Raw genomic sequence first — 56,655 nt, 5'->3', positions numbered from 1 at the left:
GTATCAGGTGTCGCTGGTAGGTGAGCGCGTGGGCCATATAGCCTGCTCGAATTCCATGCAGCTTTGCGTCCCGTTCGACTACACAGCGTTTCAGGCGCCCGTCGATGTTTTGCTGGTAACGGGTAGACCGTACTTGTCGAACGCTCGCCCGAGACGCGACTTCCTGAACTGGTTGCGCGATTGCGCTTTCCAGTCGAAGCGGATCGGCTCGATCTGCAGTGGAGCATTTCTATTGGCGCACGCAGGTGTGCTCAATGGCAGGGAAGTCACCGTCGGTTGGTCCGATGCCAGTGCGCTGTCCCGGGAATGCCCGCTGGCTCGAATTCGTCCCGACAAGGTGCTGGTACGCGATGGCAATCTGGTCTCGTCCGCCGGTGCGACGGCGGGCTGGCACCTGTGTCTATCTCAGGTCGCGGAGGACTGGGGCCATGAACTGGCCGCACGCGTCGCGACGTGTCTTGGCATGGACATGGATCACGAGGGCAGACCGTATATCGATCCCGCCGCACGCAAGAACACGTTCATCGAGAAGGTACAGCGATACGTCACCGATCATATTGCCGATGAACTGTCGATCGAAGAGCTTGCCAGTGCCGTCTCGGTTAGCAGAAGAAGTTTTTCGCGGCTGTTTGCGAAACATGCGCAGAAGACGCCATCCGCATTTGTCGAAGAACTTCGTGTGGACGCAGCGAGAAAGATATTAGGTGAGACGGACCACCCTCTGAAGACCATTGCATTCAAATGCGGTTTCCACAATGCCACGCATATGCGCATGGTCTTCCTTAGGCGTATCAGCGCGACACCGATGCAATGTCGACAGCAAATGCGAGGTGTCCAGGGTGTGCACGGCATGCCGCGACATAGGGATCGGGCGGAACAATCCGTCGATCTCGAGGCCACGGCGTATTGCGCACCCGGATACGCTCCACTGCTACACGATGGTACGGGTCACGATTGGGCCGCATTCCGCATGCGCCGGTTGCCGCCAAGCCAGTGGTAGGCGGAAGCGACCAGCCCCAATGCAATGCCGAAGATCACCACGCCCGTCCAGCCGAAGCGGGTCATCAGCCAGCCGCTGATCATCACGCCGATGGCGCCGCCGGAGAAGGTGGCCGTCATGTACAGACTGTTGATGCGGCCCTGTGCCTTGGGATCGACGGCAAAGGCGCGCGTCTGGTTGGACACGAGTCCCGACTGCACACCGATATCGAGCACGATGACCCCGATGATCAGGAACGTCAGCGAGGACTCCGCGCCGGCAAGCAGCACATAGGCAAGCGTAACGATGCCGATGCTGGCCGCAATGACGGCGCGCGAGCCGAGTCGATCTGTCGCGCGGCCGCCGAGTGAAGCGGCAAGCGCACCCGTCGCGCCGATGATGCCGAAACCGCCGGCCCACGCACTGCCGAGATGCTGCGGGCCGTTTGCCAGAAGGGCCGCCAGATTGACCCAGAACGCGTTGAAGCAGGCCCACAGCAGCGCCTGGACAATCATCGATTCGCGAATCGGGCGATGGTCCCGAACCAGTGGCCAGAGTGACGCGAGCAGACGTCCGTAGGACAGATCGGTGGAAGGCACGCCGCGTGGCAGCAGCGACGCGGCGGCGATCCAGACGGGGATCATGAACACCGCTTCCACGCCGTAGACGGCGCGCCAACCGTAGGCCGCGCCGATCACGCCGCTGATCGTGCGGCCCAGCAGAATGCCGACCATGATGCCGCTGACGACCGTGCCGACCGAACGCCCGCGCTCACTCGGCAATGACATGACGGCAGCGAAGGGCACCAGCTGCTGAGGCACGCAACTGACGATGCCAAGACCGAACGACGCGCCGATCAGCGGCCAGATGCCGGGTGAAAGCGCGGAACCCAGCGCGAAGACGAAGGCGAGCGCAATCTGCGCGAGCACGAGCTTGCGCCGGTCGAAGCGATCGCCCAGCGGTAACAGCAAGGCGAGGCCCGTTGCAAAGCCGAGCAGCGCCGCGCCGGCGACCAGATCGACGGTGGTCAGGTCGACCTGCAGGCCCGAAGCGATCAACGGCAGGATGGGCTGCGTGCAGTAGATGTTGGTGATCACTGCGCCGGCGATGACCGCCATCATGACGATCTTCGCGCGTGACGCGACCGCGTGGGGCTGGGGATGACTGGATGTTTTCGGCAGGCCGTTCACGGCACTCTCCTTCTATTTCGATCTTCAGGGCATGGGCGGCAAGCTGCCGGGGCCCCGGAGCCTGAAGGCTACGCGCTTGCATTTATAAAGAGAATCTCCCAACATCGGGAATCATCCTTCCATTTTTTGATAGGGCCATCCGATGAATCGGCTTGATTCCATGTCCATCCTTGTCGCGGTCGTCGACTCGGGCAGCTTGTCGGCCGCCGCGCGGCGCCTCGGCATGCCGTTGGCAACGGTGAGCCGCAAGGTGGGCGAACTGGAGTCGCATCTGAAGACGCGTCTGATTCAACGCACGACGCGGCAGCTTTCCCTGACGGAAGCGGGCGCCTCGTATGTGGCGGCGTGCCGGCGCATCCTCGATGAGATTGCCGAAGCCGAGCGCGCCGCGACGGGGGAATACGCATCCCCCAAGGGCGAACTCGTGGTCACGGCGCCCGTCGTGTTCGGCCGCTTGCACGTCGTGCCCGTGGTCGCGGAATTTCTCGCGCACTATCCGGAGATCGACGTGAGCCTCGTGCTCACGGATCGCGTCGTGCATCTGATGGAGGAGCAGGCAGACGTTGCCATCCGTATTGGAGAACTGCCCGACAGCACGCTCATGGCGACGAGAGTGGGGACTGTGCGCCGGGTCGTTTGCGCGAGTCCCGCGTATCTGGCAACGCATGGCGTGCCCGTCAAGCCGCGCGATCTCGCGACGCACGAGTGCATTACCTTCGAGGTGCTCGCATCGAGTCGTGCGTGGGCGTTCGGGTCCGGCAAGTCAGAAGTATCCGTGCCCGTTCATTCACGGCTTGCAGTCAATACGGCGGAAGCTGCGATCGCCGCCGCGATGCTTGGCGTTGGACTGGTACGCGTGTTGTCCTATCAGGTCGCGGACGCGATTCGCGACAACGCACTGAGCGTCGTGCTCGATACGTTCGAATCGGCACCGCTGCCCGTCAGTCTCGTGCATAAAGGACAGACGCCTCTGCCACTCAAGTTGCGTGCGTTTCTCGACTTCGTGGCGCCGCGTCTACGGACCCGTACCGCGCGCATACTCGAAGCGGCCACGACGCAATGATCGCGGTCCGCTATGACAGTCGCGACGCGCGTGCTCAAGGGTGTTCTGGAAACGGCTTGCTCCAGAACTTCGACGCAGCGAGGCCGAAGCGCCACGGCAACGCGATCGCCTTCGTAATGCCGATGCGCGGCCCCGACACGACCGACACCGGCTCTTGCGGCGCTTCGACGTGAAAAGGCGCTTCCAGTAACGACATGCCGTTGTGCCGGTGTGCGATGCCAAGCGCCTGTCCGACGCGGCCCGGTCCGGAACAGAGCAGGCGGATCGGTTCGAGCCCGCGCCGCTGGCGCATCGCATCCAGGCCGGTCAACGGTTCGAGCGCGCGGATCAGTACCCCGGCGCCGTGACCCTCTTCTCGACACACGAAATTGAGGCACCAGTGAATGCCGTACGACCGGTACACATAGGCGTGTGCGGGCGGACCGAACAGTACGGCGTTGCGTGCCGTCGGCCCGCGGAAAGCATGCGACGCCGGTTCCTCCGGATCGTACGCCTCCGTCTCGACGATGCGGCCGCCTACGCCGTCCACCGTCAGGATGGCGCCGATCAGCCGCCGTGCCACCCGGGCTGAGGGCGCTGAAAAATCGATTGGTTCGATATGGGAGGAAACGTGCAAGGTCACGGTGGGTAACGATTCTGCTGCGAACAGGTCTATGCAGCCGGACAGATGGATTCGCGGTCAAGACGGCTCGCACACGCCATCCTTGTTGCCGCGTTGAATGCGGCATCGCGTCGACGAGAGTATTCACTATCGGCGCGAATGTTTGAAGACGGGAACGGAAAGGACAGGTTTCACGTTGCTCAACAGTCCCGGCTTTGATGGTCGATGTCGATTGCGCCCTATGGATTGCAATGACTGAACGAACTGTTTCACGTTGCAGCGTTCGTTAGCGAACGCAAGTCCATCAATACGCAAATGGCAGTTTCCGCGGATCAACTAGATTCAACCAGGAAATACATTCGACCGTTAAGCCTCGCCACGGCCGCAATCCCGCTTCCCGGAGATGAACATGGCGGTCACTGTCATCGAAGCACTCGTTAGCACGATCGAAACCGGCCATACGATGTTCTGGACAATAACTGGCGTGGACCCGCCTTTTAACAAAGGCCTCAGCAGAAAAGCACGGCCACCACGGCTAGTTGAATGGCAGGCGGTGCCGCTTCTGGTTGAAATAGGATCGGACGTACTGGATCGACCGGTGCTTGAGCGTCCCCATCGGGAACTACGGAACATAAAGGCCGGACTGCAGATTACGACGATAAGCGTAGTGCAGGAGGACGACACCAGTATTTCGCACATCGTACCGATAACCTGTTTCGACGCCGGGAATGCGCCTCCCGGCATGCATTTCACGGTCACGTACGTCCTGTATGCAATCTGCACAGACGTGCCATAGCGGGAGCGACTCATGAAGCTGAGGGTATTTTACGACTCGAATGGCGTCATTCAGAGCGTTGCACAGATCAATCCAAAAGCGGGAATGCAGCCTTTCATCGCTGCTGCCAGCGGCTATCTCGACATCGACATGAAAAAAGCGGGCGCTGACAGTCCAGGGGAAATTCACGCCTGCTTTAGAGTGGATGCACACGGTGCTCTATATCGACACTCAGAGAAAAAGCTCGTTGCGATTTCTGAACGATCGCGGTCCTGATGCGCGCGGCGGCAGGAGAAGTGCGCGTTTGAATGCGCCGAATATCGGCGCTTCCAATTTTGATTGAAGTCTGGCATTGTCGTCGACTCAGACGTGATGCTCGGTCGCAGTCGACGCCTTGACTCGGGCGACATCGGCGAGAAGGCCGCCTCACATTCCATACTAGCCATCTCGGCCACGCGCCGATCAGGGAGACGCGTGCAGTACCTGCAATATTTGAACCGCTTTTTCGCCGGATCGAGCGTAGAAGCGGGGATCTTCATCATGGTTCTCACAACGGCAACCTTTGCGGGCAGTGACTCCATGGTCAAGGTCATCGGCGCTTCGGTGCCGTTGCTTGCGCTGCTTTGGGTCCGGTATGTATTTCAGACGGTCGTGCTCGCCGTCTGGCTGATGCGGCGCGGAGTGGGCGGTCTCAACGGTGCGCGGCCATTCCGGTTGCAATTGCTGCGGGCCATTCTGCTGCTCCTTAACTCGGCCTCGACGTTTGCGGGGCTGCGCTATCTGCCGCTTCCCGTCACGACTTCGCTGGCAATGATGGCGCCGCTGATCACCACGGTTCTGGCCGCAACGCTCCTCGGTGAGAATGTGGCGAGAAGCAAATGGGCGATGGTCATTCTCGGCTTCATCGGCATGCTGATGGTCGTGCGGCCCGGTGGCGGCGAGTTTTCGTGGGCGGTGTGCTTTCCGATCGCCGCCGCAACGACTTTCGCGTGCTTTCAGGTCGTGTCCAGCAAGTTGTCGAAGACGGGCGACCCAATGACCACAAATTTCCTGACGGCATTGGTGGCGACATTGATGCTTTCGGCACTCTTGTGGACTGCTCAGGCGAGCCTGTTCCCCGAGATAAAAAGCGTGCGCTTCGGCAGCTGGCTGCTTGTTCTCGTAATGGCGACGCTCGCAACGACGGGGCACTCGCTGATGCTGCAGGCGCTTCGACGCGCGCCACTCGCTGTGCTCACGCCTTTCGGCTATGCGCAACTGGCGTTCGCCACGCTCTTCAGCTGGCTCTTCTTTGGTCAGGTACCGGATCTGTGGATGACGCTCGGCATGCTCGTGATTGCATGTAGCGGGATCGGGACCGTGCTGCTTCATGCACGCGGCCGCGGCGCCTGATAGGCTGTTACCGGCTCACGCAGCGCTCTCCTTTCCGAGCCACTCACGAAGGTCGCAGAAAGCCTTGTCCGACCGACCGCGCATCGCGCACAAGGCGAAGACGGCGTCGTTCGGTCCGAAGCCTAGCGGCGCGATCAATTTGCCTTGTGACAGTTCGCGCTCGACGAGCAACGCAGGGGCGATAGCCACACCCAGTCCGGCCGCAGCCGCTTCGAGAAGCAAGGACAAATGGTCGAATCGACGGCCCTCGACGAACAGGGCGGGTTCGACGCCGTTGCGTGACGCCCATTCCATCCACGCGTGCGGGCGCGAACTGGTGTGCAGCAACGGTTGACTGGGCAGATCCGCCGGCATCGCAATGCGATGAGGCCACGACGGTGCACAGACAGGGCCGGCCGTTTCGTCGAAAAGGCTCATGACCTCGACATCCGCTGGCCAGTGTCGATCGCTCACGATCAGACAGTCGACGACCTGGCGTCGCAGATCGTCCATCGCCGTACTCGTCTGCAAGCGAACGCGAATACCCGGATAGCTCGACTCGAACCGGTCGAGCCGCGGGATAAGCCAGTTCGACAGAAAACTGCCGGGTGCACCGAGCACGATTTCGGAGATTGGCGCTTGCTCCGCGATCTCCGCGCATCGGGCCGCCAGCGTCGAGAACGAATGATCGACAGCCTGCTTCAGACTTTGTCCTTCAGCCGTCAAGCGCACGCCCGCTGCATGGCGCACAAATAGCGATTTTCCTAGCCATTGCTCCAACTGGCGCACCTGATGACTCACCGCGCTATGAGTCACATGCAGCTCCTGCGCGGCGGCCGAAATACTGAGTTGGCGGGCGGCTGCGTCAAAGGCGCGAAGTGCATTGAGCGGGGGAAGTCGGCGCATGAGGATCGAGACGTCGATTTAACTCACACCATCGTACACAAATTCGTCGCTACCCTGGATATCGATCCGGACGCTACAGTGAGAGCTCATCTCACAGGAGGCTGAATTGAATGACAAGGACATTCCCCTCGCGAACAGCAAGGTACGATACAAGACGCTGCTGATCGAGGAAGACTACGCCGTCTCCCAGACCACGGTTCTTCCCGGCGGCGAAACGGCGTGGCATCACCATACGAAGGTAAGAGATCGCTTTGTCGTCGTTCAAGGCGTGCTGACTGTCGAAACCAAAGCGGGCGCGTTGGTCGACACAAGGCGCGTCGATGACCATTACACGGTTGAACCCGGTGTCATCCACCACGTCAGGAACGAGACGCTTCATGATGTCGTGTACATCAACATCCAGTCTGGAGGGGAGCGAGACATCGTGCTCGCTTAAAGGCGGATCGGGCGTCGATCGCCAGGTAGCCGTGCCGCTTTTTACATTTCCATCAACGCATTTCTTCATGCGGCCGGACATCGAACGCCGGCGCTCATCGGTCGTTTGACCGATACCCTCGCTGCCGCCCACCTGCGATCCTCATCTTCAAGCCGACCACGAGCCGCTGCGCGACCGTGGTGCCGGCTCCGGAGTGTCGAACGATGCTGCGCGGACGACGCGCGCTCTATCGCCTCTCCCGCAGATCGTCGCGCAACGCGCCTTCCGTACCGTCGACAACGAGGTCTCTTTGAATCACGCCACGATTCATCCCTTATGGGTCCGTGCATTCCACTGGATCAACGCCGCAGCCGTGATCCTCATGTGCTTGAGCGGCTGGCAGGTGTATGAGGCGTCGCCCGTTTTCAAGGCGATACGCTTCCCGGCGGCTATCACGCTCGGCGGCTGGCTGGGCGGCGCACTGCTCTGGCACTTCGCGGTCATGTGGGTATTGGTCGCCAACTTCGTTGTGTACCTGGCGCTGGGCATGTTGACCGGGCGGCTGCGCAGAACCATTTTTCCCCTCACCCTTCGCGCGGTTGCGACCGACCTCGTCGCAGCGCTGCGCGGCAAGCTTGGCCACAGCAACCTCAGCGAGTACAACGCGGTGCAGAAGCTGGCGTATCTCGTCGTCATCGTCGACATTGCGCTGGTGATCGTGTCCGGCCTGACGATCTGGAAGCCGGTGCAGTTTCCACTGCTGCGGACGCTGATGGGCGGCTTCGATAACGCGCGCGTCGTGCATTTCGCCGCGATGGGCGTGCTCGTCGGCTTCTTCGCGATCCACATCGTCATGGTTGCGCTCGTGCCGCGATCGCTGCTCACCATGATCCGGGGACGCTAACCATGACTTCAGGCAAAGACGTGCGGACCCTCGACGCCGCCTCCATCATCAAGGACGCACAAAAGGAACTGGGTTCGTCTTCGCGGCGCCTCTTTGGCAAGCGAATCCTGACGCTGGGCGGCCTGGCGCTCCTATCGGGCTGCGATCTGACGAATGACAAGTCGGTGAACACACTGCTACGCACCATGTCCTCGTTCAACGACGACGCGCAGGCGTTGCTCTTCGACGGGCACAAGCTTGCGCCGACCTATCCGGAATCGATGATTACGCGGCCATTTCCGTTCAATGCTTTCTACGATATCGATCAGGTACCGGAGGTCGATGCGAAGACCTGGCGGCTCGAACTCACGGGTCTCGTAAAGGGCAAGCGGGTGTGGACGCTGGGCGAGTTGAGCGCGCTGCCGCAACGCAGCCAGGTGACGCGGCATATTTGTATCGAAGGCTGGAGCGCGATAGGCAAATGGGGCGGCGTGCGTTTCTCCGACTTCCTGGTGCTGGCAGGCGCGGATACGACGGCGAAATACGTTGCGCTGCATTGCGCCGACAACTACTGGACGAGCATCGACATGCCAACGGCGCTGCATCCGCAGACGCTGCTTACGCTGACCTACGACGGCCAGGTGTTGCCAGCGAAATACGGTTTCCCGATGAAGCTGCGCATGCCGACCAAGCTCGGCTACAAGAACCCGAAACATATCGTCGCCATTACCGTGACGAATGAATTTCCCGGCGGCTACTGGGAAAACCAGGGCTACAACTGGTTTGGCGGATCGTGACCCGCCCGACGCAGATATTTTCCATCACATCACATCACAACAACGGAGTACCTATGTCCATTCGCTTCAAGCTCGCTGCTTCCCTCGTCGCGCTTACGCTCGCCAGTGCATCGTTCGCTCAATCGCCGGCGGTGAAGCCCGAACGTATCCGTGGCGACATCGTGTCGTTCTCCGGCAATACGCTGACGGTGCATCGCCGCAGCGGCGACACCGTGACGATCGCGATGAGCGACGCGTCGAAGGTTAGCGCCGTCAAGGCAATCCAGCTCGCCGATATCAAACCGGGCTCCTATGTCGGCGCGGCGGCCACGCCCGGCCCCGACGGCAAGCTGACCGCGAAGGAAGTGCTGGTCTTCCCCGATGCCGCGCGCGGCACGGGCGAAGGCCACTATGCATGGGATCTCGGCGCCAACAGTTCGATGACGAATGCGAATGTGGACACGGTTGTCGAGAGCACAAACGGGCGCGACCTGAAACTCTCGTACAAGGGCGGCAGCAACTCGATCACGGTGCCGGCCAATGTGCCTGTCGTGACGCTTGCGCCCGCCACGCGCGCCGATCTGATCGCGGGCAAGAAAGTGTTCGTGGTGGCGGCCCCCGCCAGCGGCGGGACATACGGCGCGCAATTCGTCGTGGTTGAAAAGGACGGAGTCGCGCCGCCGATGTAACTGTGCCTGGCGTACGGTGCCTTTCGCGTGGTTGACGCGAAAGCCCGGAGGGGTGCCGTAGATCTTTTAGACAATGTCGGCGATCTCGCTTGCGACGCAGGCATGGTCGCCGTCGGTCGATTCGCGGGCCGAACGGCTTTCCTCCCGTGCATGACTCATCTGGAACCTCCAACGCAATTGAGTGGTGTTCGCGGGCAATCGGACTCGCATGTCTGCTGCCACTCGAAACAAATGTAATCATCTGTTAATGGTTCAGCCGGCACCCCTGTTTTGACGGCAAAAGCGTCCTGGCGCTTTGGTACGATCCCGCCTTTTCCGCCAGCGCGTCGTCACCGTGAACCGTCGATATTTGTCCTTGTTTCATCAACATTGCACAAGGTGGCTCGCCCGCATCGAACGGCTGGCGGCTGCCGGCAGAACGAAAGCCCGACTCGTTGTCGTCGCCGCGCTGCGAGCCCTGAGGCATCCGACGCGACGCGGCATCGCGCTGGCACTCGGTGCAGTGCCGGCGGCGTTCCTGCTGTACGTGCTCGCGCTCGTGCCTTTCACGCCGGGCATCGGCGACATCCGCAAAGTCCGCGTCGACCGCCCAGCGTCGATCCTGTCTGCCGACGGCAAGCTGCTCGCGGACTTCAAGCCGGTCAATCGCGAATGGGTGTCGCTCAAGCAGATTTCGCCGTACATGGTGGATGCCCTGGTCGCGACGGAAGACCGTCGTTTCTACGAGCATCACGGCATCGACTGGAAGCGCACCGCGTCGGCCGCGCTGCATACGTTCTCTGGCGACCGGCAAGGCGGCTCGACGATCACGCAGCAGCTCGCGCGCAATCTGTATCCCGACGACATCGGCCGCGCACCGACCCTCACGCGCAAGCTCAAGGAAGCCATCACGGCGTTCAAGATCGAAGCGGTCTACAGCAAGGATCAGATCCTCGAGACGTACCTGAACACGGTGCCGTTTCTGTATAACGCATACGGCGTGGAAATGGCCGCACGCACCTATTTCAGCAAATCGGCGGCCCAGCTAGACATTCTTGAAAGCGCGACGTTGGTCGGCATGCTGAAGGCCAACAGCACTTACAACCCTGTGCTCAATCCCGAGCGCGCCTTGCAGCGGCGCAATACGGTGCTCGGGCAGATGAACCGGTATGGGAAGCTCAAGTCCAGCGAGTATGAATGGCTGAAGCGTCAACCCCTCAACGTCGATTTCGAGCTCCAGACCGCGTCGCCGGGCCCCGCACCGCATTTTGCGGTGCAATTGCGCAAGTGGCTGACCGGATGGGCCGATCGCAACGGCTACAACATCTATGCCGACGGGCTCGTCGTGCGCACGACCATCGATTCGCGTCTGCAGGCAATGGCGACGCAGGCGATGAACTGGCAGACGAACCAGTTGCAATGGATCGCGAACGACACATGGAACGAACGCACGGGTTGCTGGCCGGGCAACGACCTGTTCCAGACGTTCATCCGGCAGACGCCCGAGTACCGCGCCGCGCGCGACGCGGGGCAATCGGATCAGGCTGCGCTACGAAAGCTCGCCACGGACCCCGCGTTCGTCCGCGCGCTGTGCCGGAGCAAAGCGCAGATCCAGGCGGGCTTTGTCGCCATCGATCCACGCAACGGAGATATCAAGGCATGGGTTGGCAGTCGCGATTTCGCTGACGAGCCATTCGATCACGTGCAGCAGGCACGGCGCCAGCCGGGCTCGACGTTCAAGCCGTTCGTCTACGGCGCGGCCTTTGCGGACGGCGCGCGGCCGAGCGATACGATCGTCGACAGGAACGTCGCCATTCCTCTCGCCGGACATGCGATCTGGCGGCCGACCGACGCGGAACCGCCCACGGGTGGTCCCATGACGCTGCGCGACGCACTCGCGTATTCGCGCAACCGCGTCACGGCTCAGCTTATGCAAAAGGAAGGCCCCGAGAAGGTCGCGCGGCTCGCGCGCGCGATGGGTGTGCGCGAGAGTCCGCTCGAAGCGGTGCCGTCGCTCGCGTTGGGCACCAGCCCCGTCACGCTGAAGGAAATGGTCTCGGCGTATTGCACGATTGCGAACCGCGGCGCTTATATCGAACCGCGCATGGTCACGCGCATCGAGGATCAAAACGGCAAGGTGCTCGCAGAATTCCCGAGCGCATCGCCAGAAGCGGCGCTACCGGCCACCGCTGCGCAAACGCTCGTCGACGTGATGCGCGACGTGGTCAACCGGGGAACCGGCTCGGACATCCGGGCCCGCTTCGGGATTCGCCGACGTAGCCGGCAAGACGGGCACGACGCAGGGCAACACCGATAGCTGGTTCATCCTGATGCATCCGCAACTGGTCGCTGGCGCGTGGGTGGGTTTCGACGACGCACGTGTGACGCTCGGCAACGACTATTGGGGCGAGGGAGCCCACAGCGCGTTGCCGATGGTGGGCGCGTTTTACGACATGGCGCTGCGCGCGCGAGTCGTCGATCCCCGTGCCCAGCTTGGCCCGCAAACGCGCCCGCCCCGCACGGTCCACGCGCAACGTCGCCGCCACTTTCTGTTCTGGTCGTTCTAGTGTCGTTGGCGGTGACGCTCCCGTAGCGTGTTGCGTCATGTGATGGCGTGCGCCGGAGACGTGACGTGACGCGTGCGTTCCGAGGATCGCGCGCGGAGTTTCGTCGGCTGTAGCACCTGTTTTTCTATCGATTAGCCCACACGTGCCAGGCCGCGTGCCGTGCGAACCCTGGGCGGCCGGTCGCGCAGAAGGAGAGGCATCAAACGCCGGTTGGCCGTCTGCGCCGCCCACTCGCAATACGCGGCGCTGCCGAGCACCCAGCCCTTGAGCGTCGACTGAATCAGGTTATCGACCTCGAGTTCGTTCAGGGGCTGTGCGCCCAGTTCGCGGTAAGCCTGGTGGCGCTCGAACGGCGTATCGCCGAGCGCCCGGTAGAGCGGATGGTCCTTGATGAAGCTATCGGAGCGCAGCCCGACGTGATGCGTGTAGCTCGACCACGGGTAGCTTCCCGGCTCTGCCACGAGGCGGTTGCGCACCGGCGCATGATCGATGACCTGGCTCGCGAACAGAAAATACCGGTCGGGCTCGATCACCGTTGCGCAGTATCCGCCACGCCACACCGTACCGCGGCGTCCATGGCGGCGGTTGAAGGTCTCGACATAGCGACGGCCGACCGCCTGCATCGCCATCGCCACGCTCGATTCGTATGAAGGTGTGACGAGGAACTGTACGGCGTCAGGCATGAGTACCCACGCATGGACTGCCAGATCGGCGACGCGCGCTGCGTCTGCCAGGCAGGCGAGGAAGTACCGGTAGTCTCCTTCGTCGAGGAATGCGGGCCCCGTGAGCCCCTGCAAGATAACGTGCTGCGGTTGTTCTGGGACGTAGTGCCGTGCGAGCCGTGTCATGCTGAATTAACCGGAAATCCGATGTGAGAAAGCGATCCGACAGTTATCGGACGCGTGACGGTGCGTAATGAAATTCTATCGACGACGTGCGCGCCGTTACATCGCGATTAGGCCTTTTTTCTGGCCTCATTTCGCTGATTTGCCGATCGCGACCTGATTTTCTTATGCCAGCGCTGAATAGCGGCGTCGTTGTCTATGGCATCGGGCACCAATATTTGAGGCAGCACGGCGGCATAGCAGTCGAAGGAGATCGGGTGCTCCATTCGAATCTCCTCTGACCCGGCCAAGCCCAGCAATGAAGTTCTCGGTTCAGATTGATAGGCATCCGAATGATAACGATCAACTCGAATCAGAGATTCTTCCAACGACGTGAATTCCCGGGTTGGGAGCGATCGGCCATTCGCAGGCCGTCACCGGGAGCAGCGATTCAACGGTATTGACCTGCGCGGCAAACAGACGCTAGGATTGTCGACATGTCCAGTCACGCCAAACTCCTCGCCTCGCTGATCCGCGCATGTTGTCAGAACGTGCCGGGGGGGAACTGCGTCTAGCCATCCAGCTATACGTTGAAGCCAACGCCTTCTGGCCGCCCGTTGCAAAACCGGCGGCCTTTCTGTTTTTTGGCCCTATGTCTTGGGGATGGAGAAACTCGATGCCGCTTGCGCTGTATGACACCTGGTCGCGTGCCGTGCGCCCGTTCACGCCAATCCACGCCGGTCGGGTCGACATGTATTGCTGCGGACCCACCGTCTATGACTATGCACATATCGGCAACCTCAGAACCTACGTGTTCGAGGACATCCTGCGCCGCGTACTGATGCGTAACGGTTTCGAGGTCCGGCACGTCGTCAATATCACTGACGTGGGCCATCTGACTTCTGACGCGGACGAAGGCGAAGACAAGATGGAGAAAGGCAGCCGGCGAACCGGGGAATCCGCGTGGGCCATTGCGCGACGCTACACCGACGCGTTCATCGCGGACTGGCGAGCCCTGCACCTGCTGGAGCCGACGGTCTGGTGCCGGGCGACCGATCACATCGCTGAATAGATCGCGTTCATTGACGAACTCGAACGCGCCGGCTACGTGTATCGGACGGCCGACGGTCTCTACTTCGACACCAGTAAGCAGGACGATTACGGCTATCTCGCGCGGCTGGACCGCGCAGGTATGCACGCGGGGAAGCGGGTCGCGCTCGGCGCGAAGAAGAACGCAACCGACTTTGCGTTGTGGAAATTCAGTCCGTCCGGAGTCAAGCGGCAGATGGAATGGGACAGCCCATGGGGCCGCGGTTTCCCCGGTTGGCATATCGAATGCTCGGCCATGTCCGCGAAATACCTTGGCACGTGGTTTGATATCCATTGCGGCGGCGAGGACCATGTCGCCGTCCATCACAACAACGAGATTGCACAGACGGAAGCGGCATACGGCACGCGGCTTGCCAACTTCTGGATGCACGGACACTTTCTGACGCTCGATACGAACACGAAAATGTCGAAGTCGAGCGGGGATTTCATTCGTCTTCAGACCTTGCGAAGTCGAAGCATCGATCCGCTCGCTTACCGCTACCTGTGCCTGACAGCCCACTACCGGAGTAATCTGCGCTTCAACTGGGCGTCGCTCGACGGCGCGCAGACGGCATTGAACCGGCTGCGCCATCTCTATTCGACATGGCCGGAAGCAGGTCGCGTCCATCCGGAATTCGCTGCCCGCTTCGACGATGAGGTGAACGAGGACCTGAATCTGCCGCGAGCGCTTGCCATTCTTTGGGAACTCACCAGGAGCAACCTGCCACCCGCGACGCTGAGGGCAACCGTAGACAGCTTTGATACCGTGCTTGGTCTTGGCTTGCGCGAATGGAAACCTGTCGCATCTGATATTCCGGACGACATTTGCGTGTTACTCAGCGAACGCGAGCGGGCCAGGTCTGGGAGGGATTGGGAGAGAGCCGATCAGATACGGGCGGCGTTAAGCGCGCGTGGCTGGAGAGTCGAGGACAGCAAAGAAGGGCAACGGCTGATCGGAATCACTAGGGAGCGGACAGATGTCGAGGGCGGTTGATCGCTGCATCAGCGATGAACCGGATGCCCACTTCCGACAAGGTTCGACGGCTACGCAGGGTCGATCCGGCAATGGCGCGTCATTGCGCCCTGACGTGCAGATCGTTGCTCACGGATTGCACGCCCGGCACGCCGCGCGTCACGGCGAGCGCACTCTGAATCTGTGCTTCCGAATCCACGTAGCCCGATAACTGCACGACGCCCCGATACGTCGCTACGCTGATCGGCAGCGACCGCAGTCCCGCGTCCGCGAGTAACGCCTGCCTCACGCGGGCGGCGAGCGTAGCATCGTCAGGGGCGATCTTCCCGGTCGCGGTCGCGGGTGGCGTCGCCGCCGACTGGCAGCCGTTGATCAGCACGGACGCGGACAACGCGCATGCCGTCACGATCAGCAACCGGATTTTGCGGTATCGCGGGTTTCGCATGTCTGCTATGACAGCCTGGTTCGTGCACGACCAACGTCGTGCGGGGTCGATTCGCAGGTACACATATGCGTCCTCCTGAGCCGACCATGATAGTGCAGCGTAGCGGACGACGGTACGAACGCGATATGGGCGAAGGGTTCGATCGGTTCAATGGTGTGCGGCACGGTGACGTTCGCCTGGGCGCGCAAGCATCGTCCGGCAGAAAGCCAACCAGACCAAAGTATGACAGCCAATACAAAAGTGCAATCGACGAGGCGCGTGGTCGACGGGCAATCAGGTTGTCGGCACTGTAGGCATGCGCGCCCGGTTCTGATTGGGTCCCGGCGAACCAAAAAAAAAAGACGCACAGACCGTTGAGGTCTGTGCGAAGCCGTCGAGAGGGACTCGACGGCGGAGGTAATGTAGAACGACTTTGACCCGCGGCCGGATTCGGCAGAGACTGCCGGCCGGTTTCACATCAGGTCGCGCGGATATTACGGACGGTTGTACATCGCGTCCCAATCAGCCTTCGAAACGGCAGCGTGACCGGCACCAAACGATCCGCTCGTGACGCCACCCATGCCCGTCGCATTGTTCTGCGCAGCAACCTTAGCCTCGGCTGCCTGAATCTCTGCTGGATAGCTGGTGTTGTCACCATCGCCGGGATGATACCCAGCCTTTTCGAGTTGAATGAGTTCGGCGCGTACCTGCGCACGGGTGACGGGCTGGTTCGACTGGGCGAATGCGGCTACGGGGGCAGCGAGGGCTGCGGCAATCACAACGGCGTGGATCAGGGACTTCATGATAGTTACCTCCGGTATTCGGTTCAGTTTTCAAACAATCGCGTTTGCGAACCGTTGAATGCAGTGTAGGTATCCGCCCGCGCAAGATTAAGGCGGATAACTGGAAAGCATTGTTCTTGGTTCTGGGCACGCACGCGTGTTTCGAACGCGTCAACGGCACTCACGGTTCGCATGTACAGGCGCCTCTCGCCCAGTGGGCAAAGGTCTGCAACGCTGTGGACGCACGAGGCAATACCGTGCGGATCGGAGATTTATTCCCGGCGTGAAAAACTGTTGTGCCGGGAAATCAGGCGACGGCCTGGCCGGCTGTCGGGGCGGCGCTTCGACAGCGTAGACGGGGACCAAGGGGACAGCCCGCCCGTTCAGCGCCGGGATCGGTCAGCGGGAAATCCTCGCCAGGAGCAGCGTCGACGCGGCGCCTGCTACAGAGGACAAAAGTCCTTTAGACATTGGGTCCAACGCGTGAAGGCCCCACCTAGCGCGAGTTCATTGGGTTGATGCGAAAATCACGCTTTGCCCAAATACGCCTGTTTCGGAGGACCCGCGTGCAAGACTTCCCACGCATCAATCCCGCTCGTCTGCTCGACGATCTCAAGGCTTTGCGTAACTTTGGCGCCAATGGACCCGGCGTGGTGCGCCTGTCGCTGTCGCCGGTCGATATGGACGCGCGCCGCTGGCTTGCCAGCCGGATGACCGATGCCGGGCTGGACGCAACCATCGATGGTGTCGGGACGGTGTTCGGGCGCTCGCGCAAGTCCGGCCCCGCGCTCGTGATCGGCTCGCACACCGACACGCAGCCGACGGGCGGCTGGCTGGACGGCGCGCTCGGCGTGATCTACGGCCTCGAAATCGCGCGCGCCCTGGACGAATGCGCGGCGACACGCGACTTCGCGGTGGACGTGGCATCGTGGATCGACGAAGAGGGCGCGTTTTCGAGTTTCCTTGGCAGTCGCAGTTTCGTCGGCGATGCAATCGATGCATCGTTGCAGCACGCGCGCAATCGTGACGGCCTGTTGCTCGGCGATGCGCTCGCACAGGCAGGCGTGGCCGACGTGCCGCGCGTGATGCTCGATCGGACGAGACAACGCGCCTATCTCGAACCGCATATCGAACAGGGCGGAAGGCTCGAAGCATCGGGGAAGTCGATTGGCGTGGTGACGACGATTGTCGGCATCCGCGAGTTTCAGTTGCGCTTCACCGGGCAGCGGAATCACGCGGGCACGACGCCGATGTCCATCAGGCGCGACGCGGGCGCGGCGCTGGTTGCGTTCATCGCGCGTATCGATGCTGCGTTTGGCCGCCTGGCGGATGCGGACACGGTGTGGACTGTTGGCCGGATCGATCTCGATCCGGGTTCGTTCAGTGTGGTGCCCGGCAAGGCCGATATGTACTTGCAGTTCCGTGACGGGAACTCCGAGCGGCTGCATGCGATGGAAAGCGCGCTTGCTGCGTTAGTGGACGAGTGGAATTTGCAGCATGCCGTGCAGGTCGAACTGATACCTTGCGACGGCCCGGAAGAGCCGGTCGTAATGGATACGGCGTTGCAGCAGCGCATTGCGCAAGCGGCCGAAGCGGTCGCACCGGGCCAGTGGATTCATATGCCGAGCGGTGCGTCTCACGATGCGCAGGTGATCGCTCATCACATTCCCGCATGCATGCTTTTCGTGCCGAGCATTGGCGGCGTCAGTCACGATTTCATCGAGGATACTTCGGAGGCCCATATCGTGCTCGGGTGTGAAGTGGCCGCGCGGGCAGCGGCGGGGATCGTGGAGGCGCTGAGGGGGCCCGTTTGACGCGTGATGGGTTCGACTATTCGCTCCGCGGAACAGATGCTTCTCGTGCTGACGGCGAATAGCGATAGCCGGTCGGGTTGGCAATCCCGGTGTTGCTGATGTTCATTGGGGAAAAGGTCATTTTTGTTTCGTTCATTGCCGGGCTTGATTTTCTGTGTGCCGGGGAACAGGAAAACTCAGTGCAACGTCGTGCGAAAAAAATCGACCACGTCTCCATTGAACTGCTCGTGGAACGCCGCGCGATCGAAGCCCGGCAAGCTATTGCAAAGGGCGGGCATCTTGCGGGCGAGGCGTGCATTGCAGGGCGGCAGAAAATCGTAGTGTCCTGCGTTCGGTACAACGTGATATTCAGGCGGATAGGGCAGGCCGGTGCGCACCGCTTCTTCATAGTAGGGGTCCGGCTGATGACGGTCATCGGCGGCACGCCACAGTTGGATTGGGATACGTACGCCGCTTAAGCCCTCGCGTCCAAAGGCAAACCCGAAAGCGGGAGCCGCAATCACCGCGGCCTTGATTCGCGGGTCCCGCACCCACATGCTCGCGGGCACCGCCTCTGCCAGATCGGGATTGACTCCGGCATACTGCAGCGCGCTGCACAGGTCGTGATCCGCGTGTGCGTGACAATATGGAGCAATCTCCGACAGTTTCGGCACACCGCCCACCGTCACGAGTACGGTGAAGCCGCCATTGGAGAAGCCGAATGCGCCGACGCGCGCCTTGTCCAGATGCTCATGATCGGCCCACTCGTCCAGCATGTAGTCCACCAGTCGGTGCAGTTGAACGGGACGACGCCATAGTTGCATAACGCGGCTCTGATCGTCGAACGTGTCACCCGCATGGCTCACCGCCGCTGCCACGAAGCCGGCGTGGGCCAGCGCGATGGCGGTGTCATAGTGGCTGTCGTACCATCCGCCGCCGCCGTGCGAGATCACGATCAACGGCAAGCCTCGCCCTGCGACGGGCGCATCCCGTGCGACAGTCTCCGTGGAGTTGCCGACGGTTTGCCCGGCTGCGGCAGCGTTGGTCGGATACCAGATTCCGGCCGTCAATGGCGGTTCGGTGCCATTGGCGATCTTGACCTCTTCGAAGCCGACGTTGGCGGCAAAAGCCGGCGCAGCAAGCAAACCGCAAACGACAGCGAGCACAGCAAATATCTTCACGGCAGGCGATCTCCCCCTTTGTCGTTGTTCGCGCCGTGCGCCGTTGGCACTTCCCCGACGCGATGGGTTCAGTTGCGGTCCGGTTTACCCCGCAGAAGTGATTCAGCATGCCGTTGCAAATATTCCGGCAGTGATCCAGGACGAACAAGGGTTCGACGAAATTCGTCCAGCGCCTGATGGACATCGGCTTGAAGCGGAGAGTCCTTCGCAAGTGTAGCGTTTGCCGCATCGAATGAACGTTGCGCAGCTTCCAGTGTTGCCCGAGTTTCGGGGACCAGTTCACTGTCCACCTTCTGGAACAGCGACGCCGAGTTCCGGACGGGCATTCGCCGCGTATCGATTCCGCAACCTACCAGCCTGCTGTAACGCGTGTTCCTGGGGGCGCCAGAAAGTGTACCGGCCCTGAATGTTGATGTTGCGGTGCGACAAAAACCAGCCTATAACCATCCATATGGATGGTGAGAGGATGGAAAAATGAAGAAACCCGCTGCACTCGAACTGATTCGTCCCAAGGGCGGCGAGTCGGAAAAAATCACGATCAACCTGGGCCCCGTCGATCTCGGACAGATCGATCTGCTGGTCGAAGAAGGCTTTTATTCGAACCGGACCGACCTGATCCGGACGGCCATTCGCAACCAGCTTGCTCTTCATGCGCAGGTCGTGCAGGACACGGTGACACGCCGTGCCCTCGTGCTCGGACTCCAGCATTTTTCGCGGCAGGACCTCGAAGCGGTTCGCGCCGCGCGCCAGCGCCTCACCATTCAGGTGCTGGGACTCGCCAGCATTGCCAGCGACGTCACGCCCGAACTTGCGCTCGCCACCATCGAAAGCGTCACGGTGCTTGGCGCGTTTCACGCCTCGCCTGCCGTCAAGACGGCGCTCGCTGACAGAATCCACTGATCACGCGGCGCAATACCCACTTCCGCTAACCGGACACAAACGATGAAATTCGACGAAGGTTTCATGAATTCAATGCACGAAGCGATGACCTTGCTGCGTACTCGCGGTCCCGCCGAAGCGACGCAAGCCATACAACGCGCGCTGCGAGGCGACGTTGTCGATGGCGTGAGCGACGCGGTGCGAGAGCCAGCCGTTTTTCCGTTCGCCGGGACAATAGCCAAGGATGTCACGCCACATACCGCACGAGAACATGCCGACGACGTCGAAGACCGGGGGCATTTCAGCACGCATGCGTATTCGAACGCCGCGGGCTCGCGGCAGTATCGGCTGTATGTGCCAGCGGGCGCAGTCGGTGAGCCGCTGCCATTGATCGTGATGCTGCACGGCTGCACGCAGAACGCCGACGACTTTGCCGCAGGTACGCAGATGAACGCGCTTGCCGAGCAGCATCGATGCCTGGTCGCTTACCCGGTGCAGCCGCAACAGGCCAATCCGTCGAAATGCTGGAACTGGTTCAAACCCAACGATCAGCACCGCGAGAATGGCGAGCCGTCGTTGATCGCAGGCATCACGCGCGAGATCATCGCGGCCCATAATGTCGATCGGTCGCGCGTGTATGTCGCGGGCCTGTCTGCGGGCGGCGCGATGGCGGCGATCATGATCGCCACCTACCCTGACCTGTACGCGGCGGCGGGCGTGCATTCCGGTCTGCCAGCCGGCTGTGCGCACGATTTGCCCTCTGCGCTCGCCGCAATGAAAGGCGGCAAACGCCGCAGCGCGACCGCGCATGGGAAGCCCGCCAAAGACGCACCGAAGCGGCCCATGATCGTCTTTCATGGCGACGCGGACGCCACGGTTCACGTCACGAACGCTACGCAACTGGTGCAGGGTTTCGACGCGCGGCCTGACGGCAGTGTACGGCGTCAGGCCGGAGCGGGCCGGCGTAGCTGTACCGTCGCGAAGCTTGTTTCCCCCGATGGAAACGAGGCGGAGCTGTGGACGATTCATGGCGCGCCACACGCGTGGTCGGGCGGTAATGCACGCGGCAGTTATACGGACCCGAGCGGCCCGGACGCGAGTGCCGAGATGCTGCGATTCTTTCTTGAGCATCCCAAACGGGGATGAGGCGGTTTGCTGTTTCGCGCGGCCTGTCAGCCGCTAAACGCAACGCGGTAACAACAAACGCCGCTCTTCGCACGAAAAGCGGCGTTTGCCTTTTGAGTACTTCCAACCTCTGCTTAACTCGACTGCTTCGCCGATGAGTGTGCTTTCGGCACCGAGCCAGCCTGCACGAGGCGCGCGTCTTCCTGCGTCACAGCGCCGACGAATTTCCAGCCGTCCGGCAACTTCACGAACGTGTAGCCCGTGGGCGCATCGACGAATACGGTGTACACGGGCGAGTCAGCCTTCGCCTCGGAAACCGCTTGCGCGTGCGATACCATCGGCACGGCCAGCAACGTGGCAGCGAACAGGGAAGAGGAAATCAGCTTCATTGCACAATCCTTAAGATGTTAAACCGCTCGACCATCGCATCTACCCGATGGGCACGATATTTTTGTGACGACTATTACACATATTGAAGCACAGGCTCAGCGCGTGCGTCCATATTTTTGTTATGATCGACATAGAATTCAGTTTTCGTGGGTTTGCGACAATTGCATGCCCGGAGAGAGGGGACATGGAGCCAGCCAGTGGCGGCGAAACCAAAGGGCGCGGCAGGCCGAGAGCATTCGAACGCGAGGTGGCGCTCAGGCGCGCCATGGACCTTTTCTGGGAAAAAGGCTTCGACATGTGCTCGATGTCGGATCTCGTCGATGCAATGGGCGTCAACTCGCCGAGCATCTACGCGGCATTCGGCAACAAAGAAAGCCTGTATCGCGAGGCGATCGAGCTTTACGTGCGCGCTGAAGGCGGCGCGGCGTTGAGGAACTTCGAATCGCGCGCGACTTTGCGCGAAAGCCTCGAAGCGATGTTCGATGCAAGCATCGACCTTTTCACGAGCGGACAGCGTTCTCGTGGATGCATGATTTTTCTCGGCGGCGCGGGGATCGGCGCGGAGCACGTCGAGCTGCGAAACTTTCTTCAGGGGTTGCGTCTCAGGATGACGCGTACCGTAGAAAAGCGCTTGAAGAAAGCCTTCGAACAGGGCGAACTCGCGCGCGATGCGGACTACGCGGCGCTTGCCACCTTGTGCATGTCCGTTTTCTCCGGCCTGTCCGTCCAGGCCGCCGACGGTGCCAGCAAACGCAAATTGCACGCGGGAGTGGCGCAGTTGCTGGCGGTGATTCCTTTTCGCGCTGCGTCGTAGTGGGTTAATACCATCCTTGCGTCGAACGATCTCCCTCTGGCTCGCCGGACGTTCCGTGCCGTTCTTCAGAAGAGGCGAACGCGCCGATGGCAGCGCTAACGGGCGGTACCGCTATTGGAAACTGTCGTGCAGATAATCGCGCACGGCCGTCAGTATTTCATCGGAGAGCGGATCGCCCCGCACCGCGCGCGCGAGCGTGGCCGCACCCACCAGCATCGAAAGGCGGGCGATGGCGCGCTGACGCGCTCGCTTCGACGGGCGCGGACCCGCAAACGACGCGAGCCGGCTGAACATCGACTTGAGCCCTTGCGCATAGGCGCCGCGCACCGGCTTGGTCGTCTCCTCACGTGCCACGTCAGCAGCGAGACCGACGGCGGGGCAGCCACCGCCGGGCTCGTCGCGCTGCTTCGCGCTGAGATAGTGCTTCGCGAGCGCGTCGACGAACGCCTGTTCGCCCGCATCGTCCTTGACCAGCGTTCTCCAGCGCACCACGGATTCACCGAATGCACGCTCGCACGCCACCGCGGCGAGTTCGTCCTTCGATTCGAAATGGCCGTAGAACCCGCCATGCGTGAGCCCCGCGCTCGCCATGATGTCGGTGACCGAGACACCATTCAGCCCGCGCTCCTTGAAGAGGCGCGCGGACGCCGCCTCGATCAGCAAGCGGTTCCTGTCGGTTTGTTCCTTCGATACGCGAGGCATCCGGGCCCTCCGTGGTGAGTGCGGCGCGCGTCGCCCCTGCGCTTATTGCGCGTATTGTGCTTCGCCGTTGCCGAACGACCAGTTCTCCTTCGGCACTTCGACGAGGCTGATGAACAGGTCTTCTCGCCGCAGTCCGACGCGCGCGTGAAGACCTTCGCTCAGCGCCTTGTAGAAGGCTTTTTTGAGTGTGATATCGCGGCCCGCATTCAATGTGAGCTGAACGATGATGCACTGAGGCGAGCGCTCGATGCCCAGATAGGTCGGATCGGCAATGAAGTTGCCGGACTTGTGCTCGTTGATCACCATGAAACGGTCATTGACGGGCACGTTCATCGTGGTAGTCATCGCCTTGTAGACCTCGTCGGCGACGGCGCTGCGATACTCGGCGGATTGACCTTCTGCGAGATCGATACGTACAAGTGGCATGATAATTTCCTCGACTGGAACGTCGGTGACGGCGCGCGACATTGGTTTGTGCGCAAGAAAAGCCCGAATAGCGGATCGGGAACACGCTGATAATAAATGACGGTCATCATTTATACAATAGATGATGACCGTCATTTATTAGATGGAGGCCATGTGATCGATGCGATGCTTTTGAACGCTCTTGTGGTGCCGACGCGCGACGCGTGGTTCGAGGCGCAGCTATCTTCCCGTCATCGAGTCCACGACCTCCTGGGTCGTGACAACGGCATGCGCAAGAAACGCATAGTTGATCATCGCCGCCTTATAACCGTCGCCCCAGATCGGATGACGCGGCCCCGCCGTCGCGTCGGAGACGACGCACACTTCGAAACCCTGCTCGATCAGATCGCGCAGGTGAGACTCGACACACATATTGGCTAGCATCCCGCCCAGCACGACTTTTTGCACGCGATGCTTTCGAAGTTGCAGCGTCAGGTCATTTGTCTGCGGTCCGAACACCTTGTGCGGACTCACCACGATAGTCTCGCCGTCCTCGATAAACGGCTTGAACTCATCCAGCCAGTCGGCCCCCGATTTCTCGAATCCGCTGAGGTTCAGCGCCCCCGCTCGTGCGAAGGTGCTTGTCGCAAACTCGTCTGTCTCCAGTGGGCCGTTGAATTTCCATGCACGGTCGGTCGGATAGAAATAGTGTGGGGAAATGAACACGCTGAACTTCGCTGCTTTGGCTGCCGTGAAGATTTTCACCATATTTTCGACCGTTCGGTTTTCGGTCACGCTCGCACCGACGGCGCCCCAGTTTTTGCCCGTAGGGCTCAACACGTCGTTCTGTGGATCGATAAACACAACTGCCGTATCGGCGGGGTCGTAGCTCATGGTCGAACTCCAGTGAGTGGATGGCGTGACTTGGGCATTGCTGTACTAATGTATGCCATCAGAGTGGACCCTGCATGCTTACGGACCTGTTATGGTTGAAAGGCCGCCGTCCGGCTATTTACATGTATATGGCGCACTCGCCGATGCCGTGCGCGATCTGACGGCAGAACTGGCACGGGTGTGCTCGGCGCTGGATTTCCTTTGAGGACGGGTCTATAACAGGAGGACAAGAAAAGGCGCGTCCCTAAACATGTGCCCCCGTGACCTCTTCAGAGGATGCCTCCGATCATAAAAGTCACGCTGCTGGCCGGAGCAGGCTTCCTTTTCCTCAATCGGCAACCGAAAGTCTGTTTTTTCTTCAAGTCAATGTATTTCGATTCGTTATCCTTATCGGATTGAATCGAATTGCATTATCGACAAAGGTGCAGAAATGAGAGTTCTTTTGGCTTCGTTATTGGTAGTTTCTGCATTGTCCGCGGTCACGGACTTTGCGTATGCGCAGACAACATGGCAACAGCCGTCCGGAAGCGCCGACCCACAAATGGCGCCCGCTGCGACGATGTCCCAACCACAAATGGCGCAGCCCGCCAGTTCGATGAATCGCTATGAATACGATTCCGTCGGTCCTCAGCCAGGTGGGTCGAGTGGAAGCGGACGAGGAAGGAATGGCGGGCCGTGTGTCGTCGGATTGTCCTGTGATATCTACCAGGGGAGTTGAGTTCGGAACGATGGAATCCCGCCGGACGGATTCCGTGCAGTGGGTCCCCACGCGGCGCGCCGGATCATCGTCGGAAATGGCGGGATTTTTTTCTGGCAGTCTTCCCGCGCGTCAACGCCAACCGAGACCCGGAGCGACATGCGTGAGAATCGATTCTATGACGTGCGCGCAGTACTCGACCCCTAACTGATTGGGCACGGTGAGTAGCAACGTATCGGCTGCCGCAATAGCTTCGTCTTTTGCCAGTTCTTCGATGAGAACGTCGGGCTCCGCAGCGTAATTCCTGCCAAATATCTTCTGGACGTCGTCGTCGAGAAAACCGATTGTGTCCTTGCTCTGCGTGCCCCGTCCGAAATACATGCGGTCCTGTTGATTCACGAGCGCGAAGATACTCCGGCTGACCGACACGCGCGGCGCTCGCGTATGCCCGGCCTCTTTCCATGCGTCGCGGAAAACCTGGATCTGCTCCGCTTGCTGGATATGAAGCGGACGGCCCGTTTCGTCGTTCTTCAGTGTGGACGTCTGCAGGTTCATGCCCATTTTCGCGGCCCAAACGGCAGTCGCGTTGGAGCCCGAGCCCCACCAGATGCGCTCACGAAGTCCTTCGGAATGAGGTTCGACGCGTAGAAGTCCCGGCGGGTTGGCAAACATGGGGCGCGGATTCGGCTGTGCAAAACCCTTGCCTCGCAGCACTTCATAAAACACTTCCGTGTGACGGCGTGCCAGATCGGCGTGCGTCTCGCCTTCTTCTGGCGCGTACCCGAAGTGGCGCCAGCCATCGATAACCTGTTCGCCGGAGCCTCGGCTAATACCGAGTTGCAGCCGTCCGCCAGCAATCAGATCGGCTGCGCCAGCATCTTCTGCCATGTAGAGCGGGTTCTCGTAGCGCATGTCGATGACACCCGTTCCAATCTCGATCGTGCGCGTCTTCGCGCCGATTGCGGCGAGAAGTGGAAAGGGCGATGCAAGCTGTTGAGCAAAATGATGGACGCGAAAGAACGCACCATCCGCGCCGAGTTCTTCGGCGGCGACGGCGAGGTCGATGGATTGCAGAAGTACATCGGCTGCCGATCGTGCCTGTGAACCCGGAGAATTGGCCCAGTGACCAAAGGAGAGAAAGCCAATCTTCTTCATAGCAGTAGATTCGATTAGCCGGTATCTGCGACGCCGGCTGCGAGAGCAGGAAAGCTGTAACACTACAGCATCGGTCTGCAACGCGCCGGGACTCGCCATTCCAGACAACCGGCGCGCAAGTTCTCGCGGCTATTTAAGCCGTGAGCGAGGCGTTCTGCGGGAACAGCGCGCGGCGAGTCTCTTCGTCGAACTCGGCCTTGAACACCTGCCTGTCTTTCAGCGCCAGCGCGCGGATAGCCGCTGGACGCGCCGAGATCTCGTCGACCAGACGCTTGACGTGCGGATAGTCGGAGAGTCCCTTTTCGCCCAGGATATAGCCGGCGAAATGCGCCCAGCCCCACAGCGCGATATCGGCGATCGAGTAAGTGTCGCCCGCCAGATACCGCGAACTCGCGAGACGCTCATCGAGAATGCGATAGTGACGCTCGACTTCTTTCAGATAACGGTTGCGCGCATACGGCAGCGGTTCCGGTGCATGGTGCAGGAAATGCACGGCCTGGCCGGAAAACGGCGACAGCCCTGTCGCGACGAACTGGAGCCACGAGAGCATCGCGGCATGCTGCGACGGCGCGGCGGGGACGAACTTCCCATGCTTTGCGCCGAGGTGCAGAAGAATCGCGTGCGAATCGAATACGGTCACACCGTCATCGACGATGGCCGGGACCTTGCCGTTCGGATTGATCTTCCGGTACGCGGGCGCGTGTTGTTCTCCCTTGAAAGTATCGACGGCGGAAAGATCGAATGGTGTTTCAAGCTCTTCGATCAGAAGCGCCACCTTGAGAGGATTGGGAGACGGGTGGAAGTAGAACTGAAGCATGGTGTTTCCTTGATGAGGGAATAGATGAGATCGCAGCGCACGCGTAGCCTGTTCGCGTAGTCACATGCTGAACGCAATGTCACCGTCTGCCGTACGGTCCTCCCGATGAATACATTCGATGAAGTCGAACATGTGCGCTGAAGACGAGTTGGCGTTTCGCACACCACGCGGCAACCGGGAACACGTCCCACTGCGTCATCGACGCGCACCGGCTCCTGAATGCTGACAAATAGCTTACAATGTCGTCAGGACTTTCCGACACCGTTGGCGCGATCCAGTCCGCAGCGGGGTCTCCATATAAGGGTCTGAGGAGGCGATATGCACTTCTTTCACCACGGCGTAGCGATTCAGCCGTCGGTCGCACGAAGCGGCAATACCTTTGTCGCCCGGGTCGCCATTCTCGAAGAGGATGGCGAGGCGACGTCGCTTGGCGATCTCGGTCACTTCGCGAACCGGCAATGCGCGTTCGCGTTTGCGGTGCGCTGCGGCACGGCATTCGCGGATAACGAACCGATGCCGTTGCCGCCCTGCGATATCCCGTCAAAGCAAGCCGGTTCCGCACACAAAACTGCCGTCGATCTTCCTTGAGGCGCAACGGTTTCGTCTGCAACGATTAGCGCGTTTCGAGGCCGGGCCAATATGTTCGCCGGCACGAAGCGTCACGTGGACTCGAACACCCGGAGGCGGTATCCATGATTCACTCGGAAGTCCACAAGTTTCCCTACACGCGCGCGAGCGGCATGCAGCGTACCTACGACGTGACGATCAACCTGGTCCGGCGCGATTCGGGCGTGTACGCGTATCGGTCATGGGTGCACTACGCGGGGAGATTCAAGGGCAATGGTCTCGACTTTCCGCTTGTTTCGCGGACTACGGATCACGCGATCACCGAGGCGCGTGCCCGTGTTGAAGAACACATCGAACATCTGCTCGGAGTAACGGAATGACCTGCACTGAAGCGGGTGCCGCATAGGCATGGCAGAAGACGGGCACGATGTGTCAGTGCGCCGGACTTGCGCGAAGGGGCGCCGAAGGTCGTGCGCCGCTCTGTCTCTTCAGAAGGTAACGCGAGCCGCGCTGCGCAACGGCTCGCCGCAAGCCGCGTCAAATCCGCCCGAAACCGCCGCCGCCAGGCGTTTCAACGACGAACACATCACCCGCCGCCATCTCGACACTGGCGATATGGCCCAGCGCGACGATCTCGCCGTCCGCCCGTTCGACGCGATTGCTGCCTTGTCTTCCCGAAGCGCCGCCTGCCGCGCCGAATGGCGCGTGGATGCGGTTGTTCGACAGGATCGAGGCTGTCATCGGCGCGAGAAAGCGGATGCGCCGGATCGCGCCATTGCCGCCTTTCCACTGTCCCGCGCCGCCCGAACCGGCGCGGATCAGATGCGATTCGAGCCGCACGGGGTAACGCCATTCGAGCACTTCCGGGTCCGTCAGGCGCGAGTTGGTCATATGCGTCTGCACGGCATCGACGCCATTGAAGCCGTCTCCCGCGCCGCTGCCGCCCGCGATCGTCTCGTAGTACTGGTAGCGCGCATCGCCGAACGTGAAGTTGTTCATCGTGCCCTGGCTCGACGCCACGACACCGAGCGCGCCATACAGCGCATTTGTGATCGCCGATGAAGTTTCGACGTTGCCCGACACGACGGCAGCGGGATAGACGGGATTGAGCATCGAACCCTCCGGCACGATCACGGAAAGCGGCCGCAGGCAACCGGCGTTGAGCGGGATATCGTCGCCCACCAGCGTGCGGAACACGTAGAGCACGGCTGCCATGCAGACCGCCTTCGGCGCATTGAAGTTGTTCGGCAGTTGTGCCGACGTGCCCGTGAAATCGACCGTTGCGCTGCGCGTGGAAGCATCGACGTGGATCGCCACGTCGATCACCGCGCCGTTGTCGAGCGCATAGCGATACGCGCCGTCCTTGAGCGCGCCGATCACGCGGCGCACCGCTTCTTCCGCATTGTCCTGCACGTGCTGCATGAAGGCGAGCACCACGTCGCGGCCGAATTGCGCGACCATGCGGCGCAGTTCGTCTACGCCTTTCTGATTGGCCGCGACCTGCGCGCGCAGGTCGGCCATGTTCTGCGTGATGTTGCGAGCGGGATAGCGGCCCGACGCCAGCAACGCGCGCGTTTCGGCATCGCGTAGCACACCTGCTGAAACGAGCTGCCAGTTGTCGATCAGCACGCCTTCTTCTTCGATGTGCGTGGAAGCGGCCGGCATCGAGCCCGGCGTGATCCCGCCGATATCCGCATGATGGCCGCGCGAGCCAACATAAAAGAGCGGCTCCTCGCTGCCGTCGGCGAACACGGGTGTGATGACGGTGACATCGGGAAGATGCGTGCCGCCGTGATACGGATCGTTGAGCATGAACACATCGCCGTCGCGCATCGTGCCGCGATTGCGTTCGATGACGGTCCGGATGCTTTCGCCCATCGAGCCCAGATGCACGGGCATGTGCGGCGCGTTCGCAATGAGATGGCCGGCCGCGTCGAAGATCGCGCACGAAAAGTCGAGCCGTTCCTTGATGTTGACCGAGTAGGCAGTGTTCTGCAGACGCAGACCCATTTGCTCGGCCACCGACATGAACAGGTTGTTGAAGATCTCCAGCCGCACCGGGTCGGCTTGCGTGCCGATCGAGCGGCGCGTCGGCAGCGCGAGCACACGCGTCATCACGACGTTGCCGTCGCCCGTCAGCGCCGCCTGCCAGCCAGGCTCCACCACGGTCGTGCCGTTCTTCTCGGCGATGATGGCCGGGCCGTCGAGCGTGTCGCCCGCCATCAGCGTATCGCGCGCATAGAGCGACGCGTCGTGCCAGCGGCCGCCCGAATACATGCGGACCGTCGCGGCGGCCGTGGGCGCGCCGCCGGCAGGGCGATCGGCGATGCTGCCTGCCACCGGCTGGGCATCCGAATGACCGATTGCTTCAACGGAGGCGAGTTCCACCACGAGCGGCGTATCCGCCATGAGAAACGCGTAGCGCTGCCGATAAGCCGCTTCGAACGCCGCGCGCATCGACAGTACGCTGCCCGCATTGACCGCGAGCGCCGAATCGGTGCCCTGATAGCGCAGGTGCACACGCCGCGCCGTCGAAATGCGCGCCGCGTCGACGCCTTGATCGAGCAGCACGCGGGTTGCTTCATCGACGAGCGCATCGAGCGCTGCGTCGATGGAGGCAAGCGACGTGTCGTCGAGCACGATTTCGAGCGCGCGCTCGCGCATCGCGGTCTGATCGGCGAGACCCATGCCGAACGCCGACAGCACGCCCGCGAGCGGGTGCGCGAACACCTTCGTCATGGCGAGCGCATCGGCCACGCCGCATGCATGCTGGCCGCCGGCGCCGCCGAAGGTCGTGAGCACGTATTGCGACACGTCGTGGCCGCGCTGCACCGAAATCTTCTTGATCGCGTTCGCCATGCTGCCGATCGCGATCTCCAGATAGCCTTCCGCGATCTCTTCCGGCGTGCGGCGCTGGCCCGTCGCCGCGCAAATCTCGTCGGCGAGTGCGCGAAAGCGTGTCGCCACCGCTTCGCGGTCTAGCGGCTGGTTGGCATGCGGACCGAAAACATGCGGAAAATAATCGGGTTGAATCTTGCCGAGCATCACGTTGCAGTCGGTCACCGTGAGCGGGCCGCCGCGCCGGTACGCGGCCGGTCCGGGGTTCGCGCCCGCCGATGCAGGGCCGACACGCAGACGTGCGCCGTCGAAGCCGAGTATCGAGCCGCCGCCGGCCGCCACCGTGTGAATGCTCATCATCGGCGCGCGCATGCGCACGCCCGCCACCTGCGTTTCGAACACGCGCTCGAACTCGCCGTTGAAGTGCGATACATCGGTGGACGTGCCGCCCATGTCGAAGCCGATGACGCGCTCGAAGCCCGCCGTCTGCGCCGCGCGCACCATGCCGACGATGCCGCCTGCCGGGCCGGAAAGAATCGCGTCCTTGCCCTGGAACAGATCGGCACGCGTGAGGCCGCCGCTGCTCTGCATGAACTGCAGATTCACGCCGGGCATCTCGCTCGCCACCTGATCGACGTAGCGGCGCAGGATCGGCGACAGATAAGCGTCGACGACGGTGGTGTCGCCGCGCGACACCATCTTCATCAGCGGCGACACCTCATGCGAAACCGAGACCTGCGTGAAGCCAATGCGCCGCGCCAATGCCGCGACTTCGCGCTCATGCGCGGTGTGCCGATAGCCGTGAACGAGCACGATGGCCAGCGCGCGGATGCCCGCGTCGAAGACCTCGCGCAAGGCTGCTTCCGTGGCGGAAAGATCGAGCGGCACGACAACGTCGCCTTGCGCGCTCACACGTTCGTCGATTTCGATCACGCGCTGATAGAGCGCTTCGGGCAGCGCGATGTCGAGGTCGAAGAGGCGCGGACGGTTCTGGTACGCGATTCGCAGCACGTCGCGAAAGCCGCGCGTGGTCACCAGCGCGACGGGCTCGCCCTTGCGTTCGAGCAAGGCATTGGTCGCGACGGTCGTCCCCATCTTGACCATCTCGACATCGCGCGGCGTGATCGCTTCGCCTTCGCGCAAGCCAAGCAGATGACGGATGCCCGCAACGGCCGCGTCGCGATAGTGCTCGGGGTTTTCGGAGAGCAGCTTATGGGTGGTCAGCGAGCCATCCGGCCGACGCGCGACGATATCGGTGAAGGTGCCGCCGCGGTCGATCCAGAATTGCCAGCGGGACGGCGTGCATGCTTCGGGTACGTGATCTTGTTTCATGGTGCGATGAAAGATGAGAGCGACATGCAGGGACGGTTGATCGAAGGGGCGCGCAATCGTGCGTGCCGGGTTCATGCGGATTCGAGTTCGCGTCCGCGTGTTTCGGGCAGCGTGAGGGCGGCGACGATCAGCACGCCGTAGGCGGCTACTGCAAAAATGCCGATGCTCGTGCCAAGACCGAACTCTTTCGACAGTGAGCCGATCAGCACGGGAAACAGCGCGCCGATCGCGCGGCCGACGTTGTAGCAGAAGCCCTGTCCCGAACCGCGCACGCGAGTGGGGAAGAGTTCGGTGAGAAACGCGCCCATGCCCGAGAAAATGCCGGAGGCGAAAAAGCCAAGCGGGAAGCCGAGCCAAAGCATCGACGTATTCGTGAGCGGCAGCGACGTGTAGGCGAACGCGATCGCCATCGAGCCGACTGCGAACAGAATGAAATTGGGCTTGCGGCCAATGCGGTCCGTGAGCCACGCGCTCGACAGGTAGCCGACATAAGAGCCAGCGATGATCATCGCCAGATAGCCGCCTGTGCCCATCACCGTGAGATGGCGCTCCGTCTTGAGGAAGGTGGGCAGCCAGGTGGTGATCGCGTAGTAGCCGCCTTGCGCGCCCGTCGTGAGCAGCGCGGCGCGCAGCGTCGTGGACAGCAGCTTCGGCGCGAAGATTTCGGTGAAGCGCGGCGTATCGTTGGCGTCGCGCCGTATTGCTTTCGCCTGCTCGAATACTTCGGGTTCCTTCACATAGCGGCGGATCACCAGCACGAGAAACGCGGGCACGAGGCCGATCAGGAACAGCGCACGCCACGCGAGCTCCGGGGCCATCGCCGAAAAGAGCACGGCGTAGAGCAGGGCGGCCATGCCCCAGCCGAGCGCCCAGCCGGACTGCACGAGGCCCACGGCCTTGCCGCGGTCGCGTGCGCGAATCACCTCGCCGATCAGCACGGCGCCCGCGGTCCATTCACCGCCGAAGCCAAAGCCCATCAATGCGCGGGCGGCGAGCAACTGACCGTAGTTCTGCGCAAGTCCGCACAGCCCTGTGAAGACGGCGAACCACAACACGGTCAGTTGCAGTGTGCGCACGCGGCCAATGCGGTCGGAAAGTATGCCCGCGATCCAGCCGCCCAACGCCGACGAAAGCAGCGTCAACGTGCCGATGAACCCGGCATCCGCGAGCGTGATGCCCCACGTCGCGACGAGCGTCGGGATCACGAACGAGAGCATCTGCGTGTCCATGCCGTCGAGCATGTAGCCGACCTTGCAGCTCCAGAACGCGCGTCGCGCGCGCGGACCGGCTTCTGCGTACCAGGAAAGCCGGCTTTCGCTGGCCGCTTCGCTGGGCTCGTCTGCGATTGCCGTGAGTGTCTTGCTGTCCATCAGTTGCTCCTGTCGATCGACGAGTGGGGCATGTCTGGCGCCGCCCGCATGCCTGAAAACGATTCAAAGGATTGAGTCAGCCCCTCTGGTCGGCGCGGCCAGATCTCGTTCAACGAATGGGATGCCCAGCGATGCGGCGCAACGCGCCGCGTTGGTCAGAACACGGCTAGCGACGCGTTCGTGATATCCGTCATCAGCATGTGGCCCGGTGCATGGGCAATCGCGAGAGGCAGCTTCGCAGCCATCAGCGCGGTCTGCGGGGTCACGCCGCACGCCCAGTAGACGGGCAGTTCGCCCGCACGGATCGTCACGGCGTCGCCGAAGTCGGGGCGCGCGAGATCGGCGATGCCGAGCTCGGCAGGGTCGCCGATATGGACGGGCGCGCCGTGCACGCCGGGAAAGCGGCTCGTGATCTGCACCGCGCGAATCGCATCGGCGCCGCGCATCGGACGCATCGACACCACGAGTTCGCCGCCGAACACGCCCGCGCGCCGGTTGGGAATATGTGTGCGATACATCGGCACGTTGCGTCCCTCTTCGACGTGGCGCAGCCCGATGCCTTCGAGCGCAAGCATGTGCTCGAACGAAAACGAGCAGCCGATCGCAAACACGACGAAATCGTCCTGCCACAGCGCTTCAATGGAGTCGACGCGCTCGCTCAGTGCGCCGTCGCGATAGACGTTGTAGGCCGGTACGTCGGTACGGATGTCGATATCGCGGCCCAGCATGGGTACGCGGAAATCGCCCGGTTCGCCAACGCCCAGCAGCGGGCACGGTTTCGGATTCGCATGGCAGAAGCGCAGGAAATCATGCGCATGGGCGGCGGGCAGTATCGCGAGATTGGCTTGCGCGTACTCGCCGCAATGTCCGGCGGTCGGGCCGCGAAAGTCGCCGTGACGAACGGCCTGGCGGAATTCGGATGGAGTCATGGTCGGGCGGGCTTCTGAATGTTTTCGGTTGGCGGCGCGCGTCACACCTCGAATTGCGTACCGTCAGGCAAAGCATAGAAAAGAAGAAAATTTGACGCCAACTAGTTTTCTTTGCTGTCCACGAATAGAATTTCTTAACGAATCTGCGGGTTTTCCCGAGTCACGTCGTTTTTTTTGAAGCGCTTCGCGCCATGAATACTCGCTTTCTCGAAACCTTCGTCACGCTGGCGAAATTGCGCAGCTTTCGCACGACGGCAACGGCGCTGCATGCCACGCCCGCTGCGATTTCCCAGCGTCTGAAGGCGCTCGAAGATGAATTGCAGACCGTGCTGGTCGATCGCGACAGCCGCGAGTTCCGCCTGACGCCGAATGGCGATTACCTGCTCGGCTACGCGAAAGCCGTGGTCGAGGCGACGCGTCAGTTGCAGGCGGCCGCGTCGAACGAAGGCGCGATGCGCGGCAAGCTGCGCCTGGGCGTGATCGAGACGGTCGTGCACAGCTGGCTCGCCGACTACATGCGCATGCTCGCCACCGACTATCCGCAACTCGAAGTGGATCTCGCGGTGGATGTGAGCGTGGTCCTGCAGCGCCGTTTAATGGCGGGTGAACTCGATCTGATTATTCGCGTGGAGGGCAGCGATGAGGAATCGGTGGTGTGCGACGCGCTCGCCAACTATCCCGTTCACTGGATCGCGCGCGCGGGTCTGTTGCCGTTGTCCCGCAGCGGGCTCGCAAAGCGCGTGCTGCGGCATCCTATCCTGACGTTCGGCCGTGGGACCGCGCCGCATCGCGCACTCGAAGACATCGTCAGCAAGCTCGCGCTCGCGAATGGCGTGCCGCTTGCCGACACGCGCATCACCGGCTCGCCGTCCATTTCAGTGATCGTGCAACTGGTGCGCGACGGCTTTGGCGTCGCGGCTATTCCGCGGCTTTTCGTCGACGAACTGATCGCGCGCGGCGAAGTGGTTGAGTTGCCTTTGCAACCTTCGCCGCCTTCGATCGTCGTGTCGATGTCGCGCCGCTCGGATGCGCCGCTGTTCGTGCACGGCGCGGCGAACGCTGCACGCACTGCGTGTCACGCGTACTGCGAGCATGGCGACGCGCGGCTGATCGAGCGGCTGTAATGCTGCGTTTTCGCGAACGCGCGGACGGCTGAAGGATTTTTGATTAGCGTTGACAACGCAAAATTCGGCGCTTTAGACTGCATCCATTCCTCGCGGCCCGACAAAGATGTCCGCCCGAGGATCCGGCACAGAAGCCCCCTGACGAACCGTGTGTTCGTCAGGGGGCTTTTTTTTGTTCGCATTTTCGGGAGTTCGAGCCCATTTCTGGAGAATCCGCATGTTGCTTAAGCCGTCCGGCTGGATGCGTCTGGCCTTCATTGCAGGACTTGCAGTCACGTCGCTTGTCGCGAATGTCACGGATGCCGCCGAACCCGTGAAGGTCGGCCTGCTCGAAGACGCGTCGGGCAACTTCGCGCTCGCGACCATCCCGAAGATTCACGCCACGCAGCTTGCCGTCGACGAAATCAACGCGAAGGGCGGCATTCTCGGCCGCCCGATCCAGCTCATCGCGTACGACACGCAATCGGACAACACCAAGTTTCAGGAACTCGCGCGGCGCCTCGTGCAGACCGACAAGCCGGACGTGATCTTCGGCGCGTTCTCCAGCGCCTCGCGCGAAGCGATTCGTCCCATCATGGATCGCGCGCATCAACTCTACTGGTACGACAACCAGTACGAGGGCGGTGTGTGCGACACCAATACCTTCGTGACGGGTGCCGTGCCCGAGCAGCAGTTCTCGACGCTGATTCCGTGGATGATGCAGAAGTTCGGCAAGAAGGTGTACACGATCGCCGCCGATTACAACTTCGGGCAGATCTCCGCCGAATGGGTGCGCAACATCGTGAAGGAGAACGGCGGCACGATGGTGGGCGAGGAGTTCATCCCGCTGTCGGTATCGCAGTTCGGTCAGACCATCCAGAACATCCAGAAGGCCAGGCCCGATTTTGTCGTGACCTTGCTGGTCGGCGCGAATCAGGCGTCGTACTACGAGCAGCAGGCTTCGGCGCATCTGAATCTGCCGATGGCGAGTTCGGTGAACGTCGGCCAGGCGTATGAGCACAAGCGCTTCAAACCGCCTGCATTGAAGGACATGTACGTGACCGCGAACTATGTCGAGGAAGTCGACACGCCTGCCAGCAACGACTTCAAGAAACGCTTCCACGCGAAGTTCCCGAACGAGCCGTACATCAATCAGGAAGCCGCCAACGCTTACGACGCGATCTACCTCTACAAGGCCGCCGCCGAAAAAGCGAAGTCCACCAACCAGGATGCCGTGCGCAAGGCGCTGGAGAGCGGCGGCATCTGCACGGAAGGCGCGCAGGGCAAGGTGTGCATCGACCCGAAGAGCCATCATGCGAGCCATACGATCTTTCTCGTGCATGTGAAGGACGACCATTCCGTCGATATCCCGAAGGTCTGGGACGACGTGCAGCCGTACTGGCTCGGCAAGGTGGGCTGCGATCTGCCGAACAAGCCGGATCACCGTCAATACACGCCGTCGAATCTGCCGAAGAAGTCGTGACCCGAACGGGCGCGCCCGGATGCAATGAAGCGCGCGTCCGTTCTCTGAAAGTGGAGCAATCATGGCCACCTTGTCGGTGCTCTATTCGCTGATCTATCAGTTCGGCGACAGCTTTGCGTATCTGGTGCTGGCCGCGCTCGGGCTTGCGGTGATCTTCGGCATGATGGGCGTCATCAATCTCGCGCATGGCGAGTTCATCATGTGCGGCGCGTATGTCACCATCATCTCGGCCAAGCACGGCCTGCCGCTGCCGCTCGCGATGCTGCTCGGCGCGCTGTCGGCGGCCATGGCGGGCGTCGTGATCGAGCGGCTCGTGATTCGTCATCTTTATGACCGCCTGTTCGATTCCGTCGTGGCGACGTGGGCCATCAGCCTGATCGTGCAGCAGACCATGCTGCTCGTCGCCGGTCCTTCGCTCGAAGGTATCGGCACGCCGTTCGGCGCGTTCTCGCTCGGCGAGTATTCGTTCTCGACGTATCGCGCGGTGCTGCCGTTGATCGCGCTTTGCATTCTGTTCGCGCTTTATCTACTGTTCTTCAAGACCAACTACGGCGTCTGTGCGCGCGCGACGATCCAGAACGCCAGCATCGCGCAATGCCTCGGCCTGCGCACGGATCGTCTCTACACACTGACCTTCGCGCTGGGCGCGGGACTCGCCGGACTCACGGGCGCGCTCTACGCACCCACCATGACGGCCGTGCCGACGATGGGCAGCAACTTCATCGTGCAGGCGTTCGTCTCGGTGGTGGTCGGAGGCGCGAATGTGATTGCGGGCACGACGCCGGCGGCGGGCGTGCTGGCGATCATCCAGACCGCGCTCACCGCGTCCTACGGTCAGCTGTTCGGGCAGATCGGCCTGCTCGTCACGGTGATCGTGGTGATCCGGTTGATGCCGCAAGGGCTCGGCAACCTGTTCATGCGCTTGCGCCGGGAGGAGTCGTGAAGCAATCGGTGAAGCAGTCGGGGAAGCAATCGGTGAAGCAAGCGCAACTGGCTGCCTCAGGCCCGGCACCGCGGGCGCTGCGTTACGTGCCATGGCTCGTGGCGCTGTGTCTGCCGCTCGTCGTGGACGCCAACACGAGCGGCAATCTCGCCTACTGTCTGCTGTGGGCGTTCAGCGCGGTCGGGCTTGCCGCGATGTGGGGCTACGGCGGCATCCTGTCGTTCGGGCAGACCGCGTTCTTCGGGCTGGCCGGTTATAGCTACGGCATCTTCACGCTGAACTTCGGCGACACATGGTTCGATGCGTGGCTCGGCCTCGGCGCGGGCATCGCGGTGAGCGTCGTCGTGGCGGCGCTGATCGGCTACATGATTTTCTTCGGGCGCATCAAGGGCGTGTTCATCGGCATCGTGACCTTATCGGTGACGCTTGTGCTCGAGACCTTCATGGCGCAGACGGCGGGGCCGCAATGGGCGATCGGCGAGGCGCGCCTGAACGGCTACAACGGCATGGGCGGCATGCCACCACTGACGATTCCGTGGCCCGGCGGCCCACTCACGCTGGAGAACACGAGCTTCTACTATCTGGTGCTGATCCTGCTGATCGCCGTCTACGCGTTCATGCGCAAGCTGCTCGACGGACCTTTCGGACTCACGCTGATTGCGATCCGCGAGAACCCGCAGCGCGCGGAAATGCTGGGCGTCGATATCCGTCTTCATCAATTGCTGGTCTTTGTGCTCGGCGGCACACTGGGCGGATTGTCGGGTGCGCTGTACACGATCTGGGGCTCGTACATCACGCCGTCGACGATGGGCCTCACGGCTGCGGCCATGCCCGTGATCTGGGTCGCCACGTCGGGCCGGAAGAGCATCGGCGGCGCGATCGTCGGCACGGCATTGCTCGTGTGGCTTTCGCAGAATCTCGCGGTATACGGCAGCCAGTACGCGCTGATCCTGATGGGCGCGATCCTGCTGGTGGTCGTGCTGGCCGCGCCCGAAGGCCTGCTGCCGTTCGTAGCAAGGCAGTTGCGGCGCTTCGAGCGTGAGCGCGGCCTTGGCAATGGCCGCAACCGTCCGTGTTTCGACGAACCGCTCAAGCAAGAGGAGGGCAAATCGTGACCGTGCTGCTCGAAACACGCGCGCTCAAGAAGCACTTCGGCGGTGTGCAGGTGATCAACGGTATCGACTTTCAGATCGACGCGGGCGAGATCCGCTGTGTGATCGGACCGAACGGCGCAGGCAAGAGCACGTTCTTCAAGCTCATCACGGGGGAACATAGACCGTCTGAGGGCAGCGTGCATTTTCTCGGGCAGGACATGAGCCACGTGCTGCCGCACGAGCGCATCCGCATGGGGATGAGCATCAAGTTTCAGATACCCGGCGTCTTTCCGGATCTGAGCGTGCGTGAGCATCTGCAACTCTCGTTGCATCGCGCGAAGGACGACCGGCCTGGAAGTATCGAAGAACTCTTGCAGCGCTTCTTGCTGGAACAGGAAGAGCATGTGCTTGCGCGCAATCTGTCGCATGGCAAGAAGCAATGGCTCGAAATCGCAATGGCCGTGTCGCTGCGGCCGAAGCTGCTGTTTCTCGACGAGCCCGTTGCGGGCATGTCGATCGAGGAAACGCATGCGACGGGCGAACTCATCAAGCGGCTATCCGCATCCGGCCTGACGATGATGGTAGTCGAGCACGACATGACCTTCGTCAAGCAGATCGCGACGCGCGTGACGGTGCTGCACGGCGGCAGGCTGCTCGCCGACGGGCCGCTCGAAGAGATCCTCGCACGCGACGACGTCGCGGAAGTCTATCTGGGGAAGAAATCATGAGCGCGCTTCTCGAAGTCGCGGACGTGGCAGCGGGCTATGGCGGCGGGCGCGTGCTCAACGGCGTGTCGTTCGGCATCGGGCGCGGCGAAGTGCTGGCGCTGATCGGGCGCAACGGCGTAGGCAAGACCACGCTGATGCGCACGCTGATCGGTCTCGTCAAGCTCGACGCGGGCCAGATCGTACTCGACGGCGCGCCCATCGGTCATGAAAAGCCCTACGTGCGGGCACGCAAAGGCATCGGCTATGTACCGCAGGGCCGCGAGATCTTCGGCGCACTGACGGTCGCGGAGAACCTTCAGGTCGGCGCGCAGGCGAACCCGGACAAGGCAGCGCTGATGCGCGAGAAAGTTGTCGGCTACTTCCCCGTGCTCAAGACGCGCTACCGGCAAAAGGCGGGCACGATGAGCGGCGGGGAACAACAGCAGCTCGCCATCGCGCGCGCGCTGGTCAGCTCGCCGCAGGTGCTGCTGCTCGACGAACCATCGGAAGGCATCCAGCCTTCCATTGTCGATCTGATCGGCGAGACCCTGCTGACCATCGCGCGTGAGACGGGCATCGGCGTGGTGCTGGTGGAGCAGGATATGGGCATGGTCGAGCGCATCGCGACGCGTTGCTGCGTGATGGACAAAGGCCGCATCGTGGACACGTTGAGCCCGGCGCAACTCGGGGACGAGCAACTGATACGCCAGTATCTGGCACTGTGACGGAGAGCAGAACATGAAATGGCTAGAAGAATCGATCATGATGAAGCGCGGCGTCGGCGCCGATCGCGAACCGGTGGAACATCATCTGACCGAGGAACTGCAGAAGACCTTCCACTACACCATTGGGCCGTATTCGCAGCCCGTACTGCACGTGAAGCCCGGCGACCGCGTGGTGGTGGACACGCGCGACGCGTTCGAAGGGAAGATCAAGAGCGAGACGGACAAGCCATCGCAGGTGCTGACGGTGCCGTTCCTCAATCCGCAGAACGGTCCTATCATGATCGAGGGCGCGGAGAAGGGCGATGTGGTCGCGGTGTACATCGAAAAGATGTCGCCGCGCGGCGACGATCCGCACGGCTTTTGCTGCATGATTCCGAACTTCGGCGGACTGACGGGCACCGACTACACGGCGCTCCTTAACGAGCCTTTGCCCGAGGTGGTGCGCAAGATCAAGATCGACGAAGAGAACGTGTACTGGAGCAAGCGCAACACGCTGCCGTACAAGCCGCATATCGGCACGTTGAGTCTGTCGCCCGAACTCGATTCGATCAATTCGCTCACGCCCGATTCGCACGGCGGTAATATGGACGTGCCCGACATGGGGCCGGGCAGCATTACCTATCTGCCCGTGCGCTCGCCCGGCGGGCGGCTCTTCATCGGCGACGCGCACGCTTGCCAGGGCGACGGCGAAGTGTGCGGCACAGCCGTCGAGTATCAGAGCACGACGACAGTACGGGTCGATCTCATCAAGAAGTGGAAGATCGACTGGCCCCGGCTCGAAAACGAGGACGCGCTGATGAGCATCGGCAGCGCGCGGCCGCTCGAAGACGCGACACGTATTGCGTATCGCGAACTCGTGCTGTGGATGGCGGCGGAGTACGGCTTCGACAAGTGGGACGCGTATATGATGCTGAGCCAGGTCGGCAAGGTGCGGCTCGGCAATTTTGTCGATCCAAAATATACGGTCGGCGCGATGGTCGCCAAGCACTACCTCAAGTAAAACGATCTGCCGTGCGGGTGCCGTCCCGCACGCATCATACGGAGAGCACGTCACGACATGGCATTGTCCGATCCCATCAGAGTTGGGCTGCTTTGCTCCACGAGCGGCTCGACGGCGCTTCTGGAGCAGTCGCAATGGCGCGGCGCGTGCCTCGCGATGGACGAGATCAACGCGCGCGGCGGCATCGACGGACGCGAACTCGTTGCAATCCATTACGATCCGGGCTCCGACCCCGCCGTGTTTCGCGAGCTGGCCGAGCGCCTGATCGTGCAGGACGGCGTCAACGTGATCTTCGGCGGTTATACGTCCACGAGCCGCAAGGCAATGCTGCCCGTCGTCGAGAAACACAACCGGCTGCTGATCTATTCGCAGCAATACGAGGGCTTCGAATACTCGGACAACATCATCTACAGCGGCGCGTCGCCGAATCAGAACGGCGTGCAGCTCGCCGACTTCATGACGCAGACGTTCGGCGCGCGCGTCTACTTCGTGGGCTCTCGCTACGTCTATCCGTACGAATGCAACCGGACCATGCAGGAACTGCTGCTTCAGCACCCGGAAGGCGCCATACTCGGTGAGCGGTATCTACCCCTCGAAGCAGACCGCGAGCAGTTCGCGCAGGTCGTCGCGGATATCGCGCGCAAGTCGCCCGACTGGATCTTCTGCACGGTGATCGGCGCGACCGTGCCGTATCTGTACGAGGCCTACGCGCATGCGGGTTTCGATCCCGCGCGGATGCCGATCGGCAGCCTCAACACGTCCGAGACCGAAATTCACGCAATGGAACGCGGCATTGCGGCGGGACACTTCACGGCGGCGCCCTATTTTCAGAGCATCGATACAGCCGAGAATCATCGCGCCGTGCGGCAGCATCAGGCGCGCTTCGGTGCCGATACGCCGACCGACATGAACTGGGAAGCCGCGTACTATCAGATGCATATGTTCGCCGAAGCCTGCACGCGCGCCGGTTCGGACGAAATCGGCAAGATCATGCCGCATCTGCTCGGCTCGGAATTCGCGGCGCCGCAAGGCAGGGTGCGGATCGATCCCGTCAATCATCACATGGCGCTCTATCCGCGCATCGGCCGCGCGAATGCAGACGGCCAGTTCACCGTGCTACGCGAATCGAAGTTCGCCGTCGGCCCCGACCCGTATATGACACGCCAGACGCTCGGGGACTGGGTGACGAAGTTGAGCACACGGGACTACTGACGTGAGCGCGCGCATGGGCAGAGACCAACGCAGCCTCACCAGTTCGATTCTGGAGCGTCATCCGCGCGTGCTCGTGTTCCATCCCGACGATGACGACGGCCAGACGCTCACGAACCATCTCCGGCGCATGGGCTTTCAGGTCGAGCGATGCTGGCCGCCGCTGGAGACGTTGCCCGACAGGACGGATCTGGTGTTCCGTGCGCTGTTGCCCGAAGAGCGCGCGCCGAAGGACGAATGGTCCGGGCCGGATGCGCCGCCCGTCATCTGCGTGGTCGCGTATGAGAATCCGACCTTCATCGATCAGGCCATCAAGATGGGATCGGACGGCATCGTCACGACGCCGATCCGCGCCTCGGGCCTGCTGTCGACCGTGATCATGGCGCTCTATCACGCGCGCCGCTCGCGGCAGCACTTGCAACGCATCGCGAGACTCGAGCAGAAGCTGCTCGACAGCCGGCATCTGCAGGAAGCGAAGGGCATTCTGATGACGATGCATGGCGTCAATGAGAACGAAGCGTACGACATGCTGCGCGCCCAGGCGATGGAGAAACGTGTGTCGATCGACGACATCTGTCACTCGGTGATCCAGGCGGGCGAGGTACTGCAGATCAAGCGCGGGATGATGCCCGAGGATGGGCGAGGCGAAGACTGAGTTCAACCGTAGGTTCAACAAGGGGCAACCAGCATGGACTTGCAACTGAAGGGACTGAAGGCGATCGTGACGGGCGGGACCAAGGGCATCGGTCTTGCCATTGCGCGCACGCTCGCGCAGGAAGGCGCCGACGTCGCCATCTGCGCACGCGACGAGGCGGCCGTGACGGCGACTGCGGGCGCACTGGCGGAGCTGGGCGGCGCACGCGCGTCGGGCGCTGCCGTGGATGTCGCGGACGGCGACGCGCTGAAGGCATGGGTCGGGCATGTCGCGAAGGACTGGGGCGGGCTCGATATCGTGGTGGCCAACGTCAGCGCGCTCGCTATCGGCAACGATCTCGAATCGTGGCGCAAGGAGTTCGAGACCGATCTGCTCGGCACGGTCAATCTCGTGGATGCGGCCATGCCCTGGCTCGAAGCGAGCAAGGTGGCGTCGATCGTCGCGATATCGAGTGTATCGGGGCGCGAGATCGATTTCGCCGCCGGCCCTTACGGCGTATTCAAGGCGGCACTCGTTCACTACATGCAGGGACTTGCGAATCAGCTCGCGTCCAAAGGCATTCGGGCGAACACGGTATCGCCCGGCAACGTCTATTTTGAAGGCGGCGTGTGGGACTGGATCGAGCATAACGATGCGGCGCTGTTCGAGCGGGCGCTCGCATTGAATCCGACCGGGCGCATGGCGAGGCCGCAGGAGATCGCGAATGCCGTGGCGTTTATCGCGAGCCCGGCGGCGAGTTTCGTGAGCGGCACCAACTTCGTGGTCGATGGCGCGCTCACGCGCGGCGTGCAACTTTGAAGAGGGCGGCACGCGTCAACGCGGCCCCGACTCCTCGATAAACCGTTCGAGCAGACGCTTCAACTGCTTTGCGTTACGAGGGCCGAGCGCTTCTTCGATGGCGGCGTGATGCGCGTCCACGCCCGGTTGCAGGCGGGCGAGCAGCTTGATGCCCCGGTCGGTGATGAAGATCAGCACCTTGCGGCTGTCGTAGTCGTCCGCCGACCGCTGCACCAGGCCGCGGCTCACGAGCTTGTCGACGTTCTTGGTCAGCGCGGGAAGGTTGAGCAGAACCTGAGCGGCGAGTTCGCTCATCGAGTGTCCCGCCTCGTCGGACACGGCGTGCAGGATGCGCCAGTGCTCTTCGTTCACGCCTTCTTCGGCGGTCAGCTGGGCGAGACTGAGCTTCATCTGCCGATGCGCGGATGCGATGAGCCAGGCAAGGTAGGAGGAGAGGTCGGTGTCCGGCATGGTAGATGCTTTGTGAAAGACGAATAGCTGAATCTTACGCAAATAAACTTTCTGCGGAAAGTATCGGTGCAAGTGTCCTCTGGCGCGTGCCCGCGATGGTGCGCGCACGCCATTCGTTGGTGCATGCTGAATCGTTCGAACCCGCCGCGTCGACCGTCTGATGAAGCCGCGTTCCCGTGCCTGCCGTCCCGGGCAGGAGATGACCATTGCGTTGTGCGTGCCGCTAGGCGGCGCGGCCGGGCTTTGGGGGCCGTGCGCGCTCGCATCGGCGCAACTCGCCGTCGATGAACTGAATGCGTCGGCGGGCATCGCGGGCCGCCCCTGCCGGCTTTTGACCATCAATGCGGGTGACGACGCGCGCGAGCTCGACTGCGCGTTGAGCGATCTCGTCGGCGACGGCGCAATCGATGCGCTCGTCGGCATGCATACGAGCGCAGTGCGCCTCGATCTGCTCAAAGCCGTAGGCGGACAGATACCGTTCGTCTATACGCCGCTCTACGAAGGCGGCGAGCGTACGCCCGGCGTGTTCGCGATAGGCGAAACCACGCGGCGCCAGCTCCAGCCGGCCATTCACTGGATCAGCACGCAGCGCCGCCCGAAGCGTTGGTTCTTCGTCGGCAATGACTATGTATGGCCTCACGCGACGCATCGGCTCGCGCGACGTTACGTGCTCGATGCGGGGGCCGAGGTGGTCGGCGACATGTATCTGCCGTTCGGCGGAGGCGACTATGGCGAGGTGCTCGATGCGATCCGCAAGCGGCGAGCGGATGCCGTGCTGCTGTCGCTGATCGGCCAGGACACCATCGACTTCAATCGCGCGTTCGGCGAGGCCGGGCTCGCAACCAGCGTCGTGCGGCTTTCGTGCGCGCTCGGGGAAAACGAACTGCTCGGCATCGGGGCGCGCAACACGGCGGAGCTGTATGTGGCCTCGGGCTATTTCGCTTCATTGGGCACGGATGCGAACCTCGCTTTCAAGGAACGATATCGCGGGCGATACGGTGCGCGTGCACCGACGCTCGACACCTTCGGTCAATCCACCTACGAAGGCATTCATTTTCTCGCTGCGCTGTTCGACGACGCCCGGCGCAGACGTTTGTCCGCGCAGGCAGGACTCGCGCAACTCGGCATCGCGCCGCTTTCTTTCCGAAGCGCCCGCGATTCAGCCTATGCGGGCGGCCGCGTGAACCGCGTGCCCATCTATCTCGCGCGGGCCGCGGGCCATCATTTCGAAGTGCTTTCGCCGCTATAAGCACTCCTTGCGTCGTGTCGCATCGTGCTTCGTTCAATTTACTTTCCATGGAAAATAAATTGTTGACGCGGAAAATATGTGTCCATACCATGGCTCGCAGATCGGGACATGCGAATAGCGTTTCGTCCCGTTCATTACGACACGCCTGCATGACAGTCTGACAGCAGGCCGCAATCCGTCACGAATCCGTTCGAGTGAGGAAGCCATGGCAGTGAAACGTCCCACGCCTGCACAGCTTGACGAAGTCGCCAGCAGTCTCGGCATCCATCTGTCCGAGGCGCAGCTTGCTGCGTATCACACATTGTTGCAGCCGAATTTCGACGCATACGATGTCATCGACGCGATGCCCGACTACGTCCCTCGCGTCACTTATGCGCGCACACCGGGGTATCGTCCTTCGGGCGAAGAGAACCGCTATGGCGCCTGGTACGTCAAGAGCGAAGTGAAGGGCGCGCCCACGGGCAAGCTGGCGGGCAAGACCGTCGCGCTGAAAGACAACGTATGCCTTGCGGGTGTGCCGATGATGAACGGTGCCTCGACGCTCGAGGGCTATGTGCCCGATGTCGATGCAACCATCGTGACGCGTCTGCTCGATGCGGGCGCGACGATTGTCGGCAAGGCCACCTGTGAGTACTTCTGCTTCTCGGGCGGCTCGCATACGAGCGCGCCGGCGCCCGTGCACAATCCGCGAAAGATGGGTTATTCGGCGGGCGGTTCGTCGTCGGGAAGCGCGGCGCTCGTGGCCGCGGGCGAAGTCGATCTGGCTATCGGCGGCGATCAGGGCGGCTCTATCCGCATGCCCGCCTCGTACTGCGGGATCTACGGCATGAAGCCCACGCATGGGCTGGTTCCTTATACGGGCGTCATGCCGATCGAACTGACGATCGACCACACGGGACCGATGACGGCCAACGTGACGGATAACGCGTTGATGCTCGAAGTGCTGGCCGGCCCCGATGGCCTCGATCCGCGCCAGTACGCGGGGCAGACGGCCAAACCCTATTCGGACCTGATGAAGGAAGGCGTGCGCGGACTGAGGATCGGCGTCGTGAAAGAGGGTTTCGGATGGCCGCAATCGCTCGCGGAATCGGATGCGAAGGTGCGCGCCGCCGCCGATCATTTTGCGGAACTGGGCGCGAAAGTCAGCGAGGTGTCGATTCCGATGCATCGCGTGGGCCCGTCGATATGGCTGCCGATCGCCGCCGAGGGCGCCACGCAGCAGATGATGAAGGACAACGGTCACGGCTTCAACTGGAAGGGCCTGTACGTGACGGGCATGGTGGACTATCACGCTGGCTGGCATGAGCGCGCGGACGAACTGTCGGAGACGTTGAAGATCACGATGGTGCTCGGCGAGTACTTCATCCGCCACTATCGCGGGCATTTCTATGCGAAGGCGCAGAACCTGTCGCGCCAGCTCACGGCCGCCTACGACGCCGCATTCGCCGACTACGATCTGCTCCTGATGCCGACGCTGCCGCTCACGGCGACGCCTCTGCCCGAACCGGGCGCGAGCGTCGAGGAAATCGTCACGCGCGCTTTCGAAATGTTGCCGAACACCTGCCCGTTCGATTGCACGGGACATCCCGCGATGAGCGTGCCGTGCGGCACGGTCGACGGTCTGCCCGTCGGCATGATGCTGATCGGCAAGCATTGGGACGAAGCGACCATTTATCGCGGCGCCTACGCATTCGAACAGTCGATCGACTGGATGAAAGTCTGACCCTTGTGATCCTTCTCGCGTCTCTTTCCGGAACCCCTCTATGGACCGACGTGCGTTTCTGAAATCGTCTGCGGCATCGGTAGCCGCTGGCATGGCGGGCTCGTTTCCCTTCATCGCCGAAGCGGCCGACGAGATTCTTGTCGGCGGCATCACGGACCTGTCGGGCGGCCTCGATATCTACGGCAAGCCGATGGCGGACTGTCTCACCATTGCCGTCGAGGAGTGGAACGCGCAGGGCGGCCTGCTCGGCAAGCAGATCAAGCTGCTGAATTACGATCCGCAGTCGAGCATGCAACTCTATACGCAGTTCGCGCAGCAATCGGCGTTGAAGGACAAGGTCGCGGTCGTGCACGGCGGCATCACGTCGGCTTCGCGCGAAGTCATGCGGCCCGTGCTGGACCGTTATCGCACGCTCTATTTCTACAACACGCAGTACGAAGGCGGCGTGTGCGACCGCAACACCTTCTGCACGGGCGTGACGCCGGGCCAGACTGTCGCGAAGCTGATTCCTTACGCGATGAAGCAGTGGGGCAAGAAGGTCTATGTCGTTGCCGCCGACTACAACTACGGCCAGATCACCTCGCAATGGGTGAAGAAGTTCGTTCAGGACAACGGCGGCTCGGTACAGTCAATCGACTTCTTTCCGCTCGACGTCACCAATTTCGGCTCGACCATCTCGAAGATCGAGGCGGCGAAGCCCGACATGCTGGTGTCGGCGCTCGTCGGCGGCTCGCATATGTCGTTCTACCGGCAATGGGCGGCAGCGGGGCTGCACAAGAAGATTCCGCTGGCATCGACGACTTTCGCGGGCGGCAACGAGCAGATCGTTCTCTCGCCCGAGGAGTGCGATGGTTTCCTGGTCTCGTACAACTACTTCGAGAATCTCGACAACCCGGTGAACAGGGCGTTCAAGGACCGTTTTCACAAACGTTTCGGCGCGAACTACCCGAACATCACCGAGCTGGCGATGGGTACGTATCAGGGCTTCAACCTCTGGGCGCAGGGCGTGAAGAAAGCGGGCACGCTCGACCGCATGAAGGTGATCGAGGCGCTGGAATCCGGGATCAGCATCGACGCGCCCAGCGGCAAGGTGTCGATCGATCCGGCGACGCATCACTGCGTGCTCAACGTCAGCATCGCGCAGGTGAAGAGTCACAAGCTCGACATCGTGCAGACGTTCCAGAACCAGCCTCCCGTGGATACCAGCGCGGTGTGCAATCTCATCAAGAACCCGCGCGACAACCAGCAGTACGTGATCAAGCTTTGAGGCGCACGCTGCGCCTTCATGGAGAGGAGCTACGATGGATCTTGCCGCGATCGTTGTGATTCAGGTGCTCTATGCCATCGCGAGTCTCGTCGTGATTTCATCGGGGCTCGCGGTCATCTTCGGCATGATGAAGGTGATCAATCTCGCGCACGGCGAATTCATGATGCTGGGCGCGTATGCGGCTATCGAGGCGATCCGCTTCGGCGTGAACCTGTGGGTGGCGATTCTCGTCGTCGCGCCGCTTGTGGTCGCGCTGATCGGCGTCGTGCTGGAACGGGTCTTCATCCGGCGGCTGTACGGCCGCATGATCGACACGATGCTGGCGACTTGGGGACTGTCGCTGCTGCTGATCGGTGTCGTCACTTCGATTGCGGGCAATACGACGGCGGGCATTTCCGCGCCGCTGGGCAACTTCACGATCGGCGGATACTCGGTGAGCAGTTATACGCTCGTCATCATCGCAGTCGCGGTGGTGCTCGGCGTCGCGCTGCGGTGGGTGCTGCTGCATACGTCGCTCGGCCTGATCGCGCGCGGCACGATGCAGAATCCGCAAATGGCCGACGCGCTGGGCATCGCGCCCGGCCGCGTGTACTCGGCCACCTTCGCCATCGGCGCGGCGCTGTCGGGACTCGCGGGCGCGTTGCTCGCACCGATGACGGGCGTCGTGCCGACCATGGGCGGCGCGTTTATCGCCAAGGCGTTCATCACGGTAATCGGCGGCGGCCCGGCCATCGTGGCGGGACTGGTCAGCTCGTCGATGCTATTCGGCGCGATCAATCAGATCGCCACCTTCGCGTCGACGCCCGTGCTCGGCGAGGTCGCGCTGCTGGTCGGCGCCATCGTGATGCTGCGGCTTCTGCCGCGCGGCATCGCCGGCCGCTTCTTCAAGGGGGCATTGTGATGACGCCCGTCAACGCGAATCGCACCATCCCGGTCGCCGATGCGCTCTCGCGCTTCTCACGGTCGTGGAAGAGCGCGGCACTCGCGCTGGCCGTCGGCATGGTGATGCTGATCGTGCTGCCGCGTGTGCTCGATGACTTCGCGCTCGTGCAGGCCACCGTCTACGCCGTCATGGCGATACTCGCGCTGAGCCTCGGCTTCGTGTGGGGCTTTGGCGGCATACTGTGCTTCGGCCAGTCGGCGTTCTTCGGTCTCGGCGCTTACACGTATGCGATCGCCGTCACCAATATGGGCGACAGCACGGTGCCGTTCGTGCTCGCCATCGTGTTGCCCGCCGCCTTTGCGGCGGTGCTCGGCTATCTGATCTTCTATGGGCGGCTTTCGGATGTGTACATGGGCGTGATCACGCTCACTGTCACGCTGATTCTCTTCAACCTCGTCAACTCGACAGCCGGGCCGGAATGGAAGATCGGCACTGCGGCGCTCGGCGGCTTCAACGGTATTCCCAACATCGCGCCGCTCAATACGCCGGGCAATGTCGACGATGTGATCGGTCCACGCGGACTGTTCGAACTGTCGCTGGGGGCGTTGCTCGGCGTCTATTTCCTGCTGCGCGTGCTGCTCGCGTTCAAGATAGGACGGGTGATCGTCGCGAGCAAGGAGAACGAACAGCGTCTGCTGCTGCTCGGTTACGACTCGCGCGTCTACAAGCTCCTGACCTTCGTGCTGGGTGCGGCCATTGCGGGGCTGTCGGGCTGCCTCTTCGCGAACTGGGGCGCCTTTACGAGTCCCACGGTGTTCGGCCTCGCGCAATCCGCGCAGATCATCATCTGGGTCATCGTCGGCGGGCTTGGAACGCTGGTCGGACCCGTGATCGGATGCGTGGCGATCCAGTGGCTCACGACGCAGATCGGCACGCAGCAAACCATCAACTCCAACCTCGTGCTCGGCGCGATTCTCGTCGTGTTCGTGCTGATGGTGCCGAAGGGCATCGTGCCGAGTATCGGTGAGCTGGGCATGAGATTGTTCGCAGCCGTCCGGCGCCCGCGCCGCACATCGGGCGACACGCGCAACGCCGCGCAGGACGACGCACATAGCGCCTCGCGCGAGGAAGCCGCATGACACAGCCGCTGCTGGAAACACGCAAGCTCAATGTCCGTTTCGGCGGCGTGCACGCGACCCGCGACGTCGACTTCTCACTCGCCGAGGCGGAGTTGCGCTGTGTGATCGGGCCGAACGGCGCGGGCAAGAGTACGTTCTTCAAACTGCTCACGGGACAGGTCAAGCCGACGTCGGGCGAGATCCTGTTTCGCGGCAGGGACATCACCGCGATGCAACCGCATGAGCCCGCGCGTCTTGGTATCGGCATCAAGACGCAGGTGCCGAGCCTGTTCAACGGACTTTCAGTGTGGGACAACGTGTGGCTGGCGGCACGGCGCGTGAATACGCCCATGCAGACCGAGCGCGTGACGCGCGACGTGCTGGAGCGCGTCGGCATGCTCTCGCATCGCGACGCGATCACCGGCTTGCTGGCGCACGGCGAGCGTCAGTGGGTCGAACTGGCTGTCGTGATCGCCGCCGACCCGCCGCTGATTCTGCTCGACGAACCCGCTGCGGGCATGAGCGATGCGGAAGTGGCGCGCACGGCGGAGCTGATACGCGAGATCAACCGGCGCCATGCCCTCGTCGTGGTGGAACACGACATGAGCTTCATCCGGCGGATTGCAAGGAAGGTCACGGTGCTGCATCAAGGCGCGATCATTCGCGAGGACACGCCCGAGCGCATCATGAGCGATCCGTTCATCCAGCAAATCTATCTGGGCAAGAAGCCGCACTGACGGGAGGCGCGATGCTTGAAGCAAACGGCTTGTGTGCGGGCTATGGCGCCATTCCCGTGCTCTACGGCGTGACACTGTCTGTCAGGAGCGGCGAGGCCATCGGCATTCTTGGGCACAACGGCATGGGCAAGACGACCTTGCTGCGCACGCTGATTGGCGCGCTGCCCGCGACGGCGGGCACCATCCGCTTCAATCACGACGACGTGACGGCACTTGCGCCGCACGCGCGCGCGAAACGCGGCATGGCGTATGTCCCTCAGGGGCGCGAGATTTTCCCGGCGCTGTCTGCCTACGACAACTTGCGGCTCGGCCTCGTGAAGACGGGGCGTAAGCCCGAAGGCGCGATCGACGCGCTGCTCGAGGATTTTCCGCGCCTTCGGCCTTTGCTGGACCGGCCAGGCGGGGCGCTCTCGGGTGGCGAACAGCAACTGCTCGCCCTGGCGCGCGCGCTGGCGGGTGAGCCGTCGATGTTGCTGCTCGATGAGCCAACGGAAGGCATCCAGCCTTCGATCATCGAGGAAATCGCCGAGACGCTCGTGTCGTTGCGGGAAAAGCGCGGCCTGACGATCGTGCTCGTCGAGCAGAACCTCGACTTCATCGCCGCCGTCTCGCAACGGGTGCTGGTGATCCGGCGCGGGCGCATCGGCGATGAAATTCCGCGCGAGCATCTGGCCGACCTCGACAAGGTCAGCGAGTACACGGGCGTACACGCCTAGGCGCTCTTCAACACATCGAGCGCGGCGGCGCATGCGCCTTGCAATTGCTCGCGCATCAGGTCCTGAACGTCCGCCGTCTGGTTGACGATCGCATCGCGAATCCGTACCGCCTGCTCATACGATGCGCGCATCCGTCCACCGCGTGACATCGCGATACGCCGCAAGCGACGCACAGGCCCAATCAGTGCGGCATGGTTCTGTTGCAGCGTGCGATTGTCGGCGATCGTCATCACGATCGTATAGAAGCGATCCAGTGCGTCGACATAGCTCGCCGGGTCGTCCGCTTCGACGCTCGCCTGCATTGCGCTGATCACGTCGTCCAGTTGCGCCGCGCCGAGCGCCGTGATGCGCTCCGACGCCAGTTGCACCGCGAGACATTCGAGTGCGGCGCGCACCGTATAGATCTCTTCGACATCGCGCAGCGACACGGCGCGGACATAAGCCCCCACACGCGGCAGGATCGTCACCAGCCCTTCGCGCTCCAGTTGCGCGAACGCTTCGCGCATTGGCGTGCGGCTGACGTTCAGTTGCTTCGCGACCTGCACTTCGGACAGCCGGCTGCCCGGCGCCAGCACCCCCTCCACGATAGCCTCGCGCAACGCGGGCACGACCACGCCGTCGCTCAACGAATCGCCCGTGGTATCCAGCGTGCGCAGCCGCGCGTGATACCGCGTGGCGATCGACTCCAGCGTGGGCGTATGGCGGACAGGCGCCTTTTTAGATGCAGTTTTTGCGGCAGGCATTGACACCTCGAAGTTCTGTGAATACGCTGTATACAGATTATACATCAGGAGACGACATGGATCGCAGTCCATTGCAGGCCCCCGTTCTGATCGAGCAGACGGGCGACACGCTCACCTTCACATTGAACCGGCCGGACGCTGGCAATGAAGTATCGGGCGCGATGTTCGACGCGATGTCGGCTGCGTTGCGCAGCGAGGCCGTCGAGCCGAGGGCGCGCGTGCTGCGCCTGTGCGCGAATGGCGACGTGTTCTGCACGGGCCGCGAGCGGGCGGGGCGGGATGCCGTGTCGATACGCGCCGAAGTCGCGCGGCTGATCGAGTTGAAGCGGCTGTTGCGCAATACCTCGCTGATTTCGCTTGCGCAGGTGCACGGCGACGCGTTCGGCTTCGGTTTTGGGCTGGCCATCCTGTGCGACTTCACGCTGGTCGCGTCGTCGGCGCGGCTGGGTTTTCCGGAGATGCGCGCCGGCTTGCCGCCCGCTGCGATCATGGCCTATCTCGGCCGTTACGCGTTGCCCAAGACGGTGTTCCCGATGGTGCTGTTCGGCGATGCCATCACACCCGAAGTTGCCATGCAGGCGGGGCTGATCACGCGCGTGTGCGAGCCGGCAAATCTGCATGCCGAAGCGGACGCGCTAGCCGCACGCGTTCTCTCGCTGGACGAAGCGGGTGCAAGGCAATGCAAGGCGTTTTTCCTCGCGGCGCAGGAAAGCAGCGTCGAACACAACTTCCGCAACGCAACCGATATGTTGACCGTCAATGCGCTGCGGCTGATGCAGGGCCGCTGAACACGGTAGTGCATCTCTCACGCAATACAACACGACGTGCTGCGGCGCGGGCGTCATCGAACGAGGACGTCGCGCGACCTTGACACGTCGACAGGAGACAGACATGAACGTCAACGCAGGGCCGAGGCTCGACCGCTTGCCGATGTCGGGATTTCACCGGCGCATCATGTGGTTGATCGGCATTGGGATGTTTTTCGATGGGTTCGATATTTACGTCGCGTCGACGGTGCTCGGCGCGACGCTCAAAAGCGGCTTCTCCACGCTCGGACAGAACGCGCTGTTCGTGTCGTTGACTTTTCTCGGCATGATGCTCGGCTCGCTTGGCACCGGCTTTCTCGGGGATCGCTTCGGGCGCAGGTTCACCTATCAGGCGAACCTCGCCGTATTCGGTCTGGCGTCGCTCGGTGCGGCGCTCGCGCCGAACATGAGCGTGCTGATTGCGTGCCGCTTCGTCATGGGGCTCGGCCTCGGGGCGGAAAACGTGGTCGGTTATTCGACGCTGACGGAATTCGTGCCGCCGCAAAAACGCGGCAGGCTGCAGGGCCTGATGGCCGTTTTCGTGGTGTCGGGATTGCCCGTTGCCGGGCTGATCGGATTGCTGCTGATTCCATCGTTCGGCTGGCGCGCGATGTTCGTGCTCGGCGGACTTGGCGCGCTCGGTGTCTGGTATGCGCGCAAGGCCTTGCCTGAGTCGCCGCGCTGGCTCGATTCCGTTGGACGGCACGACGAAGCCGACGCGATCCTGCGTCGCATTGAAGCCGAAGTGACGGTTGCGCGGGGTGGCGAGCCGCTGCCCGCTCCCGTTTCGATGAAAGCGGGCGCGGCCGTGCCGCAGGCGCTCACGTTCGGTTCGCTGTTCAGCGGCGCGATGCTGCAGAGGATGATCGTGGGCTGTGTGACGCTGGTGGTCATCAACACGCTGTTGTACGGCTTCGTGACCTGGCTGCCGACGTTCTTCGTGCATCAGGGCTTCAGTATCGCGAAGTCGTTCGGCTTTGCGCTCGTGATGTCGCTCGGTGCGCCGATCGGCTCCGCAATCGGCGCGCTCACGGCGGATGCGTGGGGACGCAAGCCGACCATCATCGGCTCGTCGTTCGCGGCGATCCTGTTCGGCGCGATGTACCCGTTCATCACGAGCCCGGTGATTTTGCCCATCGTCGGACTGCTGTTGACCATTCCCATTTACGTGCTGGTCGCGCTGCTGTTCGCCGTGTATGTGCCCGAACTCTTTCCGACTGAAGTACGGCTGCGCGCGTCGGGTGTGTGCAACACGCTGGGGCGTGGCGCAACCATCGTGACGCCTTTCATCGTGGTGGCGCTGTTCGCGCAGCACGGCATTGTCGGCGTGCTTGCCCTGATGATCGGCCTGCTCGCCGTGCAGATCGTCGTGGTTGCCTGGCTGGGCGTCGAGCCGACGGGACAGCGCCTCGAAGATCTTCAGCCGGAAGACACAGTCGCGCGCGATTCGCTTCATGGCGACGCGCATGCTTCGCCTCTCAAGTGAACCAACAGGAATGATGCAATGGATACGACGAACACCCAGCACTACGACGCACAATTGTTGATCGACGGCGAATGGACGGATGCCGAGGAGCACCGCTCGCTCGATATCGTGAATCCCGCGACGGGCGAAGTGATCGGCGCACTGGCGGCCGCGTCGGCGAACGACGTCGACCGCGCGGTGCAGGCGGGGCACCGGGCGTTCGAAGGCGGCGCGTGGCGCGACATGCCGATCCAGCAACGCGCGCGCGTGCTGAATCGTTTCGCCGATCTGTTCGAAGCCGACCTCGAACAGTTCTACAAGCTGGAGACACTGAACAACGGTCGCCCGATCTCCGAGACGCGTGCGCAGATTTCGCGGTTGCCGCAGTTCTACCGGTACTTTGCCGCGCTCGCACTCACGCGCCGCAGCGACGTGATTCCCATTGAAGGGCCGTACCTGTGCTACACGCAGCGCGTGCCGCTCGGCGTGGTCGCACTGATGACGTCGTTCAATCATCCGTTGATGATCCTTTCGAAGAGTCTCGCGCCCGCGCTTGCCACGGGCAACAGCGTGGTCATCAAGGCATCGGAGCAGACGCCGCTCACGACGGTCCGGCTCGTGAAACTGCTGCAGGAAGCGGGCGTACCGAGAGGCGTCGTCAACGTGGTGAATGGCGAAGGCCGCGAAGCCGGCGCGGCGCTCGCGCGGCATCCGCTGATCCGCAAGGTCGTGTTCACGGGCGGCACGGAAGTGGGCCGCACGATCGGCGAGGCGGCAGCGCGCAATTTCGCGTTGACCACGCTGGAACTGGGCGGAAAGGGCGCCGTGATTCTGTTCGACGACTTCGACATCGAGCGCGCGGTGAACGGCGCGGCGTTTGCGGCCTTCATCGGCGCCGGGCAAACCTGCGTGTGCGGCGCGCGCATCCTCGTGCAGAAGTCGATGTACGCGGCGTTTCTCGAACGTTTCCGCGTGAAGTCGGAAAGCATTCGGGTCGGCGATCCAGCCGATCCGAAGACCCAGCTCGGCCCGGTGATTTCGGACCGGTCGAGGCAGCGCATTCTGGCGATGCTCGAACGCGCGAAGGAGGCAGGCGCAAAAGTGCTGACGGGCGGACGCGTGCCGCAAGGCTTGACGTCGGGCTATTTTCTGGAGCCGACGGTGATCCATGACGCCAGCCCGCATTCGGAGATCGGCCAGGACGAAGTGTTTGGGCCCGTCACCGTCGTCATGCCCTTTGAAGACGAAGCCGATGCCATCCGTATCGCCAACGACACGCAGTTCGGCCTTGCGGCTTCCATCTGGACGCAGGACGTCGCACGCGCGCACCGGGTTGCGGGCAAGCTCGAGTTCGGCATGGTCTGGGTGAACGATCATCACCGGCTCGATCCCGCTTCGCCGTGGGGCGGCTTCAAGAACAGCGGCGTCGGGCGCGAGACAGGCATCGAATCATTCGATCAGTTCAGCGAGCCGCGCGCGGTGACGGTCAACACGACCGGCAAGACAGTCGACTGGTATGCGGACGATGGTCAGTTGAAGCGGTTGAACTGACGTGTGAGTGGGGCGTGGACGTGGCGGATCGTCCAGACCGGCTCGACCCGACCAGG

Annotated in this window: 54 protein-coding genes and 2 pseudogenes (1 of these 56 only partly in view); 37 read left to right on the top strand and 19 right to left on the bottom strand. The window is 62.3% G+C overall.

Annotated elements, in window-relative coordinates:
• Positions 1-1,000: the 3' portion of a GlxA family transcriptional regulator gene (locus KFO72_RS06735; RefSeq protein WP_225031735.1), read on the top strand. It extends 104 nt beyond the left edge of the window; only the last 1,000 of its 1,104 coding nucleotides appear in the window; the start codon falls outside the window, past its left edge; its stop codon occupies positions 998-1,000.
• Here KFO72_RS06735 and KFO72_RS06730 read toward each other — a convergent pair.
• The gene (locus tag KFO72_RS06730) at positions 949-2,169 is read right to left on the bottom strand and encodes an MFS transporter (RefSeq protein ID WP_225031703.1); all 1,221 of its coding nucleotides are present in this window, start codon (positions 2,167-2,169) and stop codon (positions 949-951) included. The two genes, KFO72_RS06735 and KFO72_RS06730, sit on opposite strands and share 52 nt — an antisense overlap.
• Before the next feature lie 142 nt (positions 2,170-2,311).
• On the opposite strand from KFO72_RS06730, the gene KFO72_RS06725 reads away from it, so the two are divergent.
• Positions 2,312-3,232: a LysR family transcriptional regulator gene (locus KFO72_RS06725; RefSeq protein WP_054930965.1), complete on the top strand. Its 921-nt coding sequence runs from the start codon at positions 2,312-2,314 to the stop codon at positions 3,230-3,232.
• 34 nt (positions 3,233-3,266) lie between these two features.
• Here the strand turns inward: KFO72_RS06725 and KFO72_RS06720 are convergent, their stop codons facing one another.
• A complete protein-coding gene (locus KFO72_RS06720; protein ID WP_225031734.1) occupies positions 3,267-3,881 on the bottom strand; it encodes a DNA-3-methyladenine glycosylase in 615 nt (204 codons plus the stop codon).
• Between the two features lie 361 nt (positions 3,882-4,242).
• Between KFO72_RS06720 and KFO72_RS06715 the strand changes: the two genes are divergently transcribed.
• The 3 genes from KFO72_RS06715 to KFO72_RS06705 all read left to right on the top strand — a co-directional run bounded on the left by KFO72_RS06715 (position 4,243) and on the right by KFO72_RS06705 (position 6,000).
• Positions 4,243-4,629 (top strand): hypothetical protein, encoded by a 387-nt coding sequence (locus KFO72_RS06715; protein ID WP_060608802.1) that lies wholly within the window; start codon positions 4,243-4,245, stop codon positions 4,627-4,629.
• 12 nt (positions 4,630-4,641) lie between these two features.
• The gene (locus tag KFO72_RS06710; RefSeq protein WP_103323742.1) at positions 4,642-4,884 is read left to right on the top strand and encodes a hypothetical protein; all 243 of its coding nucleotides are present in this window, start codon (positions 4,642-4,644) and stop codon (positions 4,882-4,884) included.
• 264 nt (positions 4,885-5,148) lie between these two features.
• Positions 5,149-6,000, top strand: coding sequence for a DMT family transporter (locus KFO72_RS06705; RefSeq protein WP_224100772.1), 852 nt, complete (start codon positions 5,149-5,151; stop codon positions 5,998-6,000).
• A gap of 15 nt (positions 6,001-6,015) precedes the next feature.
• Here KFO72_RS06705 and KFO72_RS06700 read toward each other — a convergent pair whose 3' ends face one another.
• Positions 6,016-6,885 carry a LysR substrate-binding domain-containing protein gene (locus tag KFO72_RS06700; protein WP_054930961.1) on the bottom strand — a complete coding sequence of 290 codons (870 nt, stop codon included), beginning with the start codon at positions 6,883-6,885 and terminating at the stop codon, positions 6,016-6,018.
• Between the two features lie 106 nt (positions 6,886-6,991).
• Here KFO72_RS06700 and KFO72_RS06695 point away from each other — a divergent pair, with 106 nt between their 5' ends.
• From KFO72_RS06695 to KFO72_RS06675, 5 genes and pseudogenes are all read left to right on the top strand, one after another.
• A complete protein-coding gene (locus tag KFO72_RS06695; protein WP_224100770.1) occupies positions 6,992-7,321 on the top strand; it encodes a cupin domain-containing protein in 330 nt (109 codons plus the stop codon).
• Positions 7,322-7,610: 289 nt separating this feature from the next.
• The gene (locus tag KFO72_RS06690) at positions 7,611-8,204 is read left to right on the top strand and encodes a cytochrome b/b6 domain-containing protein (RefSeq protein ID WP_225031702.1); all 594 of its coding nucleotides are present in this window, start codon (positions 7,611-7,613) and stop codon (positions 8,202-8,204) included.
• A 2-nt stretch (positions 8,205-8,206) separates the two neighbouring features.
• A complete protein-coding gene (locus KFO72_RS06685) occupies positions 8,207-8,980 on the top strand; it encodes a molybdopterin-dependent oxidoreductase (RefSeq protein ID WP_060608791.1) in 774 nt (257 codons plus the stop codon).
• Positions 8,981-9,033: 53 nt separating this feature from the next.
• Complete coding sequence (locus KFO72_RS06680; RefSeq protein ID WP_054930958.1) at positions 9,034-9,648, top strand: hypothetical protein; 615 nt, start codon at positions 9,034-9,036, stop codon at positions 9,646-9,648.
• Between the two features lie 334 nt (positions 9,649-9,982).
• Positions 9,983-12,194: pseudogene (locus KFO72_RS06675) on the top strand (penicillin-binding protein 1A).
• Between the two features lie 131 nt (positions 12,195-12,325).
• Here KFO72_RS06675 and KFO72_RS06670 read toward each other — a convergent pair.
• Both KFO72_RS06670 and KFO72_RS06665 read right to left on the bottom strand, forming a co-directional pair.
• Positions 12,326-13,042: a transposase gene (locus KFO72_RS06670; protein WP_054930956.1), complete on the bottom strand. Its 717-nt coding sequence runs from the start codon at positions 13,040-13,042 to the stop codon at positions 12,326-12,328.
• 107 nt (positions 13,043-13,149) lie between these two features.
• Positions 13,150-13,305, bottom strand: coding sequence for a hypothetical protein (locus tag KFO72_RS06665; protein WP_158512193.1), 156 nt, complete (start codon positions 13,303-13,305; stop codon positions 13,150-13,152).
• A gap of 389 nt (positions 13,306-13,694) precedes the next feature.
• On the opposite strand from KFO72_RS06665, the pseudogene cysS reads away from it, so the two are divergent.
• A pseudogene (gene cysS, locus KFO72_RS06660) lies at positions 13,695-15,101 on the top strand (cysteine--tRNA ligase).
• 79 nt (positions 15,102-15,180) lie between these two features.
• On the opposite strand, the gene KFO72_RS06655 reads toward cysS, so the two are convergent.
• Both KFO72_RS06655 and KFO72_RS06650 read right to left on the bottom strand, forming a co-directional pair.
• On the bottom strand, positions 15,181-15,525 hold the full coding sequence (locus KFO72_RS06655; protein ID WP_224100764.1) for a BON domain-containing protein: 345 nt from the start codon (positions 15,523-15,525) through the stop codon (positions 15,181-15,183).
• A 473-nt stretch (positions 15,526-15,998) separates the two neighbouring features.
• On the bottom strand, positions 15,999-16,307 hold the full coding sequence (locus tag KFO72_RS06650) for a DUF4148 domain-containing protein (RefSeq protein ID WP_054930952.1): 309 nt from the start codon (positions 16,305-16,307) through the stop codon (positions 15,999-16,001).
• Between the two features lie 545 nt (positions 16,308-16,852).
• Between KFO72_RS06650 and KFO72_RS06645 the strand changes: the two genes are divergently transcribed.
• Positions 16,853-18,100, top strand: coding sequence for a Zn-dependent hydrolase (locus KFO72_RS06645; protein ID WP_225031701.1), 1,248 nt, complete (start codon positions 16,853-16,855; stop codon positions 18,098-18,100).
• Between the two features lie 176 nt (positions 18,101-18,276).
• On the opposite strand, the gene KFO72_RS06640 is transcribed toward KFO72_RS06645, so the two are convergent.
• On the bottom strand, positions 18,277-19,245 hold the full coding sequence (locus KFO72_RS06640) for an alpha/beta hydrolase family protein (protein WP_225031700.1): 969 nt from the start codon (positions 19,243-19,245) through the stop codon (positions 18,277-18,279).
• Positions 19,246-19,734: 489 nt separating this feature from the next.
• On the opposite strand from KFO72_RS06640, the gene KFO72_RS06635 reads away from it, so the two are divergent.
• Positions 19,735-20,160, top strand: coding sequence for a hypothetical protein (locus KFO72_RS06635; protein ID WP_054930949.1), 426 nt, complete (start codon positions 19,735-19,737; stop codon positions 20,158-20,160).
• Positions 20,161-20,202: 42 nt separating this feature from the next.
• A complete protein-coding gene (locus tag KFO72_RS06630) occupies positions 20,203-21,285 on the top strand; it encodes an alpha/beta hydrolase family esterase (RefSeq protein ID WP_225031699.1) in 1,083 nt (360 codons plus the stop codon).
• 113 nt (positions 21,286-21,398) lie between these two features.
• Here the strand turns inward: KFO72_RS06630 and KFO72_RS06625 are convergent, their stop codons facing one another.
• Positions 21,399-21,653 carry a hypothetical protein gene (locus KFO72_RS06625; RefSeq protein ID WP_054930947.1) on the bottom strand — a complete coding sequence of 85 codons (255 nt, stop codon included), beginning with the start codon at positions 21,651-21,653 and terminating at the stop codon, positions 21,399-21,401.
• Between the two features lie 185 nt (positions 21,654-21,838).
• Here KFO72_RS06625 and KFO72_RS06620 point away from each other — a divergent pair, with 185 nt between their 5' ends.
• A complete protein-coding gene (locus KFO72_RS06620; RefSeq protein WP_054930946.1) occupies positions 21,839-22,468 on the top strand; it encodes a TetR/AcrR family transcriptional regulator in 630 nt (209 codons plus the stop codon).
• A 111-nt stretch (positions 22,469-22,579) separates the two neighbouring features.
• Here KFO72_RS06620 and KFO72_RS06615 read toward each other — a convergent pair whose 3' ends face one another.
• The 5 genes from KFO72_RS06615 to KFO72_RS06595 all read right to left on the bottom strand — a co-directional run bounded on the left by KFO72_RS06615 (position 22,580) and on the right by KFO72_RS06595 (position 27,138).
• A complete protein-coding gene (locus KFO72_RS06615; protein ID WP_054930945.1) occupies positions 22,580-23,170 on the bottom strand; it encodes a TetR/AcrR family transcriptional regulator in 591 nt (196 codons plus the stop codon).
• A gap of 42 nt (positions 23,171-23,212) precedes the next feature.
• Complete coding sequence (locus KFO72_RS06610; RefSeq protein WP_054931031.1) at positions 23,213-23,596, bottom strand: tautomerase family protein; 384 nt, start codon at positions 23,594-23,596, stop codon at positions 23,213-23,215.
• Positions 23,597-23,815: 219 nt separating this feature from the next.
• Entirely contained in the window at positions 23,816-24,469 is a 654-nt protein-coding gene (locus KFO72_RS06605) for an isochorismatase family protein (protein WP_225031698.1), read from the bottom strand.
• 829 nt (positions 24,470-25,298) lie between these two features.
• Positions 25,299-26,321, bottom strand: a complete 1,023-nt coding sequence (locus tag KFO72_RS06600) for an LLM class flavin-dependent oxidoreductase (RefSeq protein WP_225031697.1) — start codon at positions 26,319-26,321, stop codon at positions 25,299-25,301.
• Positions 26,322-26,454: 133 nt separating this feature from the next.
• Positions 26,455-27,138 (bottom strand): glutathione S-transferase family protein, encoded by a 684-nt coding sequence (locus KFO72_RS06595; RefSeq protein WP_225031696.1) that lies wholly within the window; start codon positions 27,136-27,138, stop codon positions 26,455-26,457.
• A 318-nt stretch (positions 27,139-27,456) separates the two neighbouring features.
• Between KFO72_RS06595 and KFO72_RS06590 the strand changes: the two genes are divergently transcribed.
• A complete protein-coding gene (locus tag KFO72_RS06590) occupies positions 27,457-27,726 on the top strand; it encodes a hypothetical protein (protein ID WP_225031695.1) in 270 nt (89 codons plus the stop codon).
• 104 nt (positions 27,727-27,830) lie between these two features.
• On the top strand, positions 27,831-28,085 hold the full coding sequence (locus KFO72_RS06585; protein WP_054930940.1) for a hypothetical protein: 255 nt from the start codon (positions 27,831-27,833) through the stop codon (positions 28,083-28,085).
• 157 nt (positions 28,086-28,242) lie between these two features.
• Here KFO72_RS06585 and KFO72_RS06580 read toward each other — a convergent pair whose 3' ends face one another.
• The 3 genes from KFO72_RS06580 to KFO72_RS06570 form a co-directional block, all read right to left on the bottom strand.
• Positions 28,243-31,875, bottom strand: a complete 3,633-nt coding sequence (locus tag KFO72_RS06580; protein ID WP_225031694.1) for a hydantoinase B/oxoprolinase family protein — start codon at positions 31,873-31,875, stop codon at positions 28,243-28,245.
• A gap of 71 nt (positions 31,876-31,946) precedes the next feature.
• Complete coding sequence (locus KFO72_RS06575) at positions 31,947-33,245, bottom strand: MFS transporter (RefSeq protein WP_054930939.1); 1,299 nt, start codon at positions 33,243-33,245, stop codon at positions 31,947-31,949.
• A gap of 155 nt (positions 33,246-33,400) precedes the next feature.
• Positions 33,401-34,228: a putative hydro-lyase gene (locus KFO72_RS06570; protein ID WP_405083915.1), complete on the bottom strand. Its 828-nt coding sequence runs from the start codon at positions 34,226-34,228 to the stop codon at positions 33,401-33,403.
• Between the two features lie 137 nt (positions 34,229-34,365).
• Between KFO72_RS06570 and KFO72_RS06565 the strand changes: the two genes are divergently transcribed.
• The 10 genes from KFO72_RS06565 (at position 34,366) to KFO72_RS06520 (ending at position 43,891) form a co-directional block, all read left to right on the top strand.
• Positions 34,366-35,298 (top strand): LysR family transcriptional regulator, encoded by a 933-nt coding sequence (locus tag KFO72_RS06565; protein ID WP_007577479.1) that lies wholly within the window; start codon positions 34,366-34,368, stop codon positions 35,296-35,298.
• Positions 35,299-35,515: 217 nt separating this feature from the next.
• Positions 35,516-36,760: an urea ABC transporter substrate-binding protein gene (locus KFO72_RS06560; RefSeq protein WP_054930937.1), complete on the top strand. Its 1,245-nt coding sequence runs from the start codon at positions 35,516-35,518 to the stop codon at positions 36,758-36,760.
• Positions 36,761-36,821: 61 nt separating this feature from the next.
• Positions 36,822-37,703: an ABC transporter permease subunit gene (locus KFO72_RS06555; protein WP_062918540.1), complete on the top strand. Its 882-nt coding sequence runs from the start codon at positions 36,822-36,824 to the stop codon at positions 37,701-37,703.
• Between the two features lie 32 nt (positions 37,704-37,735).
• A complete protein-coding gene (locus KFO72_RS06550; RefSeq protein WP_176056932.1) occupies positions 37,736-38,818 on the top strand; it encodes an ABC transporter permease subunit in 1,083 nt (360 codons plus the stop codon).
• A complete protein-coding gene (locus tag KFO72_RS06545) occupies positions 38,815-39,525 on the top strand; it encodes an ATP-binding cassette domain-containing protein (RefSeq protein ID WP_225031693.1) in 711 nt (236 codons plus the stop codon). The genes KFO72_RS06550 and KFO72_RS06545 overlap by 4 nt, the downstream gene beginning before the upstream one ends.
• Entirely contained in the window at positions 39,522-40,229 is a 708-nt protein-coding gene (locus KFO72_RS06540) for an ABC transporter ATP-binding protein (protein ID WP_035993549.1), read from the top strand. The genes KFO72_RS06545 and KFO72_RS06540 overlap by 4 nt, the downstream gene beginning before the upstream one ends.
• A 13-nt stretch (positions 40,230-40,242) precedes the next feature.
• Positions 40,243-41,229 carry an acetamidase/formamidase family protein gene (locus KFO72_RS06535; protein ID WP_054930934.1) on the top strand — a complete coding sequence of 329 codons (987 nt, stop codon included), beginning with the start codon at positions 40,243-40,245 and terminating at the stop codon, positions 41,227-41,229.
• A gap of 57 nt (positions 41,230-41,286) precedes the next feature.
• Positions 41,287-42,441 (top strand): transporter substrate-binding domain-containing protein, encoded by a 1,155-nt coding sequence (locus KFO72_RS06530; RefSeq protein ID WP_054930933.1) that lies wholly within the window; start codon positions 41,287-41,289, stop codon positions 42,439-42,441.
• A 1-nt stretch (position 42,442) separates the two neighbouring features.
• Positions 42,443-43,093 (top strand): ANTAR domain-containing response regulator, encoded by a 651-nt coding sequence (locus KFO72_RS06525; protein ID WP_176053526.1) that lies wholly within the window; start codon positions 42,443-42,445, stop codon positions 43,091-43,093.
• A gap of 33 nt (positions 43,094-43,126) precedes the next feature.
• Complete coding sequence (locus KFO72_RS06520) at positions 43,127-43,891, top strand: SDR family NAD(P)-dependent oxidoreductase (RefSeq protein WP_225031692.1); 765 nt, start codon at positions 43,127-43,129, stop codon at positions 43,889-43,891.
• A 15-nt stretch (positions 43,892-43,906) separates the two neighbouring features.
• Here KFO72_RS06520 and KFO72_RS06515 read toward each other — a convergent pair whose 3' ends face one another.
• Positions 43,907-44,341: a MarR family winged helix-turn-helix transcriptional regulator gene (locus KFO72_RS06515; protein WP_035993560.1), complete on the bottom strand. Its 435-nt coding sequence runs from the start codon at positions 44,339-44,341 to the stop codon at positions 43,907-43,909.
• 160 nt (positions 44,342-44,501) lie between these two features.
• Between KFO72_RS06515 and KFO72_RS06510 the strand changes: the two genes are divergently transcribed.
• The 7 genes from KFO72_RS06510 to KFO72_RS06480 all read left to right on the top strand — a co-directional run bounded on the left by KFO72_RS06510 (position 44,502) and on the right by KFO72_RS06480 (position 52,034).
• Positions 44,502-45,590, top strand: a complete 1,089-nt coding sequence (locus KFO72_RS06510; RefSeq protein WP_225031691.1) for a substrate-binding domain-containing protein — start codon at positions 44,502-44,504, stop codon at positions 45,588-45,590.
• 205 nt (positions 45,591-45,795) lie between these two features.
• On the top strand, positions 45,796-47,313 hold the full coding sequence (locus KFO72_RS06505) for an amidase (protein WP_060608741.1): 1,518 nt from the start codon (positions 45,796-45,798) through the stop codon (positions 47,311-47,313).
• A gap of 40 nt (positions 47,314-47,353) precedes the next feature.
• On the top strand, positions 47,354-48,580 hold the full coding sequence (locus tag KFO72_RS06500; RefSeq protein ID WP_225031690.1) for an ABC transporter substrate-binding protein: 1,227 nt from the start codon (positions 47,354-47,356) through the stop codon (positions 48,578-48,580).
• Positions 48,581-48,614: 34 nt separating this feature from the next.
• A complete protein-coding gene (locus KFO72_RS06495) occupies positions 48,615-49,481 on the top strand; it encodes a branched-chain amino acid ABC transporter permease (protein ID WP_225031689.1) in 867 nt (288 codons plus the stop codon).
• Positions 49,481-50,602: a branched-chain amino acid ABC transporter permease gene (locus KFO72_RS06490; RefSeq protein WP_225031688.1), complete on the top strand. Its 1,122-nt coding sequence runs from the start codon at positions 49,481-49,483 to the stop codon at positions 50,600-50,602. Before KFO72_RS06495 ends, KFO72_RS06490 begins: the two co-directional genes overlap by 1 nt.
• Positions 50,599-51,318, top strand: a complete 720-nt coding sequence (locus tag KFO72_RS06485; RefSeq protein ID WP_054930929.1) for an ABC transporter ATP-binding protein — start codon at positions 50,599-50,601, stop codon at positions 51,316-51,318. The genes KFO72_RS06490 and KFO72_RS06485 overlap by 4 nt, the downstream gene beginning before the upstream one ends.
• Before the next feature lie 11 nt (positions 51,319-51,329).
• On the top strand, positions 51,330-52,034 hold the full coding sequence (locus tag KFO72_RS06480; RefSeq protein ID WP_060608729.1) for an ABC transporter ATP-binding protein: 705 nt from the start codon (positions 51,330-51,332) through the stop codon (positions 52,032-52,034).
• On the opposite strand, the gene KFO72_RS06475 is transcribed toward KFO72_RS06480, so the two are convergent.
• Entirely contained in the window at positions 52,031-52,777 is a 747-nt protein-coding gene (locus KFO72_RS06475; protein ID WP_054931026.1) for a GntR family transcriptional regulator, read from the bottom strand. The genes KFO72_RS06480 and KFO72_RS06475 overlap by 4 nt on opposite strands.
• Positions 52,778-52,833: 56 nt before the next feature.
• Here KFO72_RS06475 and KFO72_RS06470 point away from each other — a divergent pair, with 56 nt between their 5' ends.
• The 3 genes from KFO72_RS06470 (at position 52,834) to KFO72_RS06460 (ending at position 56,599) form a co-directional block, all read left to right on the top strand.
• A complete protein-coding gene (locus KFO72_RS06470) occupies positions 52,834-53,565 on the top strand; it encodes an enoyl-CoA hydratase/isomerase family protein (protein ID WP_225031687.1) in 732 nt (243 codons plus the stop codon).
• 103 nt (positions 53,566-53,668) lie between these two features.
• Entirely contained in the window at positions 53,669-55,069 is a 1,401-nt protein-coding gene (locus tag KFO72_RS06465) for an MFS transporter (RefSeq protein ID WP_054930926.1), read from the top strand.
• 18 nt (positions 55,070-55,087) lie between these two features.
• A complete protein-coding gene (locus tag KFO72_RS06460) occupies positions 55,088-56,599 on the top strand; it encodes an aldehyde dehydrogenase (RefSeq protein WP_054930925.1) in 1,512 nt (503 codons plus the stop codon).
• The last annotated feature ends 56 nt before the right edge of the window (positions 56,600-56,655 follow it).

The organism is Paraburkholderia sp. XV, assembly GCF_020177535.1.
In the GTDB taxonomy this organism is placed as follows: domain Bacteria; phylum Pseudomonadota; class Gammaproteobacteria; order Burkholderiales; family Burkholderiaceae; genus Paraburkholderia; species Paraburkholderia caribensis.
Note: the sequence above shows the minus strand (reverse complement) of the source record. Positions and strands in the feature narration are given on the sequence as shown.

Bases quoted from the DNA above. Each gene is read 5' to 3' on its own strand.
- KFO72_RS06665 (WP_158512193.1), bottom strand. From the start codon at position 13,305: ATGGAGCACCCGATCTCCTTCGACTGCTATGCCGCCGTGCTGCCTCAA.
- KFO72_RS06575 (WP_054930939.1), bottom strand. From the start codon at position 33,245: ATGGACAGCAAGACACTCACGGCAATCGCAGACGAGCCCAGCGAAGCG.
- KFO72_RS06480 (WP_060608729.1), top strand. From the start codon at position 51,330: ATGCTTGAAGCAAACGGCTTGTGTGCGGGCTATGGCGCCATTCCCGTG.
- KFO72_RS06515 (WP_035993560.1), bottom strand. From the start codon at position 44,341: ATGCCGGACACCGACCTCTCCTCCTACCTTGCCTGGCTCATCGCATCC.
- KFO72_RS06535 (WP_054930934.1), top strand. From the start codon at position 40,243: ATGAAATGGCTAGAAGAATCGATCATGATGAAGCGCGGCGTCGGCGCC.
- KFO72_RS06655 (WP_224100764.1), bottom strand. From the start codon at position 15,525: ATGCGAAACCCGCGATACCGCAAAATCCGGTTGCTGATCGTGACGGCA.
- KFO72_RS06510 (WP_225031691.1), top strand. From the start codon at position 44,502: ATGAAGCCGCGTTCCCGTGCCTGCCGTCCCGGGCAGGAGATGACCATT.
- KFO72_RS06470 (WP_225031687.1), top strand. From the start codon at position 52,834: ATGGATCGCAGTCCATTGCAGGCCCCCGTTCTGATCGAGCAGACGGGC.
- KFO72_RS06635 (WP_054930949.1), top strand. From the start codon at position 19,735: ATGAAGAAACCCGCTGCACTCGAACTGATTCGTCCCAAGGGCGGCGAG.
- KFO72_RS06705 (WP_224100772.1), top strand. From the start codon at position 5,149: ATGGTTCTCACAACGGCAACCTTTGCGGGCAGTGACTCCATGGTCAAG.
- KFO72_RS06475 (WP_054931026.1), bottom strand. From the start codon at position 52,777: ATGCCTGCCGCAAAAACTGCATCTAAAAAGGCGCCTGTCCGCCATACG.
- KFO72_RS06700 (WP_054930961.1), bottom strand. From the start codon at position 6,885: ATGCGCCGACTTCCCCCGCTCAATGCACTTCGCGCCTTTGACGCAGCC.
- KFO72_RS06610 (WP_054931031.1), bottom strand. From the start codon at position 23,596: ATGCCACTTGTACGTATCGATCTCGCAGAAGGTCAATCCGCCGAGTAT.
- KFO72_RS06565 (WP_007577479.1), top strand. From the start codon at position 34,366: ATGAATACTCGCTTTCTCGAAACCTTCGTCACGCTGGCGAAATTGCGC.
- KFO72_RS06595 (WP_225031696.1), bottom strand. From the start codon at position 27,138: ATGCTTCAGTTCTACTTCCACCCGTCTCCCAATCCTCTCAAGGTGGCG.
- KFO72_RS06715 (WP_060608802.1), top strand. From the start codon at position 4,243: ATGGCGGTCACTGTCATCGAAGCACTCGTTAGCACGATCGAAACCGGC.
- KFO72_RS06530 (WP_054930933.1), top strand. From the start codon at position 41,287: ATGGCATTGTCCGATCCCATCAGAGTTGGGCTGCTTTGCTCCACGAGC.
- KFO72_RS06555 (WP_062918540.1), top strand. From the start codon at position 36,822: ATGGCCACCTTGTCGGTGCTCTATTCGCTGATCTATCAGTTCGGCGAC.
- KFO72_RS06495 (WP_225031689.1), top strand. From the start codon at position 48,615: ATGGATCTTGCCGCGATCGTTGTGATTCAGGTGCTCTATGCCATCGCG.
- KFO72_RS06605 (WP_225031698.1), bottom strand. From the start codon at position 24,469: ATGAGCTACGACCCCGCCGATACGGCAGTTGTGTTTATCGATCCACAG.
- KFO72_RS06685 (WP_060608791.1), top strand. From the start codon at position 8,207: ATGACTTCAGGCAAAGACGTGCGGACCCTCGACGCCGCCTCCATCATC.
- KFO72_RS06625 (WP_054930947.1), bottom strand. From the start codon at position 21,653: ATGAAGCTGATTTCCTCTTCCCTGTTCGCTGCCACGTTGCTGGCCGTG.
- KFO72_RS06485 (WP_054930929.1), top strand. From the start codon at position 50,599: ATGACACAGCCGCTGCTGGAAACACGCAAGCTCAATGTCCGTTTCGGC.
- KFO72_RS06540 (WP_035993549.1), top strand. From the start codon at position 39,522: ATGAGCGCGCTTCTCGAAGTCGCGGACGTGGCAGCGGGCTATGGCGGC.
- KFO72_RS06465 (WP_054930926.1), top strand. From the start codon at position 53,669: ATGAACGTCAACGCAGGGCCGAGGCTCGACCGCTTGCCGATGTCGGGA.
- KFO72_RS06490 (WP_225031688.1), top strand. From the start codon at position 49,481: ATGACGCCCGTCAACGCGAATCGCACCATCCCGGTCGCCGATGCGCTC.
- KFO72_RS06590 (WP_225031695.1), top strand. From the start codon at position 27,457: ATGCACTTCTTTCACCACGGCGTAGCGATTCAGCCGTCGGTCGCACGA.
- KFO72_RS06620 (WP_054930946.1), top strand. From the start codon at position 21,839: ATGGAGCCAGCCAGTGGCGGCGAAACCAAAGGGCGCGGCAGGCCGAGA.
- KFO72_RS06460 (WP_054930925.1), top strand. From the start codon at position 55,088: ATGGATACGACGAACACCCAGCACTACGACGCACAATTGTTGATCGAC.
- KFO72_RS06630 (WP_225031699.1), top strand. From the start codon at position 20,203: ATGAAATTCGACGAAGGTTTCATGAATTCAATGCACGAAGCGATGACC.
- KFO72_RS06725 (WP_054930965.1), top strand. From the start codon at position 2,312: ATGAATCGGCTTGATTCCATGTCCATCCTTGTCGCGGTCGTCGACTCG.
- KFO72_RS06600 (WP_225031697.1), bottom strand. From the start codon at position 26,321: ATGAAGAAGATTGGCTTTCTCTCCTTTGGTCACTGGGCCAATTCTCCG.
- KFO72_RS06580 (WP_225031694.1), bottom strand. From the start codon at position 31,875: ATGAAACAAGATCACGTACCCGAAGCATGCACGCCGTCCCGCTGGCAA.
- KFO72_RS06670 (WP_054930956.1), bottom strand. From the start codon at position 13,042: ATGACACGGCTCGCACGGCACTACGTCCCAGAACAACCGCAGCACGTT.
- KFO72_RS06615 (WP_054930945.1), bottom strand. From the start codon at position 23,170: ATGCCTCGCGTATCGAAGGAACAAACCGACAGGAACCGCTTGCTGATC.
- KFO72_RS06650 (WP_054930952.1), bottom strand. From the start codon at position 16,307: ATGAAGTCCCTGATCCACGCCGTTGTGATTGCCGCAGCCCTCGCTGCC.
- KFO72_RS06585 (WP_054930940.1), top strand. From the start codon at position 27,831: ATGATTCACTCGGAAGTCCACAAGTTTCCCTACACGCGCGCGAGCGGC.
- KFO72_RS06500 (WP_225031690.1), top strand. From the start codon at position 47,354: ATGGACCGACGTGCGTTTCTGAAATCGTCTGCGGCATCGGTAGCCGCT.
- KFO72_RS06680 (WP_054930958.1), top strand. From the start codon at position 9,034: ATGTCCATTCGCTTCAAGCTCGCTGCTTCCCTCGTCGCGCTTACGCTC.
- KFO72_RS06710 (WP_103323742.1), top strand. From the start codon at position 4,642: ATGAAGCTGAGGGTATTTTACGACTCGAATGGCGTCATTCAGAGCGTT.
- KFO72_RS06505 (WP_060608741.1), top strand. From the start codon at position 45,796: ATGGCAGTGAAACGTCCCACGCCTGCACAGCTTGACGAAGTCGCCAGC.
- KFO72_RS06520 (WP_225031692.1), top strand. From the start codon at position 43,127: ATGGACTTGCAACTGAAGGGACTGAAGGCGATCGTGACGGGCGGGACC.
- KFO72_RS06560 (WP_054930937.1), top strand. From the start codon at position 35,516: ATGTTGCTTAAGCCGTCCGGCTGGATGCGTCTGGCCTTCATTGCAGGA.